The sequence below is a fragment of the Streptomyces sp. NPDC048172 genome (assembly GCF_043202595.1).
GTDB lineage: Bacteria > Actinomycetota > Actinomycetes > Streptomycetales > Streptomycetaceae > Streptomyces.
This window is the reverse complement of the sequence record NZ_JBIDAT010000014.1, coordinates 138764-192513: the sequence shown is the minus strand read 5'-3', so window position 1 is coordinate 192513 and position 53750 is coordinate 138764. Positions and strand designations below refer to the sequence as shown.

Sequence of the window (53750 nt, the reverse complement as noted above, 5' to 3'; positions counted from 1 at the left end):
GGCGTGGCTTGTCGCGCAGTTCCCCGCGCCCCTGACGGGGCGCTCCGAGGAGCGCCGCGTACCTCTAGGGGCGCGGGGAACTGCGCGCGCAACCACCCAACAACCCGCAGCCTGCGACCGGCAGCCACGGCAGCCCCTGGCACGGACGGGGCACGAAAGGTCCCGGACCGGGTACGTACGTTCGCATGACACGTGGAGGCGTTCCCGCCACCCCTCACTCGACCTATCGGCTCCAGCTCCAGCCGGACTTCCCGTTCGCCGCCGCCGCGCGCGCCGTGCCGTATCTGGCCGGGCTCGGCGTCTCGCATCTGCACCTGAGCCCCGTGCTGACGGCCGTGCCCGGCTCGGCGCACGGGTACGACGTGACCGACCACGGCACCGTGCGCGAGGAGCTGGGCGGCGAGCGCGGGCTGCGGGCCCTGGCGGGGGCCGCGCGGGCGCACGGTCTCGGGCTGGTCGTGGACATCGTGCCGAACCACATGGCCGTACCCGCTGACATGCGGCTCAACGAGCCGCTCTGGGAGGTCCTGCGCGACGGGCCGGGCTCGCCCCGCGCCCGCTGGTTCGACATCGACTGGGAGGCGGGCGGCGGGCGCGTGCTGCTGCCCGTCCTCGGCGGGCGGCTGCACGAGGAGCTGCCCCGGATGCGGGTCGAGGACGGCACGCTGCGCTGGGACGACCGCGTCCTGCCGCTGCGCGAGGGCACCGAGGGCATGCCGCTCCCGGAGCTGTGCGAGGCCCAGCACTACCGGCTGGCCTGGTGGCGGCTGGGCCGGACGGAGCTCAACTACCGCCGTTTCTTCACCATCTCGGACCTGATCGCCGTACGGGTGGAGGACCCCGAGGTCTTCGAGGCGACGCACGCGACGGTGCTGCAGCTGCTGCGCGAGGGCGTCGTGGACGGGCTGCGCGTCGACCACCCGGACGGGCTGGCCGACCCGGGCGCGTATCTGCGGCGGCTGCACGAGGAGACGGAGGGCCGCTGGACGGTCGTCGAGAAGATCCTCGCGGCCGGTGACGGTGGGACGGGCGAGACGCTGCCCGCCTCCTGGCCCGTCGCGGGCACCACCGGCTACGACGCGCTGCACCACGTCGACGGCCTCTTCACGGACCCGGACGGGATGCCCGAACTGGCCGCGCTGCACCGCGAGTTCACCGGCGCTCCCCCGGACCGGGGCGGCGAGTGGGAGGCGACGCTGCGCCGCGCCGCGTACCGCGTCGTGGTGCACGACCTCGCCGCCGAGGTCGAACGGCTCACCCGGCTCGCCACGCGCGCCTGCGCGACGGCCCCCGACCTCGCGCTGCGCGACCACGCCCCGTGGGCGCTGCGCGCGGCCGTGCGCGAGCTGCTCGTACGGCTGCCCGTCTACCGCCCGTACCCCTCGCCCGGCACGCCCCCCGCCGCGGCCGACGTGGCGCTGCTGGAGCGGGCCGCGGCGCGGGCGCGGACGGTGTTCCGGGTGCCGGAGGAGGCCGCCGCCGTGGACGTCGTACGGGACCTGGCGCTGGGCCTGCCGCACGGCGGGCCCTACGGCGGCCCGTACGGCGGCGACTTCCCGGCCCGCTTCGCACAGGTGTCCGCCGCGCTGCGCGCCAAGTCGGCCGAGGACACCGCGTTCTACCGCCATGTGCCGCTCCTGTCGGCCTGCGAGGTCGGCGGGGACCCGGGCGGCCCGGCGGTCTCCCCGGCCCGGTTCCACGCGTACTGCGCGCGCCTCCAGCGCGACTGGCCCACCACCGCCACCGTGCTCTCCACGCACGACACCAAGCGCAGCGCGGACGTACGGGCCGCGCTCGCCGTGCTCAGCGAGTGCCCGGAGCGGTGGGCGGAGCTGCTGCGCGCGACGGCCCCGGACTCCGCCGTTCCGGCGCCGGACGGGCACGCCGCGTGGCTGCTGTGGCAGACCGCGTTCGGCCTGGGCGAGGAGCCGCCGCCCGTGGACCGGCTGCTGCCCGCCGTGCTGAAGTCCGTACGGGAGGCGGGGCTGCGCACCCACTGGACCGAGCAGGACGCCGCGTACGAGGCGGCCGTCGAGGCCCATGTCCGCGGGGCGGCGGGCGGCGACGGACCCGGCGCCCGCGCGCTGGGCGCCCTCCGCTCGGCCCTCGCGCCGTACGCGCGCGCCAACGCGCTCGGCGCGGCGCTGCTGCACCTCACCATGCCGGGCGTCCCCGACCTCTACCAGGGCACGGAACGCCCGTACCGCGCGCTGGTCGACCCGGACAACCGGAGCCCGGCACGCTTCCCCGAGGGAGCGGGGAGTGCCGAGGACGGGGACGAGGACGAGGACGAGAAGCTGCGCCTGACGGCCGCCGCGCTGCGGCTCCGGGCCCGGCACCCCGAGTGGTTCCTCGACGCCGCCCGCTACGAGCCGCTGCGCGCGGAGGGCGCGGCGGCCGGGCACTGCGTGGCGTTCGCCCGCTCCGGCGCCGTCGTCACCGCCGTGACCCGGCTGTCGCTGCGGCTGGCGGAGGCGGGCGGCTGGGGCGACACGGAACTGCCGCTTCCGGAAGGCACGTGGCGCGACCTCCTCGCCCGGCCGGAGGAGACCCCGGTTTCCCACTCCCTACGCTGCCGCCTCGACCGCCTCTTCGCCCGTAGCCCGGTGGCGCTGCTCGTCCGGGACGACACAGGCGCTGTTACGGACCCGGCGGCGGGCCCTTGGGGAGCGGCGGCACCGCCGGCGGATCCGCCTGTCCCGGGGCCGTGAGGCGGAACGCCTCCTGGCCGAACCGCACCTCGTCGCCCACCCGGACCGGGACCGCGCCGGTGACGCGGCCACCGTTGACCCAGGTGCCGTTGCGGGAGCCGAGGTCCTGGAGCAGCCAGCCGTTGCCGACGGACGTCAGCCGGGCGTGGAAGCGCGAGACCGTGTCGTGGTTCAGCCGCAGGACGGCGCCGGGCGCCCGGCCTATGAGCACCGGGTACGGGCCGGGCTCGGGCAGCAGCAGCTCGGGCAGGCGCTGGCTGCGCCACGCCTCGCGGACCTTGCCGGGGAACGCGGAGACGCGGCCGACCGCCGTGAGCCACCACCGGTTGTGCGGCGCGCGCTCCGGCAGGTCGTGCAGCACGGGGTGCAGCTCCTCCTGCCACCGGGCCTGGAGGATGACCTCCATCCGGCGGACGAAGGTGTCCGGCGACAGCCGGCCCTGCGCGGCGCCCTCGCGCAGCACACCCAGGGCGTGCTCCCGGTCCGCGTCGGAGAGACGCGGGGGGCCGGGTCCGGGTTCGAGAGGCGTCATGACCAGCATTCTCCGGAGCGCTCAACCCCCTGTCCAGAAAGGTCGTCCGTCAGTATCCGTATGAAGACATCCGCGGCACCACCGGCACGTGAACGGCAGAACGCCGTCATCGGACGGCGCCACGGCGGATCGACCGCCAGCAGCTGCTCGGCGGGCACCAGCGCGGGCACGAGGTGCGCGGAGATCATCGAGACGCCCGCTCCCCCGGCCGCCATCCGCGCGGCCGTCGTCGAGTGCTCGGTCCGCAGGACCGTACGGGGCGCGAACCCGGCCCTTCCGCACACCAGGTCGAGGAACGGGCGGCCCTCCACCCACGGCTCCATGCCGCACCGCACCCAGGCGCGGTCGGCCAGCTGCTCCAGCTTCACGGTGCCCGTGCCGCACAGCGGGTCGTCGGCGGGCAGGACGAGCACGACCTCCTCGGTGCCGATCTCCCACACCGGGCCGTCCCACGCGCGCGGCCGGTAGCCGACGGCGACGTCGGCGACGCCGCGCGCCATGTGCTCCAGCAGCTCGTCCTCCGAGACGTACTCCCGCAGCACGACGTCGACCTGCGGGCAGAGCGCGCGCAGCCGGGCGACGGCGGGCGGCAGCACGCCGAGCGCGAGGCCGTGCAGGGTGGCGACCTGCAGCTCGCCGCCGTCGGCCCCGGCGGCGGCGCGGGCCGACCTGCGGGCCTGCCGGGCGCTGCGGACGGCGAGTTCGGCGTCGGGCAGGAAGGCCCGGCCCATCTGGGTGAGCCGCACGCCGCGCGGCAGCCGCTCCAGCAGGGGGCCGCCGACGTCCCGTTCGAGCGCCTTGATCTGGTGGGAGAGCGCGGACTGCGTGACGTGCAGCGCCTCGGCGGCCCGGGTGAACGAGGACTCCTCGACGACCGTGACCAGGTACTCCATCTGCCGCAGACTCATCGGCCCCTCCCCGGCTCCGCGCCCCGTTCCCCATGAAGAACGCTCATCCCTTTCATCAAAACATTGTGTTGGACTCATCGCCGCACCGGGACGGACGCTGGGGCCATGAGCGGGAACACCACGGATGTGATCGTCATCGGCGGCGGAACGGACGGCTACAGCACGGCCCTTCGCGCCGCCTCCCTCGGGCTCGGCGTGACTCTCGTCGAGCGCGACCTGATCGGCGGCACGTGTCTGCACCGGGGCTGCGTGCCGAGCAAGGCCATGCTGCACGCGGCCGAACTCGTCGACGGCATCGCCGAGGCGCGCGAGCGCTGGGGCGTCAAGGCCACCCTCGACAGCGTCGACTGGCCCGCGCTGACGGCCACGCGGGACGACATCGTCTCCCGCAACCACAAGGGCGTCGAGGGCCACCTCTCCCGCGCGGGCGTCCACGTGGCGCGCGGCACGGCACGGCTGACGTCGGCGCGGACCGTACGCGTCGACGTGCCGGGCGAAGGCGCCGAGGAGTGGACGGCGACGCGCGGCATCGTGCTCGCCACGGGCTCGCGCCCGCGCACCCTGCCAGGCCTCGCACCGGACGGGCAGCACGTCGTCACCAGCGACGACGCGCTCTTCGCACCCGGACTGCCGGGCAGCGTGCTGGTGCTGGGCGGCGGCGCGATCGGCGTCGAGTACGCCTCGTTCCACCGCTCGATGGGCGCCGACGTCACGCTCGTCGAGGCAGCGGACCGACTGCTTCCGCTGGAGGACGAGGACGTCAGCCGCCATCTGACGCGCGCGCTGAAGAAGCGCGGCATCGACGTCCGTACGGGCGCGCTGCTGGAGGACGTACGGCGCGAGGGCGCGGGCGTGACCGGGACCGTACGGCCGTCACGCGGCGCCCCCTTCCCGCTCGCCGCCGAACGGCTGCTGGTCGCGGTGGGCCGTACGCCCGTGACCGACGGGCTCGGACTGGAGGCGGCGGGCCTGACGACGGACGCACGCGGCTTCGTGCCGCCCGCGTCGTGGGAGACGCTGGAGACGGCCGTGCCCGGCATCCACGTCGTGGGCGACCTGCTGCCGCCGCCGTCGCTGGGGCTGGCCCACGCCTCGTTCGCGGAGGGGCTGCTGGTGGCCGAGACCCTGGCGGGCCTCGCCTCCCGCCCCGTCGACTACGCGACGGTGCCGCGCGTGACGTACTCCAGCCCGCAGACGGCCTCGGTCGGCCTGAGCGAGGCCGAGGCCCGCGAGCGCGGCCACGACGCGGTCGCCAACACGCTCCCCCTCATGGCCACCGCGAAGGGCATGGTGCACGGCCAGGGTGGCATGGTGAAGGTCGTCGCCGAACAAGGGGCCCAGGGGCGGGTGCTGGGCGTCCACATGGTCGGCCCGCACGTCTCCGAGATGATCGCCGAGAACCAGCTCGTCGTCGCCTGGGACGCCGCTCCCGCCGACGTCGCCCAGCACATCCACGCCCATCCGACCCTCTCGGAGGCCGTGGGCGAGACGTACCTCACGCTCGCCGGACGAGGCCTCCACCAGCATTGATCGGAGACATCTCCTCCACTTCTCTTGTAGTTTCGTCAACAGCTCGTAGACGTTCACTTGCGAAGCGGGGGAGATGTGTCTTTCGAACAAGAATGGTCCGGGCTGGTCACGAACGCGCGCGCCCGGCAGTCCGCCTCGATGCAGATCAACGGGGCGAGTACACCGAACGGCGGAGGGGACGGCGGAGGGGGCAAGGGCGGCAAGGATCTCCAGGTGACGGCGAGCGTCCTGCGCTCGTACGCGGGCCGCGCCGAGAAGGTGAGCGACGAGTTCCAGAAGACCGACAACGAGACCATGCGGGAGACCGAGCAGGTCCCCGGGTCCATGAAGGGCTTCGCGAGCGACGAGGCGTTCAAGGACTTCCAGGTGATGTGGCGCAAGCAGATGAAGTACCTGGACGGCCTCTACACCGGGGTCGCCAAGTCGCTGCGCTCGGCGGCCACGACCTTCAAGGCCGAGGACGTACGGCGCAAAGTGGACCTGGACCGGCTCGACCCCTCGAAGCCGCTGCTCCCGAACTCCCCGCGCCTCCCGAACTCCCCGCTGCAGCCCCCGTACTCGCTGCAGCCGAACTCCCCGCTGCTGCCGGGCGCGGACGGCACCACGCCGCTGTCGCCGCGCCCGCCGCTCTACGGGCCCTACGTGCCGAACACGCTCCCGAAGACCGATGAACCCACCTCCTAGGGAGCGCACTCATGGCCACGACTGAACCTCTCGCGTACTCCGACGTGCGCGACGTCAACCTGGAGCCGCTGCGGCAGGCGGCGGGCAAATGGGGCAAGCTCCCGGGCAAGATCGAGGGCGTGTCCAAGACGTTCAGCCAGACCGTCTCCTCACCGCTGGAGCGGTCCGGCTGGTACGGCGAGACGGCGGAGACCGCGTTCAAGCATTTCCGCGGCGTCCGGCACCAGATGTCGGAGGCGTCCGGGCAGGCCGAGAAGATCGGCACCGTCATGTCCGACGCGCTCAAGGTCTTCGAATCCGCGAAGAAGGTCCTGCTGGAGGTCGAGCGCGCCGTCAGCACCCCGCCGAAGGACGGCGACGGCAAGGTCTATCTGAAGGTCAACAAGAAGGACGGCGTCGTCTATCTCGACCCGCCGCCCGACGTCGAGAACACCCCGGGCCTCGCCAAGGCGTTCCACGAGTCGATCGTCTACTACCAGGGGAAGATCGACGACGCCCTCCAGAAGGCGGCGGACGCGGACCACGACCTGAAGACGGCCCTGCAGATCGACCCGCCGGGCAAGGGCTTCAACGACGACGGCGCGAGCAACCTCAAGGACGTCGACGCGGAGACGAAGCGGGACGTCGACGCGCTGATGAAACTCGCGGGCACCGACGACTTCAAGCGGGACCCCAAACTCATCTCCCGCTTCAACGGCATCCTCGCCAAGAACTCCCAGAACGCCGACTTCGCCGAACAGTTCGCCACCCGCAAGGGCCCGAAGTGGATCGAGGAGTTCTGGTACAAGACGGCCAAGCCGGATTACGACGGGGAATCCCCGCTGTCCGACGAGAAACCGCGCTCCAAGGCGGTGACGAAGCAGCTCGCCTCGCTCCAGGACAATCTGGGGGTCACCCTGGGCCTCGCCAGCCAGTCCGACTCACCCGAGATGCAGAAGTGGAAGCAGGACGCCATCGCCTCCGGCGACGACCGGGTGCCGCTGGGCCGGAACCAGTGGTACCAGGGCGGCACGAAGCAGTTCGCCGACCCGCCCTACGGCTTCCAGGTGATGAGCAACCTGATGCGCACCGGGAAATGGGAGACGGGTTTCCTGAACAAGTACGGCGACCGGCTCGTCGAGTTCGACAAGGAGCCCTACATGCCCTGGAACGGCACGGAGGAGTTGGACGAGAAGACGCACCGCAAATGGCTCTCGTTCGGTAACCAGAAGCCGGACTTCCTCAACTTCGGCAAGGCGTACGACCAGGGCGAGGACCCGTTCACCGGGTATTTCGAGGCGCTGGGGAACAACAGCGACGCGTCCACGAACTTCTTCAAGGACGACGACAACTTCGACCACGTCATGAAGGACCGCACCTGGGAGCCGGACGGCGAAAGCCCCACGTCCGGCAGGGAGAAGGACTTCACCGGGTCCAAGGTGGCCCTCGGCCACGCGCTGGGCTCCGCGACCACCGGTCACGACTGGGACGCGCCGAAGAACGTCCCGGCCGAGCACACCAAGGACCAGGCCGACCTCATGTCCAAGATCATCAAGGGCACTGGGTCCATGGACAAGGACGGGAACGCGGACATCTCGCTCTCCCCGGGCATGCGCACCGGCCTGGGGAACGCCGCGGCCGAGTACACGCCGGACATGTTCCGGGCCATGACCGAGGGCGAGGGCGACAAGAAGCTGTTCCCCATGTCCGGGGCGCAGGCCGACATGGAGCACCGCGACGCGACGAAGTTCCTCGTGCAGCTGGGGCAGGACCCCCAGGCGAAGGCGGAGATCAGCGCCGCGCAGAAGCTCTACACCGGCCAGGTGCTCGACCACCATCTGGGCGGGGACGTCCCGGCGGGCCAGAGGTACGACGCACCTCCGCGGGACATCGTGAACGAGGTCCTCAAGACCTCGGGCGAGACCGCGGGCACGCTGGCCGCCGGTGCCCAGGAGACCATCATCGGCCCGGCGGTCGTGGACGATTCGGAGTACGACAAGTCCACGCTCAGCAACCGCCTGTGGGGCAACACCGCCTTCGGCACCGTGGTGACGGGCGCCAGCGTGACGAAGCCCTTCCTCGCGCACCCCGTCGGTGCCGCGACCGCGGCGGCGTTGCTCATCGGGTCCGAGGGGGCCACCCTCAGCGACATGGACGGCAACAACTGGAGCAGCAACAAGTCAGCCCCGGCGGCCGAGAGGGCCAGCGCGATCTACGACGAGATGTCCGAGCGTGACGTGCGGCAGAACCAGAGAATGCTGAAGGCCATCACGGAGGAGTACGGCGTCGACACCTCGTCCAGTTGGGGCCGCCTGTACTCCAACGAGGGATTCGGCCAGGGATACAGCCGGGTCGGCTCGACGGCCCCGTTCCTGACGTCCATCGAGCAAGTGAAGCAAATGGCCGTAGAGAAGTAAGGGAACGCACGCAGATGAACCGCCCCCTCCGCATCACCCTGCTCACCGTCCTCGCCGTGGCCCTGCTCGCGGCGGGGGCGCTGGGAGGCTATCTCGCCAGGGGCGAGGACCCCGCGGCCCCGAAGAAGCCCTCCGAGGTGTTCAAGGCGTCGGGGGAGCCCACGTGCTGGACCTCCGGCTCGGTACTGGACCGCGTCGTGCCCGCGGCCCGGTACGCGGACCGCTGGAAGCGGTCGACGCGCGGAAAGCTCAGCCACAACTTCCAGTGCGGCGTCACCGTGGACGACAAGCAGGTGCTGCGGGTCTCTGTCGTGCAACGCGACTCGGTGCACAAGCCCGACCGGGTGGGCACGGGCCCGGGCCACGGCAAGACCAGGAGCGTCCCCGGCTACGAGCAGAGCTGGTCCTCACAGGACGCCGTCAGCCTCACCGTCCCCTGCACCAAGGCCAAGGGCGACGACGGCGCCACCAACTTGTACGTCAAGGCCCAGGCGTGGCGGGAGAACTACGGGGGCCTGCGCGAGGACATGGTGCGGATCGCCAAGCAGGCGCTGAAGGCGCATCACACGACGACCTGCAAGGTGGCCCCGGGCGTGGAGGACCTCGACTGACCGCCGAAAACCCCTGGACAGATCGCCTGTCCAGGGGTTTCACTTACGCGGCGATCACGTCCGCGAAGAACAAGGAGGCGATAGCGATGCGTACAGGTGCCCTTTCGTATTCCCTTTCGTGCTCCACTTCTTCCGGAGGAATCCGTGACATCCACGACCGGTCCCACCGATCTGGTCATCCGCGCGCTCACCGAAGCTGACGCGCGCGCCGTCTTCACCTCGCTCGACGACCCCGGCCTCGTCGGCCGCCCCCTGCTCGGACGCCCGTACGGGACGCTCGCCGAGGGTGGCGAGTACCGCCCCGACTGGACCTTCGTCGCCGAGCGCGGCGGCGAGGTCGTGGCGCGCGCCGCGTTCTGGGCCGCGCCCGAGGACACCGAGCCCGTCGTCCTCGACTGGCTCGACATCGCGCCCGGCGAGCACGAGGCGGGCGTCCGCCTGCTGCGCGAGGCGCCGCTGAAGGCCGAGTTCGAGCTCGTACTGCCGCCCGGCTGGCGCGAGCGGCCGGAGACGCTGGCGGCGGCCGAGGCCCGTATCGCGGTCGCGGCCGACGCCGGGTACACCCCGCTCGTCGAGCGCTACCGCTACACGTGGACCCCGGCCGACGGCCTGCCCGAGCGGCCAGGCCGCCTGGTCTTCCGCTCCGAGCCGGACGACGCGGCGTTCCAGGACGTGCTGCGCCGGGTGATGAGCGGCACGCTCGACGCCCACGCGCGCAAGGCCGTCGCCGAGGGCGGCGTCGAGCAGGCCGTGCGCGAGGACTTCGAGCACCTGAGCTGGCTCTCCTCGCCCCGCGAGTGGTGGCAGGTCGCCCACACCCGCGACGGCGAGCTGGTCGGCGTCCATGTACCGGGCGAGATCCCCTCGGGCCCCGCGGCGGCGTTCATCGGGGTCGTCCCCGAGCAGCGCGGCAACGGGTACGCGTACGACCTGCTGGCCGAGTGCACCCACTTCCTCGCGGAACGCGGCGCCCAAACGATCGCCGCCTCCACGGACACGGGCAACACCCCCATGGCCAAGAACTTCACCCGAGCCCACTACCCGGTCACCCAGCACCGCTACTGCATGGCGCCCCCGGCGTGAGCCGCCCTATCCGCCCGCCGGAACCCTCGTGTTCTGGTCGTGGATGACCAGCCACCTCCCGTGCTCGTAGGTGAAGGTCAGGCCGATCTTCAGGTGGGTCCGGTAACCGGGCTCCTCGTAGACCGAGTCGAAGAGGACGAAGCCCGTACGGCAGCCGCTGACCACGCGGCGTTCCTCGTCGAAGGTCTGCGTCCAGTCCGGGTCGTTGAAGAACTCCTCCCGGACCCACTTGAGACCGGCCTTCTTCCCCTTCAGCACCTCGGCGTCGGGGAAGACGACTGTCCAGCCGTCGTGCAGGACCCCGGCGAACATCTCGACGTCCCGCGCGGGATGCGCGTCGACGTACTGCGTGACGGCGGCGTCGAACTGCCGGTCACAGCGTGAGCCCGAGTCCGCCGCCGCGCCCCTCCCCTGCGAGGGCGCGGCGGCGGACAGGGCGATCAGGGCGGCGGCCGGCAGGGCGTAGTACAGCGAACGCAGACGCATGGTGGGCTCCTTGGGCGGATCGGTGAACTGCCGGATGCCGTCAGCCTCGGCGCGGCGCACGGCGGAGCGCACACCATGAAGTCAGGGCTGAAGGGTCGGACACCGGCCCGCCCCCTCCGTAAGCTCACGCATGTGATTGAGCTTCGCCTCGGCGCCGCCGATCTGTGCCGGACAAGGTTCGGGTTCTCGCCCCTGTCCGAGGTCGCGGCGAGCCTGCACATGGTCTCGGCCGGGGTCGTGCACCCGTTGCACCGCCCCTGGTCGGGCGGCATGCGGCGGGCGTTCGACGAGGTCGACGTCGAGCTGCTGAAGGCCGTGGTGCCCGCGCGGCGCGACCTCGCCGACTTCCTCTTCGCCGGGGTGCGCGGCCGTACGACGACGATCGACGGCCAGCTCGACATCGTGCGCGCGATGTCCCCCGAGGCCGTGCGCACCGACTTCGCGAAGGTCTGGGAGGACGAGCCGCTGCCGCCCGTCCTGGACCGCGCGCTGGATGCGGGCACGGCGGGCGTGCACCGCGTCGCGGACGCGCTGCGCGGCTACTGGGCGGCGGTGATCGCGCCGCACTGGCCCCGGCTCAGGACCGTGCTGGAGGCGGACGTCAGCCACCGCGCGCGGCTGCTGGTGGAGGGCGGCGCCGAGGCGCTGATGGCGGACCTGCACCCCGAGATCGCGCTCTCCGGCGGCGTCCTGAACATCGACAAGCCGCACTGCGACCCGGCCGTCCGGGACCTCGGCGGCCAGGGCCTGCTGCTGGTGCCGTCCGTCTATGTGTGGCCGCATCTCATCGTGATCGGCGAGCTGACCGACCACCAGCCCACCCTCGTCTACGCCGTGCGCGGCATCGCCCACGTGTGGCAGGACGGCGCCCCGCGCGACGCCGAGGACGACGCGCTCGCCGCGCTGCTCGGCCGTACCCGCGCCGCGCTCCTGCGGCGCCTGGGCGCGCCCCTGTCGCCGACGGCGCTGGCGGGGCTGCTCGGGCAGTCCCCGTCGTCGGCGTGCCAGCACCTCGCCGTGCTGCGGCGCAGCGGCCTGGTGCGGTCGTGGCGCCAGGGGCGGGAGGTGCTGTACGAGCGTACGGCGCTGGCGACGGCGCTCCTCGCGGCCGGGGGCGGAGGGGACGGGGGCCGGTTCCGCGCCAACTCCGCTACGGCGCGGCCGTCCTGACTGAGACCTGACCGAGAATGGCCGCATGCTGTTCGAGGTGTGGGCCCCCGCCGCAGAGACCGTGACGCTCCGTCTGCCCCCGGACCGCTCCCGCGCCATGCGCCGCTCCCCCACCCACCGGGGCTGGTGGCAGGCCGAGGCCCCGGCGGCGGACGGGACGCGTTACGGCTTCTCGCTCGACGGCGGCCCCCTCCTCCCCGACCCCCGCTCGCGCCGCCAGCCGGACGGGCCCGGGGGGCCGAGCGCGGTCGTCGACCACGACGCGTACCGGTGGCGCCATCCGTGGCGGGGGCTGCCGCTGCCGGGTGCCGTGCTGTACGAGCTGCACGTCGGCACGTTCACCCCGGAGGGCACCTTCGCCGCCGCCGTGGCGCGTCTTCCGCACCTCGCGGCGCTCGGGGTCACGCACATCGAGCTGATGCCGGTCTGCCCGTTCCCGGGGACGCACGGCTGGGGGTACGACGGGGTCGCGCTGTGGGCCGTGCACGAGCCGTACGGCGGGCCCGAGGGGCTGAAGCGGTTCGTGGACGCCGCGCACGGGCACGGGATCGGGGTCGTCCTCGACGTCGTGCACAACCATCTGGGCCCGTCCGGCAACCATCTCCCGGCCTTCGGGCCGTACTTCACCGACCGTCATCGGACGCCGTGGGGCGCGGCCGTGAACCTCGACGGGCCCGGCTCGGACGACGTACGGGCCCATCTCATCGGCAGCGCCCTGGCGTTCCTGCGCGACTACCAGCTCGACGGGCTCCGCCTCGACGCCGTGCACGCCCTCGCCGACAGCCGCGCCGAGCACTTCCTCGCCGAGCTGTCCGCCGCCGTCGACGCGCTGGGCGCGCACTCGGGCCGCCCCCTCTTCCTGATCGCCGAGTCCGACCTGAACGACCCCCGTACGACCGCGCCGCGCACCGCGCACGGGCACGGCGTCCACGCGCAGTGGAACGACGACTTCCACCACGCCCTGCACACGGCGCTCACCGGCGAGTCCCACGGCTACTACGAGGACTTCGCGCACGACCCGCCCGCCGCGCTCGTCAAGACGCTGACCGGGGCCTTCTTCCACGACGGCACGTATTCGACGTTCCGGGACCGCCGCCACGGGCGTCCCGTGCACCCCGGCACGGCGGCGACGCCCGCGCACCGCTTCCTCGCCTACGCGCAGACCCACGACCAGATCGGCAACCGCGCCAGGGGCGAGCGCCTCGCCGCGCTCACCGGGCCCGGGCCGGGACCGCTCGCGTGCGCGGCGGCGCTGGTGCTGCTCGGGCCCGGTACGCCGATGCTGTTCATGGGCGAGGAGTGGGGCGCGCGCACGCCCTGGCAGTACTTCACCGACCACCCGGACCCGGAGCTGGCGGAGGCCGTACGGCGCGGGCGGCGCCGGGAGTTCGCGGCGCACGGCTGGACGGCGGAGGAGGTGCCCGACCCGCAGGACCCGGCGACGCGGGCCCGCTCCTGCCTCGACTGGGACGAGCCCGCGGAACCGCCGCACGACCGGCTGCTGGCCTGGCACCGCGCCCTGGTGACGCTGCGCCACGCCCACCCGGTGCTGGCCCACACCCCGCTCGGCGCGGCCCGGGCCGAGCACCGCGAGAGGCCCGACGGCACGCGCTGGCTGCTGCTGCGCAACGGCCCGCTGCACGTCGCGGTGAACCTCTCCCCCGACCGGACGGCCGAGATCCCGCTGCCCTCCGCGCACGCGGTGCTGCTGGCGGCCTGGCAGCCGGAGGGGACGCGGCTGGGCGGCGACGGGGTGCTGCGTCTGCCGCCGGAGTCGGCGGCCGTGCTGCGCTGACCCCCGGTCCCGCGCCCACCCGGCTCGTACGCGTCAGCCGTCGAGCGCGAGCCGTATGCCCAGCGCGAGGAGCACACCGCCGGAGACCTGCTCCAGCCTGCGCCGTACGCCCGCGCGGGAGAGCACCTTCCTGAGCCGTCCGACGCCCCAGACGTACGTGCTGTAGAAGCCGATCTCGAAGACGGCCCAGAACGCGGCGAGCGCGATCATCGCCGGGAGCTGCGGCGCGCCGGAGGGCACGAACTGCGGGAGGAAGGACATCGCGAAGATGCCCGCCTTGGGGTTGGCCAGGTTGACGAGGACGCCGGTGCGGTACGCGCGCCACCCTGACGCCACTGTGGCATCACCCGCGAACCGGTCCGCGTCCCCCTCGCCGTCCCCGCGGCGCGCGGCGCGCAGGGCCTGGACGCCGAAGACGAGGAGGACGGCGGCGCCGGTGTAGCGCATCACGTCGTAGGCGACCTCGGAGGCGGCCAGCAGCGCGGTGAGGCCGCAGGCGGCCACGACGCCCCAGACGAAGACGCCGGTCTCGTTGCCCAGGACGGCCAGCATCCCGAGCCTTCTGCCGCGCAGGGAGTTCCGGATGATCAGGACGGTGCTGGGGCCGGGGGCCAGCGCGATGAGGGTGCAGGCCGCGACGAACGGCAGAAGGATCTCGAACACCCGCACATCCTGCCGCGCGCCCCGCCGCACGATCGAACGCATTTCGCGTTCCCGCAGGTGGCACCACGCGGCGGCACACGTAATGCCATTTCTAGCGCCAACCCCTCTTGCATTGGCGCCATAGCGGTGCCATATTGGCGTCATGGACCTCACGCCGTACGTCGAAACACTCCGGCGCGAACTCGCCGCCTCCGCGGAGGGCGGCGGCGAGGACACCCGCGCGCTCGCCGAGCGGCTCGCCGCTCCCCTGGAGTCGGCCACCCGGCTCACCCTCCTGCAAGCCCTCTCCGCCGCCATGGGCGAGGTCACCCGCGACCTCGCGCCGGGCTCGGTGGACGTGCGGCTGCGCGGCCTCGACCCCGAGTTCGTGGTGACGCCACCGCCGGGCCCCGAGGAGAGCGAGCCGGGCGGCGGGCCCCTGCCCGCGACGCCGCTCGCACCCCCGCCGCACGACGACGACGGCGCCACCGCCCGCGTCAACCTCCGGCTGCCCGCCCACCTCAAGGCCCGGGTCGAGCAGGCGGCGAGCCGGGAGGGGCTGTCGGTCAACGCCTGGCTGGTCCGCGTGGCCACCGCCGCGCTGGAGCCCGGCGCTCCGAGCGGACCGCCGGGACGCACCCGCCGCTGGGGCGGCGAGACCTACACCGGCTGGGCGAGCTGAAGCGCCCGCCCCCAGATCCCTTTCCCCTCGCACGAGTCACGAGGAAGGCACAGCCATGCCTGAGTACGACACCCCTGAACCCCTCTCGGCCACCCTGGAGTTCGACATCGGGACCGTCCGGGTCACCGCGGGCAAGCGCGCCACGACCGTCGTCGACGTGCTGCCCCACAAGGCCGACGACGAGCTCGACGTCCGTACGGCCGAACAGACCCGGGTCTCCTGCTCCGGGGGCTCCCTCGTCGTCAAGGGCCCCAGGAACCGCGGGCTGTTCGGCAGGAGCGGGCAGCTCGACATCCGCGTCGAGCTGCCCGCGGGCTCCCGGATCGAGGCCACCTCGCCCATGGGCGACTACGTCTGCGAGGGCCCCCTCGACGCGTGCGTGCTCCGCACCTCCGTGGGCGACATCCGCGTCGAGGAGGCCGGTTCCGTACGACTGCGCACCGACAGCGGAGAGATCGACGTGGACCGGGTGCACGGCGACGCCGAGGTCCACGGCACGGGCCGGGTCGCGTTCGGCGCGATCACGGGCTCGGGCACGGTCAAGAACCGCAACGGCGGGACCACCGTCGGCGAGGCCACCGGGCCGCTCTCCGTGAACTCCTCCAACGGCCCGATCGACGTCGGCGTCGCGCACTCCGGCGTCGAGGCGAAGTCCGCCAACGGCCCCATCCGGATCCGCGCGGCCGAACGCGGCGTGCTCGCGCTCCAGACCGCCGCCGGGAACATCGAGGTCGGCGTCCGCGAGGGCAGCGCCGCCTGGCTCGATGTGCACACCCGCGTCGGCGGCGTCCACAACGCCCTTGAGACGGCCGGCGGACCCGGCTCCGCCGAGGAGACCGTCGAGCTGCGTGCCCGTACGGGCATCGGCGACATCGTCGTCCACCGCTCCTGATCCACCCCAGTCCTTCATCTCCCTCCACAGAAACGGCAGTTGCCATGAATCCCAGCACCGGACCGGCCGTCTCGGCCGTGGGCCTGCGCAAGTCGTACGGCGCCGACGGCTCCGACGGAGCGAAGGTCGTGCTCGACGGCGTCGACCTGACGATCCCCGAGGGCACCGTCTTCGCCCTGCTCGGCCCCAACGGCGCGGGCAAGACGACCACCGTCCAGATCCTCTCCACCCTCATCGAGGCCGACGGCGGCGAGGCGCAGGTCGCGGGGCACGACCTGGCGGCGGACGCCGACGGCATCCGCGCCTCGATCGGCGTCACCGGCCAGTTCGCGGCCGTCGACAATCTGCTGACCGCCGAGGAGAACCTGCTCCTGATGGCCGACCTCCAGCACCTGGACCGGGCCGACGGACGGCGGCGCGCCGCCCGGCTGCTGGAGCAGTTCGACCTCGTCGAGGCCGCGCGCAAGCCCGTGGCCACCTTCTCCGGCGGCATGCGGCGCAAGCTCGACCTCGCCATGACGCTCGTCGGCGACCCCCGGGTGATCTTCCTCGACGAGCCGACCACCGGCCTCGACCCGCGCAGCCGCCGCACCATGTGGGGGATCATCCGCGGCCTCGTCGCCGACCACGGCGTGACGATCTTCCTCACCACGCAGTACCTGGAGGAGGCCGACCAGCTCGCGGACCGTATCGCCGTGCTCGACCACGGCACGATCGTCGCCGAGGGCACGGCCGAGGAGCTGAAGCGCCGGATGCCGGGCGGGCACATCCGGCTCGGCTTCGCCGAGGCCGGGGAGCTGGAGAAGGCCGCCGGGCTCTTCGCCTCCGTCGGCCGCGACGACGAGGAACTCACCCTGCAGATCCCGAGCGACGGCGACATCCCGACGCTCCGCGCCGTCCTCGACATCCTCGACGACCGGCGGATCGACGCCCGCTCGCTCACCATCCACACTCCCGACCTGGACGACGTCTTCCTCGCCCTCACGGGGAACCCCGACAACCCCGACAGCCCCGAGAACCCCGACTCCCGGAAGGTGGCCTCGCGATGAGCGCCCAGTCCTACGCCGTGCGCGACTCGATGACGATGCTGCGCCGCAACCTCAAGCACGCGCAGCGCTACCCGAGCATGTCGATCTCGACGCTCGCGATGCCGGTCCTGATGCTGCTGCTCTTCAACTACGTCTTCGGCCGCGCACTCGGCAGCGGCATCGGCGGCACCCCGGCGGGCGGCGCCGGAGGCGAGTACATCGACTACATCGCACCCGGCATCATCCTGATGGCCGCCACCTCCGGCGCCGTCTCCACCGCGGTGAGCGTCTGCTCGGACATGACCGAGGGCATCGTCAACCGTTTCCGGACGATGTCGATCTCCCGCGCCTCGTTCCTGACCGGGCACGTCGTCGGCAGCGTCCTCCAGACGCTGGCCAGCATCGTGCTCGTCGTCGCCATCGCCCTCGCGATCGGCTTCCGGCCCAGCGCGACCGCCGTCGAGTGGCTCGCCGCCGCGGGCCTCCTGGCCCTCCTCGTCCTGGCCCTCACCTGGCTGTCGGCGGGCATCGGCCTGGTCACCAAGAACGTGGAGACGGCCAGCAACATCCCGCTGCCCTTCACCTTCCTGCCCTTCCTCGGCAGCGCCATCGTCCCGCCGGAGTCGATGCCGACCGGCCTGCGCTGGTTCGCCGAGTACCAGCCGTTCACCCCGGTCATCGAGACGCTGCGCGGCCTGTTGATGGGTACGGAGATCGGCAGCCAGGGTTACGCCGCCGTCGCCTGGTGCCTCGGCCTCACCCTCCTCGGCTACTTCTGGGCGCGCTCCGCCTTCCAGCGCGGCGCCCGCCGCTGACGGCCACGCCGCTGAAGACCACCACGCATCCGTACGTACGGAAGGAAGCCCTCATGACCCTGGCACCGATCACCGAGTTCCCCCTCGAACGCCCAGCGCACCGCCCGTACCTGCCGCCCGAGGCCCTCGCCCCGCTGCGCGAGGAGAGCCCGCTGCGGCGGTTCACCTACCCCGACGGCCACGAGGGCTGGGCCGCCACCGGCTACGCCACGGTCCGCGCGATACTCGCCGACCGCCGCTTCAGCTCCCGCTACGAGCTGATGCACCTGTACATCCCCGACGCGCCGCCCGAGGGCCTGCCCCCCGCCTCGCCCGGCGACATGACCGGCATCGACCCGCCCGAGCACACCCGGCTGCGGAAGCCCGTCGCCAAGTGGTTCACGGCACGCAGGATGCGCCAGCTCGCGGGCCGGATCGAGCAGTTCGCGGACGAGGCGCTCGACGACATGGAGCGCCGGGGCCCCGGCGTCGACCTGGTGGAGGCGTTCGCCTACCCCCTTCCGTCGCTGATGATCTGCGAGCTGCTGGGCGTCCCCGAGGGCGACCGCGACGTCTTCCACCGGCACGCCGAGGCCGCGATGAGCGGGACGGCGGGATTCGAGGCGCAGGAGGAGGCGCTGGCCGCCCTCACCTCGTTCATCGCCGAGATGGTCCCCGCCAAGCGCGCCCACCCCACCGACGACGTGCTCAGCGAACTGACGGCCACCGACCTCACCGACGAGGAGATCGCCGGGCTCGGCGGCTTCCTGCTCGGCGCCGGGTTCGACACGACCGCGCACATGATCTCCCTCGGCACCCTGGCCCTGCTCGACCACCCGGACCAGGCCGCGCTGCTGCGGAACGACCCGGACCTCGCGGACGGGGCGGTGGAGGAGCTGATGCGCTATCTGACGGTGGCCCATACGACCGCGAAGTCCGCGCTGGAGGACGTCGAGGTCGACGGCGAGGTGATCAGGGCGGGCGAGACGGTCACGCTCTCGCTGATCGGCGCCAACCACGACCCGGCCCGCTTCCCCTCCCCCGAGGCGCTCGACCTGCGGCGCGAGGCGACGGGGCAGCTCGGCTTCGCGCACGGCATCCACCAGTGCCTGGGCGCGCAGCTCGCCCGTATCGAGATGCGGATCGCCTTCCCGGCCCTGCTGCGCCGCTTCCCGACGCTGCGGCTCGCGTGCCCGCGCGAGGAGCTGGAGTTCTACGACATGGTCGTCTACAGCCTGCGCCGCCTCCCGGTCGCCTGGTGATCGGTGACCCGATGACCCGGCACCGATGAGTTACGCCCCGCTCCCCGGTCTGCCTCTACGGACACTGTCACGCGCGTATCAGGAGGAGATCCCCATGGCCCTTCCCGAGGGTGTCGGACGGCCGCCCGAGGTGACCAGGGAGCAGTGGCTCGCGGCCCGTAAGGAGCTGCTCACGGAGGAGAAGGAGCTGCGCCGCAGGCTCGACGCGCTCAACGCGGAGCGGCGCAGGCTCCCCATGGTCCGCGTCGAGAAGGAGTACGTCTTCGAGGGCCCGAACGGCAAGGCGGGCCTGCTCGACCTCTTCGAGGGCCGCAGCCAGCTCTACGTGCACCACTTCATGTGGCTCGACGAGACGGACACCGGCTGCCCGAGCTGCACGGCCGCCGCCGAGATCCACTTCACCCCGGCGTATCTGGCACACCTCCACGAGCGGGACATCACGTTCGCCGCCGTGGCCCGCGCGCCGCTGCCGAGCATCGAGGCGTACCGCGCGGAGCGCGGCTGGACGTTCCCCTGGTACTCCTCGCACGGCGGCGACTTCAACTACGACTTCCACGTCACGCTGGACGAGAGCGTCGCCCCCGTCGAGTACAACTACCGCGACAAGGAGGAGCTGCTGGCCACCGGCCTCCCCGAGGAGGCCCTCAAGGGCGACTGGCCGGGCAACAGCGTCTTCCTCCGGGACGGCGACGAGGTCTTCCACACCTACTCCGCGTACGCCCGAGGCCTGGACCAGCTCTTCACCCCGTACCACTTCCTGGACCTGACGCCGTACGGCCGCCAGGAATCCTGGGAGGACAGCCCGGAGGGCTGGCCCCAGAAACCGACCTACGCCCCGGGCAAACTGACGCTGCGAGGCCAATGCCACTGAAGCGCCCCGCAGGGGCTGCTTCAGGGGCGCGGGGAACTGCGCGAGCGACCACAGCGGCGGCGCGGCCTGCGACGCACGGCAAGGGGCAGCCCCTGCTCAGCCGCGAGAGGAGAGGGCACGCTCCCGTTCGACGGGATCGCCATGAACGGGCGAGGCGGCGCCGCCGCCAGCGGTGGACGAGGGAAGGAACGCGGCGATCACAAGCCCCAGCAAGGCCGCGCCAGCCGCAATCAGGAACGCCGTACGGAACCCGGCAAGATTGGGGACCTCTGGTCCCCCCGCACCCAGCGGACTGGTCATACGGGCGAGCACGACGCCCACGACCGCACTGGAGGTCGAGGTCCCGATCGAGCGCATCAGGGTGTTGAGCCCATTCGCCGCACCGGACTCGGACGGATCAACGGCGCCAAGTATCAGCGCGGGCATCGCGGAGTACGCGATACCGATACCGACCCCGATCAGCACAGCGACGACCACCGTCTGCCACACGGCCCCCATCAGCCCCGTCCCCACCAGATACGCGGCGGCGAGGATCACCAGCCCCGTCATCAGCGAGACCTTGGGCCCGCGCGCCTGCGAGAGGCGCGCTGAGAGCGAGGAGACCAGCATCATCGCGAGGCCCATCGGCGCGACGCAGAGCCCGGCGACGACCATGGACTGGCCGAGCCCGTACCCCGTGGAGGCGGGGAGCTGGAGCAGCTGGGGCAGCACGAGCGTCGCGGCGTAGAAGGCGAGCCCGACCATGATCGAGGCGAGGTTGGTGAGCAGCACCTGACGCCGCGCGGTGGTGCGGAGGTCCACCAGAGGGTCGGCGACGCGCAGCTCGTACGCGCCCCAGGCGAGGAAGATCACGACGGCGGCGGTGAGGAGCCCGAGGACGGTGCCGCTCCCCCAGCCCCAGTCGCCGCCCTTGGAGACGGGCAGCAGCAGCGCCACGAGACCGGCCGAGAGGCCGACCGTGCCGACCACGTCGAACCGTCCCGGCGTACGCCGCGCGGACTCCGGCACCAGCAGCCGCACCAGCACCATGGCGACCACGCCTATCCCGGCGGAGCCGAAGAAGAGCGCGTGCCAGTCCGCGTGCTGGGCCACGTACGCCGCGAGCGGCATGCCCAGCGCGCCGCCGACGCCCAGCGACGAGCTCATGAACGCCATCGCGGAACCGAGCCGCTCGGGCGGCAGTTCGTCCCGCATGACGCCGATGCCGAGCGGGATCGCGCCCATCGCGAAGCCCTGCACCGCGCGCCCCGCGACCATGGGGACCAGCTCCGAGGTGAAGCCGCACAGCAGCGAGCCCGCGACCATCAGCGCGAGGCTGAGCAGGATGATCCGCCGCTTTCCGTAGAGGTCGCCGAGCCTGCCCATGATGGGCGTGGCGACGGCGCCGGAGAGCAGCGTGGAGGTGATGACCCACGAGGCGTTCGACGTGGACGTGTCCAGCAGCGCCGGAAGCTGGGCGACGATGGGCACGATCAGCGTCTGCATCACGGCCACCGAGATCCCGCCGAAGGCGAGTACGGGCACGAGCCAGCGAGCGGTCATACGCGGAGCCTCCAGGGCGGCAGCACGGCACTTTCCTTTTTCATGCAGCGTACAAATGAACTGACCGGTACCCACGGTTATTTCGCCATGCGAGACTTTGGCCACAGCTCGCCCGGGAGGCCCCCATGTTGGAGCGGCAGTTCGAGTCCGGCACGGTCGACACCGGTGGGGGCAGGCGCTTCCACACCGAGAGCGCGGGCCCGCCCGACGGCCCGCTCGTCCTCCTCTGCCACGGTTTCCCGGAGTCCTGGTACTCGTGGCGGCACCAGCTGCCCGCGCTGGCCGGGGCGGGATACCGCGCGGTCGCGATGGACATGCGCGGCTACGGCCGTTCGTACGCGCCCGCCGACGTCTCCTCGTACCGCATCGACCGGCTCGTCGGGGACTGCGTCGCCGTCGTGGACGCGCTCAGTCCCGGCGGCCCCGGCGGCCCTGGCGGCCCCGGCGTCACCGGCGGCCCCGGCGACCGGGCGCTGATCGTCGGGCACGACTGGGGCGCACCCGTCGCGTGGACGGCGGCATGGCTGCACCCCGACCGGTTCCGCGGGGTCGTGGGGCTCAGCGTGCCGTTCGGCGCGCGTGGGCTGCTCGCGCTGCCGGGCGACCCGTTCGGCGCGCGCCGCCCGAGCGCCGTGCAGCGCGAAGTGGCGGGCGAGGGGCGGCTGTTCTACCAGGAGCACTTCCACCACCCGGACCGGCGCGCCGAACGCGAGGCCGAGGCCGGCCTCCGCGACTGGCTCGCCGCGGCCCTCTACTCGTTCTCCGCCTCCCCGCCCCTCCCCGAGGCCCTCGCCGGGGTGGACCTCAGCACGCTGGAGACGAAGGCTGCCATCGACGTCCTGCGCGCGACGATGTGCGTCCCCGAGGGCGCCCGGCTGCGGGACCTGATGAGCCTGCCCGAGGGCCCGCTGTCCTGGCTGACGGACGAGGACCTGGACTTCTACGCCGCCGAGTTCGCCCGCACCGGCCTGACCGGGGGATTCAACTACTACCGGTGCGTCGACGAGAGCTGGGAACACCTGGCCGACCAGGCCGGACGGCCCCTCACCGTCCCCGCCCTCCACATCGGCGGCGACCGCGATCTCGTCACGATGTGGTCCCGCGAGGCGGCGGAGCGCGCGCCCGAGGTCGCCACGGACCACCGCGGCACGGTCGTCCTGCGCGACTGCGGCCACTGGATCCAGCAGGAACGCCCCTCGGAGACGAACGACGTCCTGCTGGACTTCTTCAGCGACCTCTAGGAGCGCCCTCAGTCGTCCTCGACCAGCCGCAGCGAGATGCTGTTGATGCAGTACCGCTGGTCCGTGGGCGTCGGATAGCCCTCGCCCTCGAAGACATGGCCCAGGTGGGAGCCGCAGCGGGCGCAGCGGACCTCGGTGCGGATCATGCCGAGCGTGCGGTCGGTGATCAGCTCGACGGCCTCGGAGCGCGAGGGGTCGTAGAAGCTGGGCCAGCCGCAGTGCGACTCGAACTTGGTGTCGGAGCGGAAGAGCTCCGCGCCGCAGGCCCGGCAGTTGTAGACACCCGTGGTCTTGGTGTCCGTGTACTCACCGGTGAAGGCGCGCTCGGTGCCCGACTCGCGCAGCACCTGGTACTCCTCGGGGCTCAGCTCCTCGCGCCACTGCTCCTCCGGCTTGTCGATCTCGTACGCCATGGCGATCTCCTCCGTCAGTCCGCGAGCGTGCTCAGGATGCGCGGGCCCAGCTCCGTCACATCGCCCGCTCCCATGGTGAGAACGAGGTCACCGGGCTCCGCCATTCCCGCGACCAGCTCGACGGCCTCCCCGGCCGTGGCCGCGTCCCGCACCCCGGCGCCCGCGTCCCGCGCGGCCCCCGTGATCAGGGCGCTCGTCACGCCGGGGATCGGGTCCTCGCGGGCCGGGTAGATCGGCAGCACCACCGAGTCGTCCGCCAGCGCCAGGGCCTGGCCCATCTCCGTACCCAGCTCGCGGGTACGGCTGAAGAGGTGCGGCTGGAACAGCACCAGCACCCGCCCCTCGCCCGCGCCGCCGCGGATGGCCTCCAGGTCGGCGGCCATCTCGGTCGGGTGGTGCGCGTAGGAGTCGATCACCTGCACGCCCCCGGCCTCGCCCTTGAGCTGGAGCCGCCGCTTGACCCCGGTGTACGTGCCGAGCGCGCGGGCCAGCGCGTCCGTGCCCGCGCCCAGCGCCGTGCCCGCGACGAGCGCGGCGACGGCGTTGAGCGCGTAGTGCCTGCCGGGCACCGAGACGCCGAACGTCAGCTCCCGCCCGTCCAGCACCACGGTCACCTCGCTGGTCAGCCCCTTCGGCTCGACCTTGAGCACCCGTACGTCCGCGTCGGCGGCCTCCCCGTACGTACGGACGCGGATCCGGTCCCCCTCGCGCTCCCGTACCCGGCGCGTCAGCTCGCGGGCGCCCTCGTGGTCGGCGGAGATCACCAGGGTGCCGCCGTCGGTGATCCGCCCCGCGAAGATCTCGAACGACTCGTAGATCTCGTCCATCGAGGCGTAGTTGGCGTGGTGGTCCAGCTCGACGTTGAGGACGACGGCGACCTCGGGCGCGTACTTGTGGAAGCTGCGGTCGCTCTCGTCCGCCTCCGCCACGAAGATCTCGCCGGTGCCGTGGTGCGCGTTGCTGCCCGGCTCGTCGAGGTCGCCGCCGATCGCGTACGACGGGTCGAGGTCCATCGCGCGCAGGCTCACCGCGAGCATCGAGGTGGTGGTCGTCTTGCCGTGCGTCCCGGCGACGGCCAGCGGGCGCAGCCCGTCCATCAGCGCGGCCAGCGCGTCCGAGCGGTGCACCACGGGGATCCCGCGCGCCGCCGCCTCGGCCAGCTCCGGGTTGTCCTCCCGGATGGCGCTGGAGACGACGACGCTGGTCGCGTCGGGGGCGAGGTGCGCGGCGTCGTGCCCGATGTGGACGGTCGCGCCGAGCTCGCGCAGCGCGGCGGCGGTCGCCGACTCCTTCGCGTCACTGCCCGCGACGCGCGCGCCACGCTGCGCGAGGATCTTCGCGATCCCCGACATCCCGGCTCCGCCGATGCCGATGAAGTGCGGTCGTGACATGTCGGACGGGACGGCGACGGCCATACGGGCATCTCCTGGCTCAGAGTCGATCGAAGAACGCCCCAAAGCCTATGGGGTCCGCCCCACCACGCCTCACTCTGTATGAGCGAACAGCTTCAGGACCGGCACTCCCACCTTGTGACGCGCCCGCGAGGCCCAGTCCCGGTGGAAGAACTCTTCCACCAGGTGCGGTGCGGTCAGGACGATGACCTCGTCGGCGCTGGTCTCCTCGGCTACGGAGGTCAGCACCTGGAGCGGGTGCTCCTCGATGAGCTGGCCGACGGCCTCCGTGCCGGCCTCTCTCAGCTGTTTCAGCGAGACGTCGAGTGCCCGTTCGGCCGCCCCGCCCGAGGGCTCGTCGCCCTCGCGTACGGCCTCCTCCAGCTCGCCGAGCGCGACGTCGTCCAGGGCCCGCAGCAAGCGGTCCTGGTCGCCACGCGGCTGCATGAGGACGACGAACGAGACCTGCTCGTCCCCGTGCAGCGTCGTGACGAGTTCGACGTCTGCGGACACCAGCGGCTTCTCGATCATCAACACGGTCGTGATCACGACGGGTGCCCTTCTGCTACGCGGGGCCCCAGGCCCCGAAAGAAACCATCCTGCCCCGCGTTCCACGGGGCCCTGCGCTTGTCAGTCTGCCCAACCAGATTTAAGCGGAACGTCTCATTCCGCTCATTGTCGGATGCGACGGTAACGCGTGAAGAGGAACCCCGCCTCCTCCAGCACCCCTTCCAGCGAGAAGTCCTCGGGCACCGACAGCCCGGCGCCCCTGGTGATCCGTGGCGCGTCGCCGACCGTGATCCGCGGCGCGAGCGACAGGCACAGCTCGTCGAGTACCCCGGCCGCCGCGAACTGCCCCAGCAGCGTCGGCCCGCCCTCGGTCAACTGCCGCCGCAGGCCCCGCGCGGCCAGCGCGCCCGGCACCCGCGCGGGATCGGCCACCGCGCCCTCGCCCGCGAACACGACCTCGGCACCCGCCCGCCGGGCCGCCTCGACCCGGTCGGCGGGGGCGCCCTCGCCGGTCACGACCAGCGTCGGCACCACCGGCTCGGCGAAGAGCGGAAGCGACCAGTCCAGCTCCAGCCGGGCTGTCACCACGGCGATCACCGGCACCGGCGCCTGCCCGCTCGCCGCGCGCCGGTCCGCGAACGCCTCCCGCGCCCGCGCGGGCCCGTACCCCTCCTGCCGTACGGTCTCCGCGCCGACGACGACCACGTCGGCCAGCCCCCGCAGCACGCCGAAGATCCACATGTCGGCCTCGGAGGAGAGCGGCCGGGAACGGCCGCCGTGGTGGATGGCGCCGTCCAGCGAGGCGACCATGTTGCCGCGCAGCCAGGCGCCCTCCTCGCCCCCGTCCCCCAGCTCCTCCGGCGACGGATACGCGTACTCCCCCGCGATCTCCTCCAGGCTCCACTGCGGGGCGGATGACGGCGCGGCACGGGAAGGGAACAGGCGTCGCATACGCGGCAGTGTGGCACGGCGCACGTCCCATGGCCTGCGCGCCGGGAGCCGACGGCCGACTAGCATGACAATCGTGTCAACCAGCGCAGCGCACATATCCGATTCCGCTTCCGGCTCCGCCGGGGCGGCTCCCGCGGCCCTGAGCGCCCGCGAGCCGCACGTGCCCGCCGAGCAGCTCGTGGCCGAGATGGTGCCGCCACCGCGCTTCGACGGCGTCCGCTTCTCGACGTACATACCGGACCCGCAGCAGCCGAGCCAGACCGAGGCCGTCCGCGTGCTGAGCGGCTTCGCCGAGGGGCTGGGGCAGGGCGGCTCCCCGGCGGACGGTGGCCGGAAGCGCTGGTTCCGGCGCGAGCCGAAGGCCGCGGCGCCCGCGGGCCCGCGCGGCGTCTACCTCGACGGCGGCTACGGCGTCGGCAAGACCCACCTGCTCGCCTCGCTCTGGCACGCGGCTCCGGCGGCGCCGGAACGGAAGGCGTTCGGCACCTTCGTCGAGCTGACCAACCTCGTGGGCGCGCTCGGCTTCCAGCAGACCGTCAAGACGCTCAGCGGGCACCAGCTCCTCTGCATCGACGAGTTCGAGCTGGACGACCCCGGCGACACGGTGCTGGTCTCCAGCCTCCTCGCGCGCCTCGTCGAGCACGGCGTCGCGCTCGCCGCCACCTCGAACACCCTCCCGGGCAAGCTCGGCGAGGGCCGGTTCGCCGCCGCGGACTTCCTGCGCGAGATCCAGGGCCTCTCCGCCCACTTCCGCGCCCTGCGCATCGACGGCGAGGACTACCGCCACCGCGGGCTGCCCGCCGCGCCGAAGCCGTACAGCGACGAGGAGGTCACGCGCGCCTCGTACGCCCACGGCGGCGCGTCCCTCGACGACTTCCCCTCCCTCCTCGAACACCTCTCCACCGTCCACCCGAGCCGCTACGGCGCCCTGGTCAAGGACGTCGACGCGGTCTGCCTCACCGGGGTGGAGCCGGTGCCCGACCAGTCGACGGCGCTGCGCCTCGTCGTCCTCGCCGACCGGCTCTACGACCGCGAGATACCCGTCCTCGCCTCCGGCGTCCCGTTCGACCAGCTCTTCAGCGAGGAGATGCTGAAGGGCGGCTACCGCAAGAAGTACTTCCGGGCCATCTCCCGCCTCACGGCCCTCGCCCGCGACGCCGAGGGTCTTCTCCGCGCGTAGCACTGGTGGTAGACACACGGGTCACAACCTGGCCGCCAACAGGGGAGTTGCCCAGTGTCTACGACTCGACGTCAAGCTCTGGCTAGAACGGGCGCGGTAGGAGCGGCAGTCGCCTTCAGCGGCGCCCTGTCCGAGCTCTTCGCGGGAACCGCCGCAGCGCAGGCCACCGGCGGGAGCTCGGGATACGGCCCGCTCATACCCGACCCCAAGGGCCTGCTCGACCTGCCCAAGGGCTTCCGCTACAAGGTCCTCTCCCGCGAGGGCGACCCGATGTCCTCCGGCGAGGGCAAGGTGCCCAGCAACCATGACGGCATGGCCGCCTTCGCCGCCCGCCGCTCCGGGCACGGCCGTAACCACGGCTCGGTCTGGCTCGTACGCAACCACGAGAACCGGATGAACGGCCGCGTCCCCGTGCCCACCGTCAAGGGCCTCACCTACGACCCCGCCGCCAAGGGCGGCTGTACGGTCCTCCAGCTCGACCGGCACAACGACGTCCTCCAGGAGCGCGTCGGCATCGCCGGGACCTCCACCAACTGCGCGGGCGGGCCCAGCCTCTGGGGCACGTGGCTCACCTGCGAGGAGACCGAGTTCAAGGCCGGGGAGGAGGGCCACACCAAGGACCACGGCTACATCTTCGAGGTCGGCTTCGACAAGGACCGCCCCACGTCCGTCGAACCGCTGACCGCGATGGGCCGCTTCCAGCACGAGGCTGTCGCCTTCGACCCGCACAACGGTGCCGTCTACGAGACGGAGGACGCCTTCGAGAAGCCGTTCGGGCTCTTCTACCGCTTCCTCCCCAAGAAGCCGCGCGGTGGATACGGCTCCCTCCACGCGGGCGGCCGTCTGGAGGCGATGCGCGTCCCCGGCGTCCCCGACCTCTCCTCGGTCACGGAGACGGGCAAGAGCTTCGAGGGCATCGAGTGGGTGAAGGTCCCCGACCCCCTCGCCAAGGAAACCCCCATCCGCTTCCAGGACTTCGGGCCCAAGGGCATCACCCACGCGCAGAAGCTCGAAGGGTGCTACTGGGGCGGGCGCAGCGTCTACTTCGTCTCGTCCTACGCCAAGAGCGCCGAGGGTTCGGCCGCCGACCACTACGGCCAGATATGGCGGTACGAGCCGCACGCCAACCGCCTCACCCTGGTCATCGTCTTCGGCCCGGACACGGACCTCCAACTCCCCGGCGAGGAACCGGACAACATCTGCCTCGCGCCCAGTGGCGGCCTCATGGTCTGCGAGGACGGCGAAGGCGCGCAGCACGTCTTCGGCCTCACGCGCAAGGGCAAGGTCTACCCCATGGCCCGCGGCGCGCAGAACATCGGCACCCCCGAAAAGCCGGAATGGGGCGAATTCGCGGGCGTCACCTTCTCCCCTGACCACCGCACGATGTACGTCAACTGCTACACCCCGGGCACGACCTTCGCGATAACGGGCCCTTGGCACCACGCCTGACCGGGGGGCACCCCCTGTCCCTGTCTTCCGAACAGGGGGTGCCCCATCCCTTGCTTCGCCCTCTGCCCCACTGTGCTTGGGAAGTCTGCTCCCTCCCCTCCCACTGTGCTTGGGAAGTCTGCGCAAGGCGCAGGGTTGGCAAGCGCAGCCCCCTGCGCCGGGTGCCCCGGTGCAAGGGCCGCGCCCGGGGTGCCCCGGGCTGTGCTTCGCGGGCTGCCGCCGCGTCGTGGCTTGTCGCGCAGTTCCCCGCGCCCCTTGACGGGCAAGCCCAAAAGTCTTGGAACCGGCGCGCCCACGCGGCGGAGCCGCAAATCAAGCACAGCCCCGCGCCCCTAGGGAGAAGGGGCAAGCCCTCACGTGCAGTGACCGGGTGCGTTGCCGACGGGCTTAGCGCCGTCGCGAGAGTGCCGCCGCACCCGCAATCGCGCAGGCGGAGAAGACCGCAGCCACAAGGAGGGCACTCCACGACGTGGGGATCGCGCCTGCTCGGGAGCCGGAGACAAGGTGCTGGACCGCCGCGTTGGCCGGAGAGGCACTCGCGACGAGGACCACCACCACACCGCCCAGCAAAGAGAGCACGCTCCACCCCCGCGACCGCAGCACGGGCCGAGCGCAGAGCACCCCCACCCCGACCCCGACCAGCCCGCACACCGCGGCGGCCAGCAGCCCCGCGCCCGCCGCGGGGAGGAGGGGGACGGCGATCCGGCCGTCCGTACTGTGCGCGTCGCTGATCGCGAGGACGGTGCCCGTCCCCGCGAGGCCCAGCACCCCCGCCGCCGTACCCCCCGCGAGCACCCCGCTCACATGCACACGCGCGGGCCCGGCGAGGGCGGCGGCGCAGTGCCGGGCGGCGTCCGGTTCGGCGGTGACGCAGACGCGGACGAGCCAGGCGGCGACGGGCAGGAGCATCGCCGCGGCGTAGCCGAGCGAGTCGAGGACGGGCGATCCGGCCTGTATGCCGATGCCGACGAGCGCGGCGTACGCGAGCGTCGGCGGCAGCCACCGCTGGGACCGGAGCAGCAGCGCGAGCTGGTAGCGGACAAGGGCGAGGAGGGCGGTCACTCCGCACCTCCCACGACCCGGCGCACATGCCACGCGGGCCGCGCCGTCAGCAGCGCGTACAGCGCGGCGTCCGACTGCTCCTCGGGCACCGTCAGCACGGCGACACCGTCCGCGTCGGCCCGCGCCCCCTCCCAGGGCACGGCCCCACCCGGCGGCCCCTCGGCCTCGATCCGTACGCGGGGCACGGAACGGACGCGGCCGGGGGCGAGCGCCCCGTCGGCGACGCGATGGACCGCGTCCGTCGCGTCGGCGAGACGGCGCGGGTCGTGGTCGACGAAGACGGCCGTGCCGCCGTCGGCGACACGTTCGCCGACGGCTCGGTCGAGTTCGGCGCGGGCGTCCTGGTCGAGCCCGGTCCACGCCTCGTCGAGCAGCAGCAGCGCGGGCCGGCCGAGCAGCGCCTGCGCGACGGCGACCTTCTGGCTGCTGCCCTTGGAGAGTTCCGCCATGCGCGTACGGGCGTACGGCCCGGCGCCGAACCGCTCCAGCCACTCACCCGCCGTACGCGCCGCCGCGCGCCCCCGCAGGCCCTGTACGCGCCCCAGGTGGGTCAGGTAGCCGAGCGCGGTCAGCGGCAGGGCGGACGGGAAGCGCTCGGGCACGTACGCGCGGCGCGGTGGGTGTCCGCTGATCCGGCCCGCGCTGGGCGCGTCGATGCCCGCGAGGAGCCGCAGCAGCGTCGACTTGCCGCTGCCGTTCGCCCCCTCCAGGCGCAGCAGCCGCCCGGCGCCCACCTCCAGGTCGACGCCGCGCAGCACCCACGGCCCGGTCAGCCCGTAGCGCCGCCCGACCCCCTCCAGCCTCATGGACCAGTTCGACCAGCTCATGGCCGTGACCGTATCCCCTGGCAGAATTGATCACGTGAGCGATTCCACGGATTCCCCGATCGACCCCCCGTACGTCCTCCCCCTCGTCGTCCGGATCGAGCGCGCCACGCCGCCCGCGCGGACCGACGCGCTGGAGACGGCGGCCCGCGCCGTGCTCACCTTCCTCGCCGACCCGCGTACGGCCGAGGAGAGCGGCGAGTGGCACAAGACCGTGCGGCTCTGGGAGGAGCGCGGGATCCGCAAGGTGGTGCGGCGGGCGCGCGGCTCGGAGTGGCGGCGCGCGGAACCGCTCCCGGGGCTCACGCTCGCGGACCGTACCGCCGAGGTGCGGGTCTTCCCGCCCGTGCCCGTCGACGCCTGGCCGAAGGACCTCGCCCGGCTCCAGGTCTCCGGTACGGACCTGACGGACCCGGAACCGCCGCCCGCGCCCCGCGCGGGGGTACCCGTGCTGTGGCTGAGCCCGGAGCTGGAGATGACGGCGGGCAAGGCGATGGCCCAGGCCGCGCACGGCGCCCAGCTCGCCTGGTGGGAGCTGGACGCGACGGCCCGCGAGGCGTGGCGCACTGCGGGCTTCCCGCTGGCCGTCCGCACCGCGCGCGACGCCGCGCACTGGCGCGCGCTGACGACGAGCGGCCTGCCCGTCGTCCGCGACGCGGGCTTCACCGAGATCCCGGCCGACTCCTGCACGGTCGTCGCGGAGCACCCGGCCCTGGCCGCGTGAACCTCAAATCCACCTCTGAACCGAGCCGTTAGGGGATACGTCCCTTCCTCACGAGGAGAGACTGGGAGAGTACGTACGGGGGAGGTCCGCGCATGGACAGGGAACACGTCGAGCGGCTGGGGACGGGCATCGGCTGGCGGCCCGAGATCGCCGAGGGGATCGAGGCGCTGCCGGGCATCGACTGGGTCGAGGTGGTGGCCGAGAACGTCTGCCCCGGGCATCTGCCCGACGCGCTCGAACGGCTGCGTGAGCGCGGCACCACGGTCGTGCCGCACGGCGTCTCGCTCGGCCTGGGCGGCGCCGACCGCCCGGACCCGGAGCGACTGACGGCGCTCGCCGAGCGCGCCGAGGCGCTGGCGGCGCCGCTGGTGACGGAGCACATCGCGTTCGTCCGCGCGGGCGGCGGCCTGACCGGGACGCGCCGGATCGAGGCCGGGCACCTGCTGCCCGTGCCGCGCACGCGCGACGCGCTCGACGTGCTGTGCGAGAACGTCCGCATCGCGCAGGACGCGCTGCCCGTCCCCCTCGCGCTGGAGAACATCGCGGCGCTCGTCGAGTGGCCCGGCGAGGAGATGACGGAGGGCCGGTTCCTCACGGAGCTGGTCGAACGTACGGGCGTACGGCTGCTCATCGACGTCGCCAACCTGCACACCAACCACGTCAACCGGGGCGAGGACCCCGCCGCCGTGCTCGACGCGCTGCCGCTCGACGCGCTCGCGTACGTCCATGTCGCGGGCGGCGTCGAGCGGGACGGCGTCTGGCACGACAGCCACGCGCACCCGGTCAGCCAACCGGTGCTGGACGTGCTGGACGAGCTGTGCGCGCGGGCCGTGCCGCCCGGCGTGCTGCTGGAGCGCGACGAGGCGTTCCCGCCCGTGGCCGAACTGGAGGGCGAACTGGACGCGATCCGGGACGTGCTGGCCCGGCACGCCCGGCACGCCCGGCACGCCGCGCGTACGAAGGAGGCCCCCCGTGTCTGACACCGTGTCCGACGTCGCCGCGGCCCGCACGCGGCTCGCGCACGCCCAGAGCGAACTGCTCGCGGCCCTGGTCGCCGACGGCCCCGTGCCGCCCGGCTTCGACGCCGAACGGCTCGCCGTGCAGGCCCGCGCGCTGCGCGCCAAGCGGGCCGACGTCGTCGCCAAGGTCGCGCCCGAGCTCCCCGGCATCCTGGGCGAGGAGGAGTACCGCACCGCGTTCCTCGGCTACGCCGAGGGCCGCCCGATGCGCGGCAACTACCGGCGCGACGCGCTGGACTTCGCCCAGCACCTGCTGGCCGCCGACCGCCCCGAGGACCCGAAGCGGCGCAGGCGGCTGGACGCCTGGTGGCGCGAGCGGGCGGGCCCGGCGCCCCTCCCCTCCGGCCGGGTCCGCCGCCTGCTCGACCGCCTGCCGGGCCGTTCCTGACCCCTTCGCGCAACCGGGCCTGGGCCGTACGGCCCGCCGGGTGTCCCCGGATCGGGCGGTTCCGGGGCGACACCCGTAACCGGTGCTTTACTCCGGCGGCCGCGGCCCGAAGCATCCGGGCATGCGCACTCCGGCGATCTGCGGCTCCTTCACCGCCCTGGCACTGACCCTGGCCCTGACCCCGGCGGCAACCGCCGAAGGGGCCCCCGCGCGGGACGGCATCGACTGGAAGAAGTGCCCGCGCGTCGAGCACCTCCCCCAGCCCGTCGAGTGCGGGACCGTCTCCGTGCCCGTCGACCACGCGAAACCACGCGGCGAGAAGATCGAGCTGACGGTCAGCAGACTGCGCGCCACCGGCAAGCCCTCCGAGCGGGAGGGCTCGCTGCTCTACAACCCGGGCGGCCCCGGCGGCAGCGGCATGGCGTTCCCGCTCTACCCCAAGGCCCTGGGCGGGGTGTGGAAGAAGCTCAACACGCGGTACGACCTGGTGGGTTACGCCCCGCGCGGGGTCGGCAGGTCGGCGCCGCTGTCGTGCCGCAGTCCGCGGGAGTTCGCGAAGGCGCCCAGCCGTTCGCCGCGCGACCCCTCCCCCGCCTTCAAGCGGAAGATGCGGGACCGCGCCGAGGCGTACGCGAAGGGCTGCGCGGAGGCGCAGGGCGACAAGCTGCGCCACTACACGACGCCCGACAACGCCCGCGACCTGGACGCGATCCGCGCGGCCCTCGGCGAGCGGAAGCTCAACTTCCTCGGCGTCTCGTACGGCACCTACCTCGGCTCCGTCTACGCCACGCTCTTCCCCGAGCGCGTGCGCCGCCTCGTCCTGGACAGCGTCGTCGACCCGTCCCCGGAGAAGATCTGGTACCGCTCGAACCTCGACCAGAACGTCTCCTTCGAACGCCGCTGGAACGACTGGAAGGAGTGGACGGCCCGGCACCACAAGGCCTACGGGCTGGGCCGCAGCGAGCCGGAGGTGCAGCGCTCCTTCGACCGCGTGCGCGACGCGCTCGACCGGAAGCCCGCGGGCGGCAAGGTGGGCTCGAAGGAGCTGCTGACCTCGTTCTTCGACACGGCGTACGCCGACGAGGTCTGGGACCGGCACGCTCGCGCCCTCGCGGCCTTCCGCAAGGGCGACGCGAAGCCGCTCACCAAGCTCGCGGCGCCGGACCCGGCGGAGGCGACCGAGGACGAGAACGGCAACGCCGTCTACAACGCCGTCCAGTGCGCCGACGCCCCCTGGCCCCGCGAGTGGGCGCGCTGGGACGCGGACAACTCGGTGCTCGCGCCCTTCGCGCCGTTCAACACCTGGGAGAACGCCTGGATGAATCTCCCCTGCGCCTCCTGGAAGGTGCCCTCGTCCCAGCCCCTCGACGTCCGCACCGGGCCCGGCGAGCTGCCGCCCGTACTGCTGCTCGCCGCGACCCGCGACGCCGCGACGCCGTACGAGGGCGCGGTCGAGACCCAGCGCCGCCTGAACGGCTCGTCCCTCGTCACGGAGCGCGGCGCGGGCACCCACGGCGTCTCGGGCGGCAACAAGTGCGCCGACGCCCACCTGGCCCGCTACCTCCTGGACGGCAAGACCCCGGGCGACCACGCGGAGTGCAAGGCCCGCCCGGAGCCCAAGCCGGAACCCGAGCAGAAGGCCAAGTCCAAGGCCAAGTCCAAGGCCGCATCCAAGGCCACGTCGAAGTCCAAGCGCTGAGCCTCAGCGTGTGGCGCCCGCGCACGCCGTACGGAGCTTCCCGAACCAGGTGCGGTACGCGTCGTGCGCCGCGCGGCCCGTGACGCGGAGCGTGGAGTCGTCGGAGTTCTCCAGGTGCGTGAAGTTGGCGCTGCCCGTGTAGACGCGGGGCGTGAGGTCGCCGTCGAGGGAGCCGTCGATCATCATCACCTTGGTGTGGGTGCTGACGCTCTGCCCGTTGCCGGGGTCGAAGCGGCAGGGGGTGAGGCGGACGGGCGCCCGGCCCGCGGGGTTGAGCGCCCTGAGGACCTCCGGGGCGACAGCGGGTCCGCCGGACGGGCCCGGGTGGACGATGTCGACCGCGCACCCCTGGTCACGCAGCGCGCGCAACTGCCGGGCCACGTCCAGGCGGTGCTTGGTGAACGCGGTCAGCGCGATCCGGACCGAGGTCTGCCGCCGGGCTCCGCCCCCGTCCGTGTACCGGCACTGGACGCGCCGGAGGTCGTTCGCCACCGGGTCGTACGCGGCGCTCTGCCGGCCCGGGTAGAACATCGCCCGGTACCGCGCGCTCGCCGGGCCGCGCCAGAAGTAGCGGGGGTCGGGCTTTCCCGCCCGCAGATCGGCGAAGTACCGGCGGTAGTCGGCGTAGGCGCGGGCGTCGGCGGCGGTGAAGGAGTCGTTGAAGGAGTTGTAGAGGTACCAGTCCTTCAGGTTCGAGGAGGTCTGGAAGACCACGTTCCGGTGCTCCTTCCCGCCGACGACGACCGACGAGAACAGCGCGAACTTGCTGTGCAGGTAGTCCCGCCCTATGCAGCCGCGCCCGGCGGGGCAGGCCACGGCCCACGACGCGCGGTCCTTCCCGGCGCCGAAGGCCTGCCGGAACCGGGCGAGGGCGCCCGGGCTGGAGGAGTCGAGGATCACCTTGACGTGCACGCCCCGGCGGTGCGCCGCGAGCAGCGCGTCGAGCACGGCCGTGGAGCGGTCGCCGTCCGCGAACTCGAACATCACGAACTCGATCTCGCCGCCCCTCGGCACCCGCTCGGCCAGCCTGATGAGCTGGTCCATGACGGCGGCCTGCCCCGCGCTCGGCCCGGAGCCGCCGGAGAGGTCGGCGGGGTCGTTGAACACGGGCCCGTCGAGGACGGGTTCGGCGGCGTCCCGCCCCGCACCGGACTTCGGCTTCGCTTCCGACTTCGACTTCGGCTTCGATTTCGGCCCGGACTTCGGCCCGGATTCGGGTTCGGTCTTCCGCGGCGACCCGGGCTTCCGGGACGACTCGGACGGCGAACTCGCGGGCGCCGATTCTGGCGATTTGCCCGATTGCGACCCGTTTCCGCCCCGCGCACCGACAGCCTCGGCTATCGAGAACGTCAGCAGGCAGCACAGCGCTACGGCGCCCGCGACGAGGGCGCGCCGGGACCGGGACACGGAGGAAAGGGGCACACGGGAAAGGGCATGGCGGAGCCATGCCCGGCGGCGGTGATTCATGGTGAGGCGTCTTCGGGGTCAGAGAACGGAGCGGGAGGTGACGGCCCTCATCGGCCTCACCTCCCTCTCCTGCTGCATCCCCGAGCGGTCACGAACCGGGGCAACCTAACAGACCACCGCCCCCGGTCGTCCAATCGCCCGAGGGGCCGGCGTCAGGCCAGCCCGGCGACCAGTTCGCCCACCGGCTTGCGGCGGCCCGTGTAGAAGGGGACCTCTTCGCGGACGTGCATGCGGGCCTCGGAGCCGCGGAGGTGGCGCATGAGGTCGACGATGCGGTAGAGCTCGTCGGCCTCGAAGGCGAGGATCCACTCGTAGTCGCCCAACGAGAACGAGGGGACGGTGTTGGCCCGTACGTCCGGGAAGCCGCGGGCCATCTTGCCGTGGTCGGCGAGCATCGTGCGGCGCTCGTCGTCCGGCAGCAGGTACCACTCGTACGAGCGCACGAACGGGTAGACGCTGACGTACGCGCGGGGCTCCTCGTCGGCGAGGAACGCCGGGACGTGCGACTTGTTGAACTCCGCGGGCCGGTGCAGGGCCATGTTCGACCAGACCGGCTCCAGCGCACGCCCCAGCCTGGTGCGGCGGAAGCGGTTGTAGGCGTCCTGGAGCGCGTCGGAGGTCTCCGAGTGCCACCAGATCATGAGGTCCGCGTCGGCCCGCAGCCCGGACACGTCGTACGTGCCGCGCACGGTGACGTCCTCGGCGGCGAGCTGCTTGAACAGCTCCTCCACCTCGTCCGCGTACCCGGAACGGTCGCCGGGGGCCTCCGGCAGCACGTCGCGCAGCCGGAAGACCGACCACAGGGTGTAGCGGATGACCTCGTTGAGGTCCTTGGCCTTCTTGCCCGCGTTCGGGGCCTTCTGCGGTGCGTCGTCGCTCATGGCCCTCATTCTCCTCCGCGCCCTTCGCGCGCCGACGCCAGGGTCACCGACGCGAGGGCCGCCTCCGCGGCCCGCTCACCACTGGCGACGCACGCGGGGATGCCGACCCCGTCGTACGCCGCGCCGCAGACCGCGAGACCCGGCACGGCGGCCAGGTCCGCGCGGACCCGTGCGACGCGGTCCACGTGCCCCACGGCGTACTGCGGCAGCCCCTCGTCCCAGCGCGTCACCACCGTGTCCACGGGGCGGGCCGCGAGGCCGGTCGCCTCGCGCAGGTCGCGCAGCGACAGGGCGACCAGCTCGTCGTCTGCGCGCTCCAGCACCGCCGTCTCGCCGAACCGCCCCAGCGAGGTGCGCAGCACGCTGAGCCCGTCGTCCTGCGCGCCGACCCAGCCCCACTTCTGCGAGGAGAACGTCGACGCCTTGATCGACCGCCCGTCGACCGGCGGCACCAGGAAGCCGCTGCCGGACGGCAGCCCCTCGGTGTCCGCGCGCCGGAAGGCGAGGGTGACCAGCGCCATCGACGCGTACTCCACGGCGTCCAGTTCGGCCGCCGCGCCCGGCGCCTCGTCGGCCAGCAGCCGCGCGGCGGCGGGCGCGGGCACGGCCAGCACGACGGCGTCGGCGTCCAGCGTCTCGTGGTCGGTGACGACGCTCCAGCCCCTGTCCCCCCGGACGAGTTTCCGTACGGCCGTGCCCGTGCGGATCTCGGCCCCGGCCGCGCGGCACGCCTCGGCCGCGGCGAGCGGCAGCCGCCCGATACCGCCGTCGAGGCCCATGAACACGGGCCCGTCCTGCGCGGGCGCCGTCGCGGCCCGCTCCTGGATGCCGCGCACCCCGGCGAGCAGCGAACGCTCGCCGCGCGCGGCCTCGAAGAGCTGCGGGACGGCGGCGCGCATCGAGATGCGGTACGCGTCACCGGCGTAGACCCCGCCCAGCAGCGGTTCGACGAGCCGGTCGACGACCTCGCGCCCGAGCCGCTCGGCGACGTACGCGCCGACGGCGACGTCCTCGCCCACCTCGCTGCGCGGCAGCGTCTCGTCCTCCGCGATCCGCGCGAGCCCGTCCGGGGAGATCACCCCGTGCAGCGCGGCCGGGTCGCCGGGCACGCCCATCACATGGCCCTTGGGCATCGGGCGGACCTCGCCGCGCGTCCAGATCGCGCCCCCGGCGACGGCGGGCGGCTGCAGCGCGTCCCCGAGCCCCACGGCCCGCGCCAGCCCGACGCCCTCGGGGCGCCGCGCCAGCATCGACTCGGCCCCCAGGTCGACGGCGGCCGCACCCGCGACGCTCCCCGCGTGCAGCTTGCCGCCGAGCCGGGAGGACGCGTCGAGCAGCGTGACGCGGGCGCCTTCCGTGACGAGCCGATGGGCCGCGGCCAGCCCTGAGATGCCTCCGCCGATGACCAGTACGCGCATACGGTTAGTGTCCCGCGCCGCTCTCCGGGACGTGGCCAGGGGGTGGGGATCGGTCACCGACGAAGGGAATCCGTATGGCACCGCAGCGCATGGTCGTGATCGGGGGCGACGCGACGGGCATGTCCGCCGCCTCGCAGGCCCGCAGGCACAAGCCCGCGGACGAGCTGGAGATCGTCGCGCTGGAGCGGGGCCACTTCGCCTCGTACTCGGCCTGCGGCATCCCCTACTGGGTCGGCGGCCAGGTGAAGGCCCGGGACGCGCTGATCGCCCGTACACCGGAGGAGCACCGGGCCCGCGACATCGACCTGCGGATGCGCACCGAGGCCACGGAGATCGACCTCGACGGGCAGCGCGTCCGGTCCCGGGACGTGGCGGCGGGCACCGAGGAGTGGATCGGCTTCGACCAGCTCGTCCTCGCCACCGGGGCACGTCCCGTACGCCCGCCGCTGCCCGGCATCGACGCGCCGGGCGTCCACGGCGTGCAGACCCTCGACGACGGTCAGGCCCTCCTCGACGTCCTCGAAAAGGAGGAGGAGACGAGTGGCGGGCGCCGCGCGGTGATCGTCGGCGGCGGCTACATCGGCGTGGAGATGGCCGAGGCCCTCATCAACCGCGGCTACACGGTCACCGTCGTGGACCGTGGCCCGCAGCCCATGTCCACGCTCGACCCCGACATGGGCGCGCTGGTGCACCAGGCGATGTGCGGCATGGGCATCGAGACGGTGCGCGGCGCGGCCGTCACGGAGATCCTCACGGACAAGGAGGGCCGGGCCCGGGGCGTGGCCACGGCGGACGCGGAGTACCCGGCGGACGTCGTCGTCCTGGGCCTCGGCGTACGCCCGGAGACCCAGCTGGCCCGTGCCGCGGGCCTCCCCCTGGGCGAGTCCGGCGGGCTCCGCACGGACCTGGCGATGCGCGTACGGGGCCACGAGAACATCTGGTCGGGCGGCGACTGCGTCGAGGTCCTCAACCTCGTCTCCGGCCGCCCCCAGCACATCGCGCTGGGCACCCACGCGAACAAGCACGGGCAGATCATCGGCGCCAACATCGGCGGCGGCTACGCCACGTTCCCCGGCGTCGTCGGCACGGCCGTCAGCAAGGTGTGCGACCTGGAGATCGCCCGTACGGGCCTGCTGGAGCGGCACGCCTCGGCGGTCGGCCTCCAGTTCGTGACGGTCACGACCGAGTCCACGAGCCGCGCGGGCTACTACCCCGGGGCCCGCTCGATGCGCGTCAAGATGATCGCCGAACGCCGCTCGGGCCGCCTCCTGGGCACGCAGATCGTGGGCGGCGAGGGCGCGGGCAAGCGCGTCGACATCGCCGCGGTCGCCCTCACGGCCCGCATGACGGTGGAACAGATGACCGCCCTCGACCTCGGCTACGCCCCACCGTTCTCCCCGGTCTGGGACCCGGTCCTGATCGCCGCCCGCAAGGCGACGGCCGCGGTGCGGGCCGACCGATAGGAGGGTGCCCCGCACGGCACATCGCGGCCTGCGGGCACGTCGTGGCTGGCCGCGCAGTTCCCCGCGCCCCTTCGGGGCGCATCCTGCGAGGTGCCCCGCAGAAGTGCCCCGTAAGGGGCGCGGGGAACTGCGCGAGCAACCAGCCACGCAGTCGCAGTCGGCAATCGACGGGAAGGGGCAGCCCCTAAGCCGCCGCAGTCCGCTCGTGCACGTACGAGACAACGTCCGTCAGCGCACCCGGATCAGTGTCCGGCAGCACACCATGGCCCAGGTTGAAGACATGGCCGTCCAGGCCGGCGGCAGAGGCCAGCACCTCATCGGTCTTGGCCCGAACGGCATCGCGGGGGGCGAAGAGGACGGCCGGGTCCAGGTTGCCCTGGATCGCCTTGCCGGGGCCGACACGGCGCGCGGCCTCGCCGACCGGCACGCGCCAGTCGGCGCCGACGACATCGGCCCCGGCCTCGCCCATGAGGCCCAGCAGTTCACCGGTCCCGACACCGAAGTGGATGCGCGGCACCCCGTACGAGGCGACCGAGGCGAAGACCTTCGCGGAGGCGGGCATGACCGAGCGCCGGTAGTCGGCGGGGGCCAGCGCGCCGACCCAGGAGTCGAAGAGCTGCACGGCGGAGGCCCCGGCCTCGATCTGCACGCGCAGGAACGCGGAGGTGATGTCCGCGAGCCGGTCGAGCAGCTCGGCCCAGAGCTCCGGGGCGCCGTACATCATGGCCTTGGTGTGCTCGTGGTTGCGGGACGGGCCGCCCTCGACCAGGTAGCTGGCGAGCGTGAAGGGCGCCCCGGCGAAGCCGATGAGCGGGGTGGCGCCGAGCTCGCCGGTGAGGATGCCGATGGCCTCCGTCACGTACGCGACATCGTCCGGCTCCAGCCGCCGCAGCCGCTCCAGGTCGGCGCGCGAGCGGATCGGGCGCTCGACGACGGGGCCGACGCCCGGCTTGATGTCGAGGTCGATGCCGATGGCCTTGAGGGGGACGACGATGTCGCTGAAGTAGATCGCGGCGTCGACCCCGTGCCGCCGCACGGGCTGGAGCGTGATCTCCGCGACCATGTCGGGCCGCATGCAGGAGTCGAGCATCGCGGTGCCCTCGCGCAGCTTGCGGTACTCGGGCAGTGAGCGGCCGGCCTGCCGCATGAACCACACCGGGGTGTGCGGCACGGGCTCCCGGCGGCACGCGCGCAGGAACGCCGAGTCCCGCACGGCGGCGGCCGGGGTGTTCGGGGTGGTCTCCTGAACGGTCTGCTGGCCCCTCGGGGCGCCCCAGGGGCGGTCGTTTCCACTCACCCCGGAAGTCTCCCACGGCCGTCCGGGGTGTCCTTACCGGCCTGAAGCTCGCCCTCCGCCTACTCTTCCGCCCATGACAGCGGCGAGGGCATCTATGACGGGCAACTCCGGTGGCGGCGGCGGAGACTCCTTTCCGCCGCCCTTCCGGGCGGCCGTCACGGCGCTCAGCGAGGCGCGGCTCCGGGCGGAGGTCCGGATCTCCCCGCTGCCCGCGCCGCGACGGCTCGCGCCGTACTCCTTCGCGCTGGAGGCCGCGGTCACCGACCCGGAGGACGCGGGCACGGAGCTGGCCGACGGCCGTTTCGTACTGCTGCACGATCCGGAGGGCCAGGACTCGTGGCAGGGCACGTTCCGCGTCGTCACGCTCGGGCGCGCGGAGCTGGAGCCGGAGATGGCGCAGGACCCGCTGCTGCCCGAGGTGACCTGGTCGTGGCTGACGGGCGCGCTGGAGGCCCGCGAGGCCGGTTACGGGGAGCCGAGCGGCACCGTGACCCGGTCCAGCTCCGCCTTCTTCGGCGGGCTCGGCGAGCAGGAGCCGGAAGAGGTCCTGGAGATCCGGGCGAGCTGGACCCCCGCGCCCGTGGCGCCTCCCGCGGGGGGCGAGGCGGCGCCCGACGTCGCGCGGCACCTCGCCGCGTGGTGCGAGATGCTCTGCCAGTGCGCGGGGCTGCCGCCCGAGGGGGGCGACGGAGGCTCGGTCGTCCAGCTTCCGCAGCGGCGTGGCCCGCAGTAGAACCGGCACGGCGGAGCCGGGTCACCCCTTCGTGATCTTTCACTAAAGGCTCCGGGGAGAGCTGCCGAAGAGGTCTGTGACCCTTCCATACGGAATACCCGACTCGTCCGCCCGGCTCCCCGCCACCCGGACGTCGGGCCCGTCCCCAGCCACTCCCCCCAGGAGGCCCGGTGTCTGTTCTCCTTGAGCACCCCACAAGCCTGGTCGCCTACCGCCCGAACAAGCCGACGGCCATGGTCGTCGTCGCCGACCCCCGAGTCCGGCAGACCGTGACCCGCCATCTGTGGGCTCTCGGTGTCCGGGACGTGATCGAGGCGTCGTCGATCGCGGAGGCGCGTCCCCGAGTCGGCAATCCACGTGACATCTGCGTGGCCGACGTCCATCTCCCCGACGGTTCGGGGCTCAGTCTGCTGTCCGAGACCCGGGCGGCGGGCTGGCCGAACGGTCTGGCACTCTCAGCGGCCGACGACATCGGCGCCGTGCGCAACGCCCTCGCGGGCGGCGTCAAGGGCTATGTCGTCACCGGCACCCGCACCAACCTGGGCGGGGCCATGCCGACACGGCACGGCGCGGCGCCGATCGGCGCCGCCGCCGCGCGGATGCACCGCCGTCCCGGCGGTGGTCCCGGCGGCCCCGGCCACCCCGGCGGCTACCGCGAGCTCTCGGGCCGTGAGGTCGAGGTCCTGCGCCTGGTGGCCGAGGGCCAGTCGAACAAGGCCATCGGCGTCTCGATGGGCCTGTCCGCGCTGACCGTCAAGAGCCACCTCGCCCGGATCGCCCGCAAGCTGGGCACCGGAGACCGTGCCGGGATGGTGGCGGTGGCGCTGCGCACCGGCATCATCCACTGAATCCACCGACCCGTTCACCGTCGCCCATCCGTCCGTGCAGCGCCCGTCGAGGTAACGTTCCGTCGGCGGGCGCTTCGCATTGCGTGCACACGGATACCCTTGACTGGTGACCGACGCCCAAGAGACCGCATCAGCAAACGCAGCTCAGGCCCCTCTCCAGGACTCCGGTCCGGCGCCGGTCCCTCTCTTGGAACCGCGGGAGGGCATTCCGCCGGTGACCGTGGAGGCGGACGAGCTGAACCGGGTCGTCGACGCGTTCGCGAACGCGTCGGGCCCCGTGGCCGTGGACGCCGAGCGCGCGTCCGGATACCGGTACGGGCAGCGGGCGTATCTGATCCAGCTGCGCCGCGAGGGCGCGGGCACCGCCCTGATCGACCCCGTCGCCTGCCCCGACCTCTCCGCCCTCGGCGACACGCTCGGCGGCACCGAGTGGGTGCTGCACGCGGCGACGCAGGATCTGCCCTGCCTGCGTGAGATAGGCATGCGCCCGGCGCGGCTCTTCGACACGGAACTCGCGGGCAGACTGGCCGGATTCGCCCGGGTCGGCCTGGGGGCGATGGTCGAGAACGTGCTCGGTTACGCACTGGAGAAGGGCCACTCCGCGGTCGACTGGTCCACCCGCCCCCTCCCCGACCCCTGGCTGCGGTACGCGGCGCTCGACGTGGAGCTCCTCGTCGACCTCCGGGACGCGCTGGAGGCCGAGCTGGAGCGGCAGGGGAAGCTCGGCTGGGCGCGGGAGGAGTTCGCCGCGATCGCCTCGGCGCCCGCACCGCCGCCCCGCAAGGACCCGTGGCGCCGCACCTCCGGCATGCACAAGGTGCGCCGCCGCCGTCAGATGGCGGCCGTCCGCGAGCTGTGGACGACGCGGGACGCGGTCGCGCAGCGGCGCGACGTCTCGCCGGGCAAGGTGCTGACCGACGCGGCGATCGTCGAGGCCGCGCTGGCCATGCCGCCGAACGTCCGCGCGCTCTCCGCCCTGCCGGGGTACGGGCAGCGGATGGGCCGCAAGCAGCTGGAGCAGTGGCAGGCCGCCGTGGACCAGGCGCGGCAGCTCCCGGACTCCGAGCTGCCGCAGCAGAGCCAGGTGCCGAACGGGCCGCCGCCGCCGCGTTCCTGGGCGGACAAGGACCCGGTGGCCGCCGCGCGGCTGACGGCGGCGCGCGCCGCGGTCAACGAGCGGGCGGACGAGCTGAATCTTCCGCAGGAGAATCTGCTGACGCCCGATTCCGTGCGGCGCCTGTGCTGGGAGCCTCCGGCTGAGGTGACGGAGTCCAGCGTCACCTCTTCCCTCCGCTCCCTCGGAGCGAGGGAGTGGCAGATCGAGCAGACCCTGCCGTTGCTGGTGACGGCGCTCCAGGCGGAGGCCCCTCAGGGCTGAGCAGGCCCTGCCCCCTGCGGTGCCTCGCAGCCTGCCGCCACCGTCGTGGCTGGTCGCGCAGTTCCCCGCGCCCCTGAAGCCGCCCCTCCGGGGCGCTTCAGGGCGCCTCGCAGGAGTGCCCCGTAAGGGGCGCGGGGAACTGCGCGCCCGGCCACGGCGCAGCCGCAGTCTGCGATGCGCGGTACGGGGCAACCCGTACCCAGCCCTCATCGCGAGGCACCCGGCGTGGGGGGCTGCGCTTGCCAGCCCTGCGCCTTCGCGCAGACCTCCCAAGCGCAGAAGGGAGTAGTGGGGCTCGCCCCGTAAGGGGGACGGGGCGTGTGACGTAGGCCCCTCGGGGGAGACGGCTCTTGCGCCATGGTTACCCACAAGTAGCATGGGGGTCGGGGGAGAGAACCCCCCGACCCCCGGCCGCACCTGGAGGAGAGCCAACGTGCCTCGTACCGCTAGGGACGTCGTCTTCGTCGACGGCGTCCGCACCCCGTTCGGCAAGGCGGGCCCGAAGGGCATCTACCACGAGACCCGCGCCGACGACATGGTCGTCAAGTGCATCCGTGAGCTGCTGCGCCGCAACCCCGGGCTGCCCCCCGAGCGCGTCGACGAGGTGGCGCTCGCCGCGACGACGCAGATCGGCGACCAGGGCCTGACCCTCGGCCGTACCGCGGGGATCCTCGCGGGGCTGCCGCAGTCCGTGCCCGGCTACTCGATCGACCGGATGTGCGCGGGCGCGATGACCGCCGTCACGACGACGGCGGGTTCGATCGCCTTCGGCGCGTACGACGTCGTCGTCGCGGGCGGCGTCGAGCACATGGGGCGGCACCCGATGGGCGAGGGCGTGGACCCGAACCCGCGCTTCGTCTCGGAGAAGCTGGTCGACCAGTCGGCCCTCTTCATGGGGATGACCGCCGAGAACCTGCACGACCGCTTCCCGCACCTGACCAAGGACCGCGCGGACGCGTACGCGGTGGCCAGCCAGGAGAAGGCCGCCAAGGCCTACGCCAACGGCAAGATCCAGGCCGACCTGGTGCCGGTCTCCGTGCGCCGCACGACCGGTGAGGGCGGCGAGAACGGCTGGGGCCTCGCGACCGCCGACGAGCCGATGCGGCCGGGCACCACGCTGGAGAACCTCGCCGGGCTCAAGACCCCGTTCCGCGCGCACGGCCGCGTGACGCCGGGCAACGCCGCGGGCCTGAACGACGGCGCGACCGCCTCGCTGGTCGCCGCCGAGGACGTGGCCCAGGAGCTGGGCCTGCCGGTCAAGATGCGGCTGGTCGCGTACTCGTTCGCCGGTGTCGAGCCCGAGGTGATGGGGATCGGCCCGGTGCCCGCCACCGAGAAGGCGCTCGCGCAGGCCGGGCTCTCGATCGACGACATCGGGCTGTTCGAGATCAACGAGGCGTTCGCCGTCCAGGTGCTCTCGCTGCTCGACCACTACGGCATCGCGGACGACGACCCGCGCGTCAACCAGTACGGCGGCGCCATCGCGTTCGGCCACCCGCTCGCCTCCTCCGGCGTACGGCTGATGACGCAGCTCGCCCGGCAGTTCGAGGAGCAGCCGCACGTCCGCTACGGCATCACCACCATGTGCGTCGGCTTCGGCATGGGCGGGACCGTCATCTGGGAGAACCCCCACTGGGAGGGCAAGTAAGCATGAGCACGAGCACCGCTGAGCTGCTGAAGGGCGCTGCCGAGCTGTTCCCGGACGAGGTCGTCACGCACGCGTACGTCCGACACCTCGAACTGCCGTACGGCGCCGGGGCCTTCGCCCTCATCACCCTGGACAACGGCCTGGACCACACCAAGCCGACCACCATCGGCCCGCAGTCGCTGGCCAACCTCAACGCCGCGATCGACCAGGTCGAGCAGGAGGCCGCCGAGGGGAAGATCAAGGGCGTCGGCGTCACCGGCAAGCCCTTCATCTTCGCCGTCGGCGCCGACCTCAAGGGCGTCGAGCTGCTGAAGCGCCACGAGGACGCGCTCGCCATCGGCAAGGGCGGCCACGAGGTCTTCAAGCGGCTCTCCTCGCTGGCCGTTCCCACGTTCGCGTACTACAACGGCGCGGCCATGGGCGGCGGCGTGGAGATCGGTCTGCACTGCACGTACCGCACCGTCTCCAAGGCGCTTCCCGCCTTCTCGCTGCCCGAGGTCTTCCTCGGCCTCGTACCGGGCTGGGGCGGCTGCGCGCTGCTGCCGAACCTGATCGGCGCGGACCGCGCGGTCTCGGTCATCATCGAGAACTCCCTCAACCAGAACCGCCAGCTCAAGGGCAAGCAGGTCTACGAGCTGGGCATCGCCGACGCGCTCTTCGAGGGCGCCGACTTCCTGGAGGAGTCGCTCCGCTGGACCGCCTCCGTCCTCAAGGGCGACGTCGAGGTCGTCCGCGCCGAGGTCGACCGCGGCGAGGCGTGGGACGCGGCCGTCGCGCGCGGCAAGGAGATCGCCGACAGCAAGGTGCACGGCGCGGCCCCGGCCGCCTACCGCGCCCTCGACATCATCGCGAACGCGAAGAGCGGCGACCTGCGACAGGGCTTCGACGCGGAAGACCAGGCGCTCGCGGACCTGATCATGGGCGGCGAACTGCGCTCCGGGATCTACGCGTTCAACCTGGTCCAGAAGCGCGCCAAGCGCCCCGCCGGGGCGCCGGACAAGTCCCTCGCGCGTCCCGTCACCAAGGTCGGCGTCGTCGGCGCCGGGCTGATGGCCTCGCAGCTCGGACTGCTGTTCGCCCGCCGCCTGGAGGTGCCGGTCGTCCTGACCGACATCGACCAGGAGCGCGTCGACAAGGGCGTGGCGTACGTCCACGAGGAGATCGACAAGCTGCTCCTCAAGGGCCGCGTCAACCAGGACAAGGCCAACCGCCTCAAGGGCCTGGTCACCGGGTCCCTGGACAAGGCCTCCGCCTTCTCCGACGCGGACTTCGTGATCGAGGCCGTCTTCGAGGAGATGGGCGTCAAGCAGAAGGTGTTCGCCGAGGTCGAGGCGGTCGTGCCGGAGCACGCCATCCTCGCCACCAACACCTCCTCGCTGTCGGTCACCGAGATGGCCTCGCAGCTCCGTCACCCCGAGCGGGTCGTCGGCTTCCACTTCTTCAACCCGGTCGCGATCCTCCCCCTGCTGGAGATCGTGCGCGGCGAGCAGACCGACGACGCCTCGCTGGCCACGGCCTTCGGCGTCGCCAAGCAGCTCAAGAAGACGGCCGTGCTGGTGAAGGACGCCCCGGCGTTCGTCGTCAACCGCGTCCTGACCCGCTTCCTGGGCGAGGTGCTGGCCTCCATCGACGAGGGCACCCCCGTCGACGTCGCGGACCGCGCGCTCGCGCCGCTCGGTCTGCCGATGTCCCCGATCGTGCTCCTGGAGCTGGTCGGCCCGGCCGTCGCGCACCACGTCGCGGGCACGCTGCACGCCGCCTTCCCGGACCGCTTCGGCGTCTCGGAGAACCTCGGCCGCGTCGTCGAGGCGGGCAAGCGGAACCTGTACGTGCCGGGCACCGCCGATCTCGACCCGGAGGTCGCCTCCCTCTTCCAGGTCGGCGACAAGGTGCTGACCGAGGAGCAGGTCCGCGACCGCGCGCTGAACGCCATCGCCGAAGAGGTCCGCCTCATGCTCGACGAGGGCGTCGTCGCCGAGGCCCAGGACATCGACCTGTGCCTGATCACCGGCGCGGGCTGGCCCTTCCATCTGGGTGGCATCACGCCGTACCTGGACCGTGAGGGCGTCAGCGAACGCGTCTCCGGCAAGCGGTTCCTGGAGCCCGGCGTAGCCAGCGTCCCCGCGTAGGCAATTCCGGGTACGGGGTGCCCCTTTCCGTGCGTCGCGGACCGCGGGTGCCCCTTGGCCGGTCGCGCAGTTCCCCGCGCCCCTTCGGGGCGTGACAACGGGGCCCGGCACACGGTGCCGGGCCCCTGTCGCGTGCGTGCTCTTACGTGCTGCTCGGGCCCGTGGGGACCAGCTCGCTCGGGCGGACGATGACGAAGCCCTCGCCCTCCAGCGCGAGCTGGACCGCCTCGCCGGAGCCGCCGCGGAGCATCGAGCCGAAGCTCTGGGAGCGGTGCAGCGAGGTGTTGAGCTGGGCCGTCCAGCCGACGACCGCGTCCGTGTCGACGTACACCGGCGCCTGGGGCGTCACGGGTATCACGATCGGCTCCCCCTCACAGGTCACGCCGAGCTTGCCCTGCCCGGTGAAGACGCTGTTGAAGAGGCCGCCGCCCGTCATGCCCGCGCCCTTGACGACCTTCACGTCGTACGACAGCGAGGCGTCGAAGACCAGCACGTTGCGACCGTTGATGCTGAGCGCGTCGCCGGGCGCGATGTCCACGATGAAGCAGCTCGCCGCCTCGTGCGCGAACCACGCCTCACCCTGCCCCCGTACAGACATCAGCGGCAGGCCCTCGCCGGTGACCTTCCGCTTGATGTAGCCGCCGACGCCCTGTCCCTTCCGCTCGAACTGGAGGTTCCCCCGGAACGCGACCATGGCTCCCTGTCGCGCGAAACACTCGCCGTTCACGGCGTACTTGATCGACTTGCTGTTCTGGAGCGACATGCCCGCGGCGCTGGGCGCCTTCGCCATGTACGCGTCTTGGAAGAGGTCACTCTGCATGCGGCCATCCTCCCAGGGGCCCTCAGCGCAGCTCCAGTACGCGGACGTCCCAGGGGCCCAGGGAGACGTCCTGGAGGCGTTCGCCCGTCTCCAGGTCGTGCAGGGTGCCCCCGGTCAGCGGGCGTACCGTCTGCGGGCGGTCGGACTGGCTGACCAGCCAGACGAAGCGGCGGCCGTCCTCGTGGACCAGGACGTCGGCCTCGGCCAGGGCGCCCTCGACCGTGACCGCGCGCTCGGCGCCCGCCTCGCGCGCCAGCGCGTCGTAGAGCCGGTGCGTGTCCTCGGGGTTGACGCGCGGGGTGCCCGCGGCGAGGTACTCCAGGGGGTAGGTGCACAGGATCGTCTCGCCCTCCCCCAGCGCGTGCCGCAGCAGCGCCGGGCGGCCGTGCGCGTCCGTGGCGACGACGCGCGCTCCGGCCGGGCGCACCGGGAGGTACGAGCGGCTCTCGTCGGTTCCCCGGTAGCGGCCCGCCTCGAAGCGCAGCGTCTCCCCCGCCTTCAGTCCGCCGAAGTCCTCGGTGAAGGTGATCTCCACCGTCTCGTCCTCGATCGGCTCCGCCAGCCCGTACGAGAGCTGCAGCTCGACGCCGAAGAGCCCGTTCAGGTCCTGGAACCAGGGGCCGCGGGTCGTGCCCTTCTCGCCGGAGCAGTACGAGAGGTAGACGGTGGCGCCGCCCCGCGCCAGCTCCTCCAGCCGGCGGCGGGTCGGGGCGAGGATCTGGCGGGTGGAGGGCAGGAGGTGGAGCTTCGCGTCCTCGGCCAGGCCGTCCCTCTCACGCGTGAGCGCCACGCCCAGGTCGGCACCGCGCGCGGCCGTGTAGCTCTGCCGGAGCGACTCGAAGACGACGGGCCGGTCCAGCTCGTACGCGTACGGGTAGCCCTGCTCCAGGTAGACCGGGACGACCAGCGCCGTGTCCGAGTCGGCGCGGCGGCAGCGGGTGAAGTCGACCCGCTCCAGGATCTCGGCGAATGCGGCCAGCTCGCGCAGCGGCGCCTTGGGGCGGCCCTCGTTGTCGGTGATGCCGAAGTGCATCTCGAAGCCGTGGTGGCTGTACGGGGGCTGTTCGAGCAGGTGGTCGTAGTCGGTGTTGTTCCAGGCGATCCAGCCGGTGGAGCCCGCCAGCAGGGAGTTGTGCAGGGTCTGGCGGTAGTACGTGGCGGCGTTCTCGTCGGAGACGAAGTCCGTGGAGAGCCCGAACTCCTCCAGGATCACCGGCTTCCCGGCGACCGAGGCCAGTTCGCACTCGAAGGCGGCGCGGTGGTGCTGGCGTATGCGGTCGTTCTCCATGCGGTAGACGTGCGGGCCCGCGAAGTCGATGATCTCGGCGGTGTCGCGCAGCGAGAAGCCGTTCTCCTTGCCGAAGACCTCCATGCCCCAGGCGCCGTCGCCGAGCGAGACCGGCTGCTGAGCGCCCGCTGCCCGTACGGCGTTGACGATCGCCTCCGCCCAGGAGGTGACGTGCTCGCGGGGCGCGGGCTCCTCGCCGCGGATCCGGCCGTAGATCGGCATCTCGTTGCTGACCAGCCAGGCGGTGACGGCCGGGTGGTCCTTGTAGCGGCGGGCCATCTCCTTCCCGAACCACGCCTGCCGGGCGACCATCCACACGTCCGCGTACAGGTCGCGCCCGTTGCGCCAGGACGGGTCCCAGTTCTCGCCGGACATGTGGCCGACGATGAAGGTCGGGATGGACTTCATCCCGGTCTCCCGGTGGGCGTCGAGGAAGTCCGCGAAGTGCTCGCAGAGTTCCTCGTCGACCGTGTACGGGGTGGGCATGAAGTCGGGCCAGTAGAAGAACGACCGGGTGCTGTTCAGGCCGTGCTCGCGCAGGACCCGCAGCTCCTCCCGTACGACCGCGGGGTCGTACGAGCGCCACATCAGCGGCCCTCCGGTGCGGGACCAGAAGTTGGCGCCGAGCCAGGGCAGGACGGCGGGGTCGTGGGTGAGCTGGGCGCTGAAGCGCTGCATGGGGTGACTCCTGTAGTGCGGGTTACATTTTCACGGCGCCGCTGATCAGCGCGGACTGCATGCGCTTCTGCAGCACCGTGTACACGGCGTAGACGGGGAGCAGGGTGATCACGGTGGCCGCCGTCAGCACGCCGTAGTCCGTGCCGGAGGTGGACACCAGGGTGGGCAGCGCGAGCTGGGTGGTGCGCTGCTCGGGGTCGGGGCCGATGATGATCAGCGAGTAGAGGTACTCGTTCCAGAAGTTGAGGAAGTTGAGCAGCACGACGGCCGCGATACCGGGCAGCGCGATCGGCGCGTAGATGTGCCGCAGCACGGCGAACGTGCCCGCGCCGTCCATCCGTGCCGCCTCCTCCAGCTCGGGCGGCACCGTCCGCATGAACTGCGTCAGCAGCACGACCGAGAGCGGCATGGCGGTCGCCGGGAGCAGCAGCACCATGAACGTACGAGTGTGGAAGAGCCCGGTGTTGGCGGCGAGCAGGAAGGTCGGGAAGAGCGCGGCGAACGTCGGGACCAGGAAGCCCAGCGAGAACGCCCGCTCCATCGCGCGCCCCGCCCACCCCGTGCTGCGCGCGAGCGCGAAGGAGGCCGGGAGGGCCAGGGCGAGGGTCACCACGAGCCCGCCGACCGTCACCAGCGCGGAGTTGGTGACCGCCTGGCCGAGCTGGGCGAGGTCGAAGGCGCGGGTGAAGTTGCGGAACGAGAGCGAGTCGGGGAGGCCGAGGGGGCTGCCGAAGATGCGGTCGTTGTCCTTGAAGGCGGAGGCCAGGAAGTAATAGACCGGGACCAGCAGCAGGGCCGCGTACCCCCAGGCGAGGATGTGCGCGGGGAGCCAGGAGAGGCGTATGCGCTTGATGCCGTTCATGGCGTCACGACCTCCCGGTCAGTGGTTCTGGCGGAACGCGCGGCGGATGAGGAGCATGCCGACGAGCCCGAGGACGAAGAGGAAGACGCCGACCGCCTGGCTGTAGCCGAGGTCGGCGATGAGGAAGGCCCGCTGGTAGACGAGGAAGGAGAGGGTGGTCGAGGCGTTCCCCGGGCCGCCCTGGGTGAGCAGCAGCACGTGCTGCGCCGAGCCGAAGAGGGTCCACAGGAACTGGAGCATCGTCGCGACGCCGAAGTAGTCACGGATGATCGGGAAGTGGATCGTCCACATCGTCCGCCAGTGCCCGGCGCCGTCGAGCTGCGCCGCCTCGCCGATCTCCTCGCTCACGCTGCCGAGCCGCGCCGCGAGCAGCACGGCGGTGAAGCCGATGCCCGCCCAGATGTCCAGCGCGATGATCGCGTAGAGCGCGGTGCCCGGGTCGGCGAGCCACACCTTGGTGACGGAGTCGAGGCCGAGGTCGCGCAGGACGCCGTTGACGAGGCCGTCGGGCGAGAGCGCGGCGTAGAAGAACATCGCCTTGGCCGGGGTGGAGATCAGCCCGGGGATGAAGAGCAGATAGCGCAGCACGCGGTGGCCGGGCGGCCGCTGCGCGACGTAGTACGCCAGCATGTACGCGCAGACCATCATCACCGGCAGCGCGATCACGAGCTGGGTGAGGGTGTTGCGCAGCGCCTTCCAGAAGACCGGATCGTCCAGCACCGTGCGGTAGTTGTCGAGCCCGGCGAAGCTGCGCGGCTGGAGCATGCCGGGCCAGTGCAGCGAGGCGATCACGAAGATGGCCAGGACGGGCCCGACCATGAAGATCACGTACCAGACGAGGGCCGGTACGGCGAGCCAGGTCGTGCCCTGCCTCGCGGGGCGCCGGGCACGGACGGGGCCCGTACGCGGCTCTGCGGCCACGGCGTCTGGGGCCGTGCCGATCACGGGCGCCGACGGCATGGCGTCCTCCCTACGGTGAACCTACGGTGAAGTGCGGTGCGGTCGTACGGGCGTTCAGACCCCGGCGCTGCGGTACGCCTTCTCCAGCGCCGTCCTGACCTGCCGGGCGCTGCCGCGCGGGCTGAAGGCGACGCCGGTGGCCTGGATGAGGGGCTGGGTGGCGGCTGCCGGGACGTAGATGTCGGGGGTCACGCACTCGCTGACATCGTTGTCGGACAGCCTCTGCCCGGCGGCCACGAGCGGGTACTCGGTGCTGAACTGGTCGGTGCGCAGCGCCATGTCACGGCCGCCGTGCACGAAGTGGGAGACCGTGTCCTCGCTGTACATGAACCGCACGAAGCGCTCCACCCGGTCGAGCTTCTGCTCGCCGTTGGGGCTCAGCCAGATCCCCATCGAGGCGTTGGCCCGCATGATCGTGGGCTTCTCGTACACCGCGTCGTCCGGGATCGGCCAGCCGCCGACCGTGATGTTCTCCGCCGCGCTGTCGGGGACCTTGCCCATCGCGGACGACAGCATCGAGGCGATGGCCGCTTTCTGGGTGCTGATCTGCGTCGTCATCAGGTCGGAGGTGAGGCCCTGCGCGCTGTCGGCGAACACGCCCCCGTCCCGCAGCTCCACGAAGAGCTCGATGCCGCGCCGCGCGCCGGGCGAACCGCTGAAGTCCCCGGTGCGCATCACGCTCTTGGCCTCGCCGGGCTTCATGTACGTCTGCATGACCTGGAGCAGCAGCTTCTGCCCGCTCCAGTCGTTGCCGCCGATGGTGACGGGGATGATCCCCTTCCTGCGGAGCTTCTTGGCGGCGTCGAGCAGCGCGTCGGTCGTCCTCGGCACCTCGTCCACGCCCGCGCGTTCGAGCAGCGCGGTGTTGAACGCGACGGGCCAGTTCGTCCGCAGATACGGGAAGCCGCGCAGCCGCCCCTTGCCGTCCGTCCACTCCTCCACCGGGCCCGCCAGCAGCCGCTCGCGCAGCCCCCAGCGGGACATGTACCGGTCGACGGACAGCGTGGCGCCGACCTCGGTCCAGGCGAGGGACTTGTCGTAGAGGTTGACCAGCACGAGGTCGGCTTCCTTACCGGCCAGCTTCGAGGTCTCGTAGACCTGCTGGAGGTCGTCGGCGTTGGTGAGCACCTTGACCGGGATCTTCGGGTTGCGGCGCCGGAAGGTGTCGACGGCCTTCGCGAACGCCGGAGCGCCGGGCGTGCTCCCGCCCAACTGCGAGTGGAGCACGAGCCCGTCGGGCTCGTACCCCCCGGTGACCGCTCCGCAGCCGGTGACGGCCGGAGCGAGCAGCCCGGCCGCACCGGTTGCGGACGCGGCGAGGAACCGGCGGCGGTTCAGCGCAGGGGACACCTTCTGACACCTCCTCATCGAGGGACGGACAGCGACGGGCCCCAGTAGAACCACCGAGTG

General features: G+C 72.6%; 45 protein-coding genes and 1 pseudogene. 26 read left to right on the top strand and 20 right to left on the bottom strand.

Annotated features, from left to right (window positions below):
- Positions 1-185: 185 nt before the first annotated feature.
- Positions 186-2711, top strand: coding sequence for a malto-oligosyltrehalose synthase (gene treY / locus ACGF3A_RS41395; RefSeq protein WP_393735982.1), 2526 nt, complete (start codon positions 186-188; stop codon positions 2709-2711).
- Here the strand turns inward: treY and ACGF3A_RS41390 are convergent.
- Positions 2641-3243, bottom strand: coding sequence for an FHA domain-containing protein (locus ACGF3A_RS41390; RefSeq protein ID WP_393735980.1), 603 nt, complete (start codon positions 3241-3243; stop codon positions 2641-2643). The genes treY and ACGF3A_RS41390 overlap by 71 nt on opposite strands.
- Positions 3240-4151: a LysR substrate-binding domain-containing protein gene (locus ACGF3A_RS41385; protein WP_393735978.1), complete on the bottom strand. Its 912-nt coding sequence runs from the start codon at positions 4149-4151 to the stop codon at positions 3240-3242. The genes ACGF3A_RS41390 and ACGF3A_RS41385 overlap by 4 nt, the downstream gene beginning before the upstream one ends.
- 105 nt (positions 4152-4256) lie before the next feature.
- Between ACGF3A_RS41385 and lpdA the strand changes: the two genes are divergently transcribed.
- The 5 genes from lpdA to ACGF3A_RS41360 all read left to right on the top strand — a co-directional run bounded on the left by lpdA (position 4257) and on the right by ACGF3A_RS41360 (position 10455).
- Positions 4257-5681, top strand: coding sequence for a dihydrolipoyl dehydrogenase (gene lpdA / locus ACGF3A_RS41380; RefSeq protein ID WP_393735976.1), 1425 nt, complete (start codon positions 4257-4259; stop codon positions 5679-5681).
- Positions 5682-5756: 75 nt separating this feature from the next.
- Entirely contained in the window at positions 5757-6365 is a 609-nt protein-coding gene (locus tag ACGF3A_RS41375) for a WXG100 family type VII secretion target (protein ID WP_393735974.1), read from the top strand.
- An 11-nt stretch (positions 6366-6376) separates the two neighbouring features.
- Complete coding sequence (locus tag ACGF3A_RS41370) at positions 6377-8761, top strand: hypothetical protein (RefSeq protein ID WP_393735972.1); 2385 nt, start codon at positions 6377-6379, stop codon at positions 8759-8761.
- A 14-nt stretch (positions 8762-8775) separates the two neighbouring features.
- Positions 8776-9372 carry a hypothetical protein gene (locus tag ACGF3A_RS41365; RefSeq protein WP_393735970.1) on the top strand — a complete coding sequence of 199 codons (597 nt, stop codon included), beginning with the start codon at positions 8776-8778 and terminating at the stop codon, positions 9370-9372.
- 144 nt (positions 9373-9516) lie between these two features.
- A complete protein-coding gene (locus ACGF3A_RS41360) occupies positions 9517-10455 on the top strand; it encodes a GNAT family N-acetyltransferase (protein ID WP_393735968.1) in 939 nt (312 codons plus the stop codon).
- A 6-nt stretch (positions 10456-10461) separates the two neighbouring features.
- Here the strand turns inward: ACGF3A_RS41360 and ACGF3A_RS41355 are convergent, their stop codons facing one another.
- Complete coding sequence (locus ACGF3A_RS41355; RefSeq protein ID WP_393735966.1) at positions 10462-10941, bottom strand: YybH family protein; 480 nt, start codon at positions 10939-10941, stop codon at positions 10462-10464.
- A 132-nt stretch (positions 10942-11073) separates the two neighbouring features.
- Here ACGF3A_RS41355 and ACGF3A_RS41350 point away from each other — a divergent pair, with 132 nt between their 5' ends.
- Together ACGF3A_RS41350 and treZ are read left to right on the top strand one after the other, a co-directional pair.
- The gene (locus tag ACGF3A_RS41350) at positions 11074-12111 is read left to right on the top strand and encodes a DUF5937 family protein (protein ID WP_393735964.1); all 1038 of its coding nucleotides are present in this window, start codon (positions 11074-11076) and stop codon (positions 12109-12111) included.
- A gap of 25 nt (positions 12112-12136) precedes the next feature.
- Positions 12137-13906, top strand: a complete 1770-nt coding sequence (gene treZ / locus ACGF3A_RS41345) for a malto-oligosyltrehalose trehalohydrolase (protein WP_393735962.1) — start codon at positions 12137-12139, stop codon at positions 13904-13906.
- A gap of 33 nt (positions 13907-13939) precedes the next feature.
- On the opposite strand, the gene ACGF3A_RS41340 is transcribed toward treZ, so the two are convergent.
- A complete protein-coding gene (locus tag ACGF3A_RS41340; protein WP_393735960.1) occupies positions 13940-14611 on the bottom strand; it encodes a LysE family translocator in 672 nt (223 codons plus the stop codon).
- 100 nt (positions 14612-14711) lie between these two features.
- Between ACGF3A_RS41340 and ACGF3A_RS41335 the strand changes: the two genes are divergently transcribed.
- The 6 genes from ACGF3A_RS41335 (at position 14712) to ACGF3A_RS41310 (ending at position 20077) form a co-directional block, all read left to right on the top strand.
- Positions 14712-15230: a hypothetical protein gene (locus tag ACGF3A_RS41335; protein WP_393735958.1), complete on the top strand. Its 519-nt coding sequence runs from the start codon at positions 14712-14714 to the stop codon at positions 15228-15230.
- 55 nt (positions 15231-15285) lie between these two features.
- Positions 15286-16122 carry a DUF4097 domain-containing protein gene (locus ACGF3A_RS41330; protein WP_393735956.1) on the top strand — a complete coding sequence of 279 codons (837 nt, stop codon included), beginning with the start codon at positions 15286-15288 and terminating at the stop codon, positions 16120-16122.
- 44 nt (positions 16123-16166) lie between these two features.
- The gene (locus ACGF3A_RS41325; protein ID WP_393735954.1) at positions 16167-17171 is read left to right on the top strand and encodes an ATP-binding cassette domain-containing protein; all 1005 of its coding nucleotides are present in this window, start codon (positions 16167-16169) and stop codon (positions 17169-17171) included.
- Positions 17168-17965, top strand: a complete 798-nt coding sequence (locus tag ACGF3A_RS41320) for an ABC transporter permease (protein ID WP_393735952.1) — start codon at positions 17168-17170, stop codon at positions 17963-17965. The genes ACGF3A_RS41325 and ACGF3A_RS41320 overlap by 4 nt, the downstream gene beginning before the upstream one ends.
- 53 nt (positions 17966-18018) lie before the next feature.
- The gene (locus ACGF3A_RS41315; RefSeq protein ID WP_393735950.1) at positions 18019-19206 is read left to right on the top strand and encodes a cytochrome P450; all 1188 of its coding nucleotides are present in this window, start codon (positions 18019-18021) and stop codon (positions 19204-19206) included.
- Positions 19207-19300: 94 nt separating this feature from the next.
- On the top strand, positions 19301-20077 hold the full coding sequence (locus ACGF3A_RS41310) for a DUF899 domain-containing protein (RefSeq protein WP_393735948.1): 777 nt from the start codon (positions 19301-19303) through the stop codon (positions 20075-20077).
- A gap of 96 nt (positions 20078-20173) precedes the next feature.
- Here ACGF3A_RS41310 and ACGF3A_RS41305 read toward each other — a convergent pair whose 3' ends face one another.
- The gene (locus ACGF3A_RS41305) at positions 20174-21619 is read right to left on the bottom strand and encodes an MFS transporter (RefSeq protein WP_393735946.1); all 1446 of its coding nucleotides are present in this window, start codon (positions 21617-21619) and stop codon (positions 20174-20176) included.
- A 125-nt stretch (positions 21620-21744) separates the two neighbouring features.
- Between ACGF3A_RS41305 and ACGF3A_RS41300 the strand changes: the two genes are divergently transcribed.
- A complete protein-coding gene (locus ACGF3A_RS41300) occupies positions 21745-22860 on the top strand; it encodes an alpha/beta fold hydrolase (RefSeq protein ID WP_393735944.1) in 1116 nt (371 codons plus the stop codon).
- Positions 22861-22868: 8 nt separating this feature from the next.
- On the opposite strand, the gene msrB is transcribed toward ACGF3A_RS41300, so the two are convergent.
- From msrB to ACGF3A_RS41280, 4 genes are all read right to left on the bottom strand, one after another.
- On the bottom strand, positions 22869-23273 hold the full coding sequence (gene msrB / locus ACGF3A_RS41295) for a peptide-methionine (R)-S-oxide reductase MsrB (protein ID WP_393735942.1): 405 nt from the start codon (positions 23271-23273) through the stop codon (positions 22869-22871).
- Between the two features lie 14 nt (positions 23274-23287).
- Positions 23288-24688, bottom strand: coding sequence for a UDP-N-acetylmuramate--L-alanine ligase (gene murC / locus ACGF3A_RS41290; protein ID WP_393735940.1), 1401 nt, complete (start codon positions 24686-24688; stop codon positions 23288-23290).
- A 69-nt stretch (positions 24689-24757) separates the two neighbouring features.
- Positions 24758-25213, bottom strand: a complete 456-nt coding sequence (locus ACGF3A_RS41285; protein WP_393735938.1) for an indole-3-glycerol phosphate synthase — start codon at positions 25211-25213, stop codon at positions 24758-24760.
- 123 nt (positions 25214-25336) lie between these two features.
- A complete protein-coding gene (locus ACGF3A_RS41280) occupies positions 25337-26125 on the bottom strand; it encodes a pyrimidine reductase family protein (RefSeq protein ID WP_393735936.1) in 789 nt (262 codons plus the stop codon).
- 64 nt (positions 26126-26189) lie between these two features.
- On the opposite strand from ACGF3A_RS41280, the gene zapE reads away from it, so the two are divergent.
- Both zapE and ACGF3A_RS41270 read left to right on the top strand, forming a co-directional pair.
- Positions 26190-27305: a cell division protein ZapE gene (gene zapE, locus ACGF3A_RS41275; protein WP_393735934.1), complete on the top strand. Its 1116-nt coding sequence runs from the start codon at positions 26190-26192 to the stop codon at positions 27303-27305.
- Positions 27306-27359: 54 nt separating this feature from the next.
- On the top strand, positions 27360-28754 hold the full coding sequence (locus tag ACGF3A_RS41270) for an alkaline phosphatase PhoX (protein WP_393735932.1): 1395 nt from the start codon (positions 27360-27362) through the stop codon (positions 28752-28754).
- 387 nt (positions 28755-29141) lie between these two features.
- Here ACGF3A_RS41270 and ACGF3A_RS41265 read toward each other — a convergent pair whose 3' ends face one another.
- Both ACGF3A_RS41265 and ACGF3A_RS41260 read right to left on the bottom strand, forming a co-directional pair.
- The gene (locus ACGF3A_RS41265) at positions 29142-29816 is read right to left on the bottom strand and encodes an ABC transporter (RefSeq protein WP_393735930.1); all 675 of its coding nucleotides are present in this window, start codon (positions 29814-29816) and stop codon (positions 29142-29144) included.
- Positions 29813-30622, bottom strand: a complete 810-nt coding sequence (locus ACGF3A_RS41260; protein WP_393736003.1) for an ATP-binding cassette domain-containing protein — start codon at positions 30620-30622, stop codon at positions 29813-29815. The genes ACGF3A_RS41265 and ACGF3A_RS41260 overlap by 4 nt, the downstream gene beginning before the upstream one ends.
- Between ACGF3A_RS41260 and ACGF3A_RS41255 the strand changes: the two genes are divergently transcribed.
- The 3 genes and pseudogenes from ACGF3A_RS41255 (at position 30621) to ACGF3A_RS41245 (ending at position 34470) form a co-directional block, all read left to right on the top strand.
- Positions 30621-31364, top strand: coding sequence for a peptidyl-tRNA hydrolase (locus tag ACGF3A_RS41255; protein WP_393735928.1), 744 nt, complete (start codon positions 30621-30623; stop codon positions 31362-31364). The genes ACGF3A_RS41260 and ACGF3A_RS41255 overlap by 2 nt on opposite strands.
- A 92-nt stretch (positions 31365-31456) precedes the next feature.
- Positions 31457-32771: pseudogene (locus ACGF3A_RS41250) on the top strand (DUF692 domain-containing protein).
- Between the two features lie 121 nt (positions 32772-32892).
- A complete protein-coding gene (locus ACGF3A_RS41245; RefSeq protein ID WP_393735926.1) occupies positions 32893-34470 on the top strand; it encodes an alpha/beta hydrolase in 1578 nt (525 codons plus the stop codon).
- A gap of 3 nt (positions 34471-34473) precedes the next feature.
- Here the strand turns inward: ACGF3A_RS41245 and ACGF3A_RS41240 are convergent, their stop codons facing one another.
- The 3 genes from ACGF3A_RS41240 to hemG form a co-directional block, all read right to left on the bottom strand.
- A complete protein-coding gene (locus ACGF3A_RS41240) occupies positions 34474-35577 on the bottom strand; it encodes a phosphatidylserine/phosphatidylglycerophosphate/cardiolipin synthase family protein (RefSeq protein WP_393735924.1) in 1104 nt (367 codons plus the stop codon).
- A gap of 512 nt (positions 35578-36089) precedes the next feature.
- Entirely contained in the window at positions 36090-36818 is a 729-nt protein-coding gene (hemQ, locus tag ACGF3A_RS41235; protein WP_393735922.1) for a hydrogen peroxide-dependent heme synthase, read from the bottom strand.
- Positions 36819-36823: 5 nt separating this feature from the next.
- Entirely contained in the window at positions 36824-38236 is a 1413-nt protein-coding gene (gene hemG / locus ACGF3A_RS41230; protein WP_393735920.1) for a protoporphyrinogen oxidase, read from the bottom strand.
- A 74-nt stretch (positions 38237-38310) separates the two neighbouring features.
- On the opposite strand from hemG, the gene ACGF3A_RS41225 reads away from it, so the two are divergent.
- The gene (locus ACGF3A_RS41225; RefSeq protein ID WP_393735918.1) at positions 38311-39699 is read left to right on the top strand and encodes an FAD-dependent oxidoreductase; all 1389 of its coding nucleotides are present in this window, start codon (positions 38311-38313) and stop codon (positions 39697-39699) included.
- Positions 39700-39883: 184 nt separating this feature from the next.
- Here the strand turns inward: ACGF3A_RS41225 and hemE are convergent, their stop codons facing one another.
- Positions 39884-40996 (bottom strand): uroporphyrinogen decarboxylase, encoded by a 1113-nt coding sequence (gene hemE, locus ACGF3A_RS41220; protein ID WP_393735916.1) that lies wholly within the window; start codon positions 40994-40996, stop codon positions 39884-39886.
- 73 nt (positions 40997-41069) lie between these two features.
- Between hemE and ACGF3A_RS41215 the strand changes: the two genes are divergently transcribed.
- From ACGF3A_RS41215 to ACGF3A_RS41195, 5 genes are all read left to right on the top strand, one after another.
- Positions 41070-41729, top strand: a complete 660-nt coding sequence (locus ACGF3A_RS41215) for a DUF3000 domain-containing protein (RefSeq protein WP_393735914.1) — start codon at positions 41070-41072, stop codon at positions 41727-41729.
- A 170-nt stretch (positions 41730-41899) separates the two neighbouring features.
- Entirely contained in the window at positions 41900-42577 is a 678-nt protein-coding gene (locus ACGF3A_RS41210) for a response regulator transcription factor (RefSeq protein WP_344530613.1), read from the top strand.
- 106 nt (positions 42578-42683) lie between these two features.
- The gene (locus tag ACGF3A_RS41205) at positions 42684-43955 is read left to right on the top strand and encodes an HRDC domain-containing protein (RefSeq protein ID WP_393735911.1); all 1272 of its coding nucleotides are present in this window, start codon (positions 42684-42686) and stop codon (positions 43953-43955) included.
- 433 nt (positions 43956-44388) lie between these two features.
- Positions 44389-45603 carry a thiolase family protein gene (locus ACGF3A_RS41200; protein WP_393735909.1) on the top strand — a complete coding sequence of 405 codons (1215 nt, stop codon included), beginning with the start codon at positions 44389-44391 and terminating at the stop codon, positions 45601-45603.
- Positions 45604-45605: 2 nt separating this feature from the next.
- Positions 45606-47732, top strand: coding sequence for a 3-hydroxyacyl-CoA dehydrogenase NAD-binding domain-containing protein (locus ACGF3A_RS41195; RefSeq protein WP_393735907.1), 2127 nt, complete (start codon positions 45606-45608; stop codon positions 47730-47732).
- Positions 47733-47874: 142 nt separating this feature from the next.
- Here ACGF3A_RS41195 and ACGF3A_RS41190 read toward each other — a convergent pair whose 3' ends face one another.
- From ACGF3A_RS41190 to ACGF3A_RS41170, 5 genes are read right to left on the bottom strand one after another with little or no spacing between them, the layout of a single operon-like run.
- Positions 47875-48552, bottom strand: coding sequence for an AIM24 family protein (locus ACGF3A_RS41190; RefSeq protein WP_393735905.1), 678 nt, complete (start codon positions 48550-48552; stop codon positions 47875-47877).
- A 22-nt stretch (positions 48553-48574) separates the two neighbouring features.
- Positions 48575-50518: a cellulase family glycosylhydrolase gene (locus ACGF3A_RS41185; protein WP_393735903.1), complete on the bottom strand. Its 1944-nt coding sequence runs from the start codon at positions 50516-50518 to the stop codon at positions 48575-48577.
- A gap of 22 nt (positions 50519-50540) precedes the next feature.
- Entirely contained in the window at positions 50541-51380 is an 840-nt protein-coding gene (locus ACGF3A_RS41180; protein WP_393735901.1) for a carbohydrate ABC transporter permease, read from the bottom strand.
- 18 nt (positions 51381-51398) lie between these two features.
- Positions 51399-52340 carry a carbohydrate ABC transporter permease gene (locus ACGF3A_RS41175; protein WP_393735899.1) on the bottom strand — a complete coding sequence of 314 codons (942 nt, stop codon included), beginning with the start codon at positions 52338-52340 and terminating at the stop codon, positions 51399-51401.
- A gap of 54 nt (positions 52341-52394) precedes the next feature.
- The gene (locus ACGF3A_RS41170; RefSeq protein ID WP_393735897.1) at positions 52395-53690 is read right to left on the bottom strand and encodes an ABC transporter substrate-binding protein; all 1296 of its coding nucleotides are present in this window, start codon (positions 53688-53690) and stop codon (positions 52395-52397) included.
- Positions 53691-53750 lie beyond the last annotated feature (60 nt).

What these genes read in the sequence shown, in the direction of transcription:
- lpdA (WP_393735976.1), top strand. Translation starts at nt 4,257, where the DNA reads ATGAGCGGGAACACCACGGATGTGATCGTCATCGGCGGCGGAACGGAC.
- ACGF3A_RS41305 (WP_393735946.1), bottom strand. Translation starts at nt 21,619, where the DNA reads ATGACCGCTCGCTGGCTCGTGCCCGTACTCGCCTTCGGCGGGATCTCG.
- ACGF3A_RS41260 (WP_393736003.1), bottom strand. Translation starts at nt 30,622, where the DNA reads ATGAGGCTGGAGGGGGTCGGGCGGCGCTACGGGCTGACCGGGCCGTGG.
- ACGF3A_RS41225 (WP_393735918.1), top strand. Translation starts at nt 38,311, where the DNA reads ATGGCACCGCAGCGCATGGTCGTGATCGGGGGCGACGCGACGGGCATG.
- ACGF3A_RS41315 (WP_393735950.1), top strand. Translation starts at nt 18,019, where the DNA reads ATGACCCTGGCACCGATCACCGAGTTCCCCCTCGAACGCCCAGCGCAC.
- ACGF3A_RS41370 (WP_393735972.1), top strand. Translation starts at nt 6,377, where the DNA reads ATGGCCACGACTGAACCTCTCGCGTACTCCGACGTGCGCGACGTCAAC.
- ACGF3A_RS41340 (WP_393735960.1), bottom strand. Translation starts at nt 14,611, where the DNA reads ATGCGTTCGATCGTGCGGCGGGGCGCGCGGCAGGATGTGCGGGTGTTC.
- ACGF3A_RS41390 (WP_393735980.1), bottom strand. Translation starts at nt 3,243, where the DNA reads ATGACGCCTCTCGAACCCGGACCCGGCCCCCCGCGTCTCTCCGACGCG.
- treY (WP_393735982.1), top strand. Translation starts at nt 186, where the DNA reads ATGACACGTGGAGGCGTTCCCGCCACCCCTCACTCGACCTATCGGCTC.
- ACGF3A_RS41195 (WP_393735907.1), top strand. Translation starts at nt 45,606, where the DNA reads ATGAGCACGAGCACCGCTGAGCTGCTGAAGGGCGCTGCCGAGCTGTTC.
- zapE (WP_393735934.1), top strand. Translation starts at nt 26,190, where the DNA reads ATGACAATCGTGTCAACCAGCGCAGCGCACATATCCGATTCCGCTTCC.
- ACGF3A_RS41325 (WP_393735954.1), top strand. Translation starts at nt 16,167, where the DNA reads ATGAATCCCAGCACCGGACCGGCCGTCTCGGCCGTGGGCCTGCGCAAG.
- ACGF3A_RS41180 (WP_393735901.1), bottom strand. Translation starts at nt 51,380, where the DNA reads ATGAACGGCATCAAGCGCATACGCCTCTCCTGGCTCCCCGCGCACATC.
- ACGF3A_RS41365 (WP_393735970.1), top strand. Translation starts at nt 8,776, where the DNA reads ATGAACCGCCCCCTCCGCATCACCCTGCTCACCGTCCTCGCCGTGGCC.
- ACGF3A_RS41330 (WP_393735956.1), top strand. Translation starts at nt 15,286, where the DNA reads ATGCCTGAGTACGACACCCCTGAACCCCTCTCGGCCACCCTGGAGTTC.
- ACGF3A_RS41335 (WP_393735958.1), top strand. Translation starts at nt 14,712, where the DNA reads ATGGACCTCACGCCGTACGTCGAAACACTCCGGCGCGAACTCGCCGCC.
- ACGF3A_RS41300 (WP_393735944.1), top strand. Translation starts at nt 21,745, where the DNA reads ATGTTGGAGCGGCAGTTCGAGTCCGGCACGGTCGACACCGGTGGGGGC.
- ACGF3A_RS41255 (WP_393735928.1), top strand. Translation starts at nt 30,621, where the DNA reads ATGGACCAGTTCGACCAGCTCATGGCCGTGACCGTATCCCCTGGCAGA.
- ACGF3A_RS41245 (WP_393735926.1), top strand. Translation starts at nt 32,893, where the DNA reads ATGCGCACTCCGGCGATCTGCGGCTCCTTCACCGCCCTGGCACTGACC.
- ACGF3A_RS41280 (WP_393735936.1), bottom strand. Translation starts at nt 26,125, where the DNA reads ATGCGACGCCTGTTCCCTTCCCGTGCCGCGCCGTCATCCGCCCCGCAG.
- ACGF3A_RS41320 (WP_393735952.1), top strand. Translation starts at nt 17,168, where the DNA reads ATGAGCGCCCAGTCCTACGCCGTGCGCGACTCGATGACGATGCTGCGC.
- ACGF3A_RS41355 (WP_393735966.1), bottom strand. Translation starts at nt 10,941, where the DNA reads ATGCGTCTGCGTTCGCTGTACTACGCCCTGCCGGCCGCCGCCCTGATC.
- treZ (WP_393735962.1), top strand. Translation starts at nt 12,137, where the DNA reads ATGCTGTTCGAGGTGTGGGCCCCCGCCGCAGAGACCGTGACGCTCCGT.
- ACGF3A_RS41215 (WP_393735914.1), top strand. Translation starts at nt 41,070, where the DNA reads ATGACAGCGGCGAGGGCATCTATGACGGGCAACTCCGGTGGCGGCGGC.
- msrB (WP_393735942.1), bottom strand. Translation starts at nt 23,273, where the DNA reads ATGGCGTACGAGATCGACAAGCCGGAGGAGCAGTGGCGCGAGGAGCTG.
- ACGF3A_RS41310 (WP_393735948.1), top strand. Translation starts at nt 19,301, where the DNA reads ATGGCCCTTCCCGAGGGTGTCGGACGGCCGCCCGAGGTGACCAGGGAG.
- hemQ (WP_393735922.1), bottom strand. Translation starts at nt 36,818, where the DNA reads ATGAGCGACGACGCACCGCAGAAGGCCCCGAACGCGGGCAAGAAGGCC.
- hemG (WP_393735920.1), bottom strand. Translation starts at nt 38,236, where the DNA reads ATGCGCGTACTGGTCATCGGCGGAGGCATCTCAGGGCTGGCCGCGGCC.
- ACGF3A_RS41190 (WP_393735905.1), bottom strand. Translation starts at nt 48,552, where the DNA reads ATGCAGAGTGACCTCTTCCAAGACGCGTACATGGCGAAGGCGCCCAGC.
- ACGF3A_RS41185 (WP_393735903.1), bottom strand. Translation starts at nt 50,518, where the DNA reads ATGCAGCGCTTCAGCGCCCAGCTCACCCACGACCCCGCCGTCCTGCCC.
- ACGF3A_RS41175 (WP_393735899.1), bottom strand. Translation starts at nt 52,340, where the DNA reads ATGCCGTCGGCGCCCGTGATCGGCACGGCCCCAGACGCCGTGGCCGCA.
- murC (WP_393735940.1), bottom strand. Translation starts at nt 24,688, where the DNA reads ATGGCCGTCGCCGTCCCGTCCGACATGTCACGACCGCACTTCATCGGC.
- ACGF3A_RS41385 (WP_393735978.1), bottom strand. Translation starts at nt 4,151, where the DNA reads ATGAGTCTGCGGCAGATGGAGTACCTGGTCACGGTCGTCGAGGAGTCC.